The 55,307-nt window shown below is 55.4% G+C and carries 60 protein-coding genes and 2 pseudogenes (2 of these 62 only partly in view); 34 read left to right on the forward strand and 28 right to left on the reverse strand.

Going from position 1 to position 55,307, the window contains the following annotated elements; translation table 11 throughout:
- Both TEU_RS09300 and TEU_RS09305 read left to right on the forward strand, forming a co-directional pair.
- Window positions 1-550 carry the 3' portion of a formate--phosphoribosylaminoimidazolecarboxamide ligase gene (locus tag TEU_RS09300; protein ID WP_050003516.1) on the forward strand. The gene continues 383 nt to the left of window position 1, outside the view, so the window shows 550 of its 933 coding nt (coding positions 384-933); its start codon lies beyond the left edge, outside the window; the stop codon is at window positions 548-550.
- On the forward strand, window positions 547-1,140 hold the full coding sequence (locus tag TEU_RS09305) for an IMP cyclohydrolase (protein ID WP_050003517.1): 594 nt from the start codon (window positions 547-549) through the stop codon (window positions 1,138-1,140). The genes TEU_RS09300 and TEU_RS09305 overlap by 4 nt, the downstream gene beginning before the upstream one ends.
- A 58-nt stretch (window positions 1,141-1,198) precedes the next feature.
- On the opposite strand, the pseudogene TEU_RS09310 reads toward TEU_RS09305, so the two are convergent.
- The 6 genes and pseudogenes from TEU_RS09310 to ribD all read right to left on the reverse strand — a co-directional run bounded on the left by TEU_RS09310 (window position 1,199) and on the right by ribD (window position 6,696).
- Window positions 1,199-2,010 (reverse strand): annotated as a pseudogene (locus TEU_RS09310) (mechanosensitive ion channel family protein).
- A 108-nt stretch (window positions 2,011-2,118) separates the two neighbouring features.
- The gene (ribH, locus tag TEU_RS09315) at window positions 2,119-2,583 is read right to left on the reverse strand and encodes a 6,7-dimethyl-8-ribityllumazine synthase (RefSeq protein WP_050003518.1); all 465 of its coding nucleotides are present in this window, start codon (window positions 2,581-2,583) and stop codon (window positions 2,119-2,121) included.
- A gap of 17 nt (window positions 2,584-2,600) precedes the next feature.
- Window positions 2,601-3,761 carry a bifunctional 3,4-dihydroxy-2-butanone-4-phosphate synthase/GTP cyclohydrolase II gene (locus TEU_RS09320; protein ID WP_050003519.1) on the reverse strand — a complete coding sequence of 387 codons (1,161 nt, stop codon included), beginning with the start codon at window positions 3,759-3,761 and terminating at the stop codon, window positions 2,601-2,603.
- Between the two features lie 60 nt (window positions 3,762-3,821).
- Complete coding sequence (locus TEU_RS09325; RefSeq protein WP_144244853.1) at window positions 3,822-4,892, reverse strand: hypothetical protein; 1,071 nt, start codon at window positions 4,890-4,892, stop codon at window positions 3,822-3,824.
- 186 nt (window positions 4,893-5,078) lie between these two features.
- On the reverse strand, window positions 5,079-5,633 hold the full coding sequence (locus TEU_RS09330) for a riboflavin synthase (protein ID WP_050003521.1): 555 nt from the start codon (window positions 5,631-5,633) through the stop codon (window positions 5,079-5,081).
- The gene (gene ribD, locus TEU_RS09335; protein WP_050003522.1) at window positions 5,614-6,696 is read right to left on the reverse strand and encodes a bifunctional diaminohydroxyphosphoribosylaminopyrimidine deaminase/5-amino-6-(5-phosphoribosylamino)uracil reductase RibD; all 1,083 of its coding nucleotides are present in this window, start codon (window positions 6,694-6,696) and stop codon (window positions 5,614-5,616) included. Before ribD ends, TEU_RS09330 begins: the two co-directional genes overlap by 20 nt.
- A gap of 94 nt (window positions 6,697-6,790) precedes the next feature.
- Here ribD and TEU_RS09340 point away from each other — a divergent pair, with 94 nt between their 5' ends.
- From TEU_RS09340 to TEU_RS09350, 3 genes are all read left to right on the forward strand, one after another.
- On the forward strand, window positions 6,791-8,641 hold the full coding sequence (locus TEU_RS09340; protein WP_050003523.1) for a prolyl oligopeptidase family serine peptidase: 1,851 nt from the start codon (window positions 6,791-6,793) through the stop codon (window positions 8,639-8,641).
- A gap of 126 nt (window positions 8,642-8,767) precedes the next feature.
- The gene (locus tag TEU_RS09345; RefSeq protein ID WP_050003524.1) at window positions 8,768-9,466 is read left to right on the forward strand and encodes an RAD55 family ATPase; all 699 of its coding nucleotides are present in this window, start codon (window positions 8,768-8,770) and stop codon (window positions 9,464-9,466) included.
- A 9-nt stretch (window positions 9,467-9,475) separates the two neighbouring features.
- On the forward strand, window positions 9,476-10,303 hold the full coding sequence (locus TEU_RS09350) for a translation initiation factor eIF-2B alpha/beta/delta subunit family protein (RefSeq protein WP_050003525.1): 828 nt from the start codon (window positions 9,476-9,478) through the stop codon (window positions 10,301-10,303).
- A 44-nt stretch (window positions 10,304-10,347) separates the two neighbouring features.
- Here TEU_RS09350 and TEU_RS09355 read toward each other — a convergent pair whose 3' ends face one another.
- Window positions 10,348-12,648: a Gldg family protein gene (locus TEU_RS09355; RefSeq protein ID WP_050003526.1), complete on the reverse strand. Its 2,301-nt coding sequence runs from the start codon at window positions 12,646-12,648 to the stop codon at window positions 10,348-10,350.
- Window positions 12,649-12,803: 155 nt separating this feature from the next.
- Here TEU_RS09355 and TEU_RS09360 point away from each other — a divergent pair, with 155 nt between their 5' ends.
- Window positions 12,804-13,319, forward strand: coding sequence for a cob(I)yrinic acid a,c-diamide adenosyltransferase (locus tag TEU_RS09360; RefSeq protein WP_050003527.1), 516 nt, complete (start codon window positions 12,804-12,806; stop codon window positions 13,317-13,319).
- Here TEU_RS09360 and TEU_RS09365 read toward each other — a convergent pair.
- The 6 genes from TEU_RS09365 to TEU_RS09385 all read right to left on the reverse strand — a co-directional run bounded on the left by TEU_RS09365 (window position 13,312) and on the right by TEU_RS09385 (window position 17,779).
- The gene (locus TEU_RS09365; protein WP_050003528.1) at window positions 13,312-14,571 is read right to left on the reverse strand and encodes an MFS transporter; all 1,260 of its coding nucleotides are present in this window, start codon (window positions 14,569-14,571) and stop codon (window positions 13,312-13,314) included. The genes TEU_RS09360 and TEU_RS09365 overlap by 8 nt on opposite strands.
- A gap of 64 nt (window positions 14,572-14,635) precedes the next feature.
- Window positions 14,636-15,289, reverse strand: coding sequence for a DUF4097 family beta strand repeat-containing protein (locus TEU_RS09370; protein ID WP_050003529.1), 654 nt, complete (start codon window positions 15,287-15,289; stop codon window positions 14,636-14,638).
- A complete protein-coding gene (locus tag TEU_RS11735) occupies window positions 15,286-15,423 on the reverse strand; it encodes a hypothetical protein (protein ID WP_156961740.1) in 138 nt (45 codons plus the stop codon). The genes TEU_RS09370 and TEU_RS11735 overlap by 4 nt, the downstream gene beginning before the upstream one ends.
- Before the next feature lie 5 nt (window positions 15,424-15,428).
- Window positions 15,429-16,721 (reverse strand): hypothetical protein, encoded by a 1,293-nt coding sequence (locus TEU_RS09375; protein WP_050003530.1) that lies wholly within the window; start codon window positions 16,719-16,721, stop codon window positions 15,429-15,431.
- Window positions 16,718-17,131 (reverse strand): ArsR/SmtB family transcription factor, encoded by a 414-nt coding sequence (locus tag TEU_RS09380; protein ID WP_050003531.1) that lies wholly within the window; start codon window positions 17,129-17,131, stop codon window positions 16,718-16,720. The genes TEU_RS09375 and TEU_RS09380 overlap by 4 nt, the downstream gene beginning before the upstream one ends.
- 168 nt (window positions 17,132-17,299) lie before the next feature.
- Complete coding sequence (locus tag TEU_RS09385; protein WP_050003532.1) at window positions 17,300-17,779, reverse strand: PadR family transcriptional regulator; 480 nt, start codon at window positions 17,777-17,779, stop codon at window positions 17,300-17,302.
- A 110-nt stretch (window positions 17,780-17,889) separates the two neighbouring features.
- Here TEU_RS09385 and TEU_RS09390 point away from each other — a divergent pair, with 110 nt between their 5' ends.
- From TEU_RS09390 to TEU_RS09420, 7 genes are all read left to right on the forward strand, one after another.
- Window positions 17,890-21,960, forward strand: coding sequence for an MMPL family transporter (locus TEU_RS09390; protein ID WP_227738706.1), 4,071 nt, complete (start codon window positions 17,890-17,892; stop codon window positions 21,958-21,960).
- A 67-nt stretch (window positions 21,961-22,027) separates the two neighbouring features.
- Window positions 22,028-22,906: an AEC family transporter gene (locus TEU_RS09395; RefSeq protein ID WP_050003534.1), complete on the forward strand. Its 879-nt coding sequence runs from the start codon at window positions 22,028-22,030 to the stop codon at window positions 22,904-22,906.
- Between the two features lie 132 nt (window positions 22,907-23,038).
- Complete coding sequence (locus tag TEU_RS09400) at window positions 23,039-23,494, forward strand: 30S ribosomal protein S15 (RefSeq protein WP_050003535.1); 456 nt, start codon at window positions 23,039-23,041, stop codon at window positions 23,492-23,494.
- A gap of 31 nt (window positions 23,495-23,525) precedes the next feature.
- Window positions 23,526-24,944 carry a DHHA1 domain-containing protein gene (locus TEU_RS09405; RefSeq protein WP_050003536.1) on the forward strand — a complete coding sequence of 473 codons (1,419 nt, stop codon included), beginning with the start codon at window positions 23,526-23,528 and terminating at the stop codon, window positions 24,942-24,944.
- On the forward strand, window positions 24,934-25,194 hold the full coding sequence (locus TEU_RS09410; RefSeq protein WP_050003537.1) for a KEOPS complex subunit Pcc1: 261 nt from the start codon (window positions 24,934-24,936) through the stop codon (window positions 25,192-25,194). Before TEU_RS09405 ends, TEU_RS09410 begins: the two co-directional genes overlap by 11 nt.
- A gap of 15 nt (window positions 25,195-25,209) precedes the next feature.
- Window positions 25,210-25,812, forward strand: a complete 603-nt coding sequence (locus tag TEU_RS09415; protein WP_050003538.1) for a 30S ribosomal protein S3ae — start codon at window positions 25,210-25,212, stop codon at window positions 25,810-25,812.
- 98 nt (window positions 25,813-25,910) lie between these two features.
- Entirely contained in the window at window positions 25,911-26,975 is a 1,065-nt protein-coding gene (locus tag TEU_RS09420; RefSeq protein WP_050003539.1) for an SPOUT family RNA methylase, read from the forward strand.
- 108 nt (window positions 26,976-27,083) lie between these two features.
- Here the strand turns inward: TEU_RS09420 and TEU_RS09425 are convergent, their stop codons facing one another.
- From TEU_RS09425 to TEU_RS09455, 7 genes and pseudogenes are all read right to left on the reverse strand, one after another.
- A complete protein-coding gene (locus TEU_RS09425; protein ID WP_050003540.1) occupies window positions 27,084-27,800 on the reverse strand; it encodes a DUF92 domain-containing protein in 717 nt (238 codons plus the stop codon).
- Between the two features lie 71 nt (window positions 27,801-27,871).
- On the reverse strand, window positions 27,872-28,321 hold the full coding sequence (locus TEU_RS09430; RefSeq protein WP_050003541.1) for an Lrp/AsnC family transcriptional regulator: 450 nt from the start codon (window positions 28,319-28,321) through the stop codon (window positions 27,872-27,874).
- A gap of 184 nt (window positions 28,322-28,505) precedes the next feature.
- On the reverse strand, window positions 28,506-28,796 hold the full coding sequence (locus TEU_RS09435; protein WP_227738707.1) for a nucleotide pyrophosphohydrolase: 291 nt from the start codon (window positions 28,794-28,796) through the stop codon (window positions 28,506-28,508).
- Complete coding sequence (locus TEU_RS09440) at window positions 28,789-29,172, reverse strand: ArsR/SmtB family transcription factor (protein ID WP_050003543.1); 384 nt, start codon at window positions 29,170-29,172, stop codon at window positions 28,789-28,791. Before TEU_RS09440 ends, TEU_RS09435 begins: the two co-directional genes overlap by 8 nt.
- A gap of 56 nt (window positions 29,173-29,228) precedes the next feature.
- Window positions 29,229-29,596 (reverse strand): annotated as a pseudogene (locus TEU_RS09445) (Mov34/MPN/PAD-1 family protein).
- 23 nt (window positions 29,597-29,619) lie between these two features.
- A complete protein-coding gene (locus TEU_RS09450; RefSeq protein ID WP_050003544.1) occupies window positions 29,620-30,006 on the reverse strand; it encodes a RidA family protein in 387 nt (128 codons plus the stop codon).
- 63 nt (window positions 30,007-30,069) lie between these two features.
- Window positions 30,070-30,861, reverse strand: a complete 792-nt coding sequence (locus tag TEU_RS09455; RefSeq protein WP_050003545.1) for a DUF2666 domain-containing protein — start codon at window positions 30,859-30,861, stop codon at window positions 30,070-30,072.
- Window positions 30,862-30,973: 112 nt separating this feature from the next.
- On the opposite strand from TEU_RS09455, the gene lonB reads away from it, so the two are divergent.
- The 3 genes from lonB (at window position 30,974) to TEU_RS09470 (ending at window position 35,062) form a co-directional block, all read left to right on the forward strand.
- Entirely contained in the window at window positions 30,974-32,878 is a 1,905-nt protein-coding gene (gene lonB, locus TEU_RS09460) for an ATP-dependent protease LonB (RefSeq protein ID WP_050003974.1), read from the forward strand.
- A gap of 106 nt (window positions 32,879-32,984) precedes the next feature.
- Window positions 32,985-33,725, forward strand: coding sequence for a Fe-S cluster assembly ATPase SufC (gene sufC / locus TEU_RS09465; RefSeq protein ID WP_050003546.1), 741 nt, complete (start codon window positions 32,985-32,987; stop codon window positions 33,723-33,725).
- Window positions 33,722-35,062 carry an SUF-like minimal system protein SmsB gene (locus TEU_RS09470; protein WP_050003547.1) on the forward strand — a complete coding sequence of 447 codons (1,341 nt, stop codon included), beginning with the start codon at window positions 33,722-33,724 and terminating at the stop codon, window positions 35,060-35,062. Before sufC ends, TEU_RS09470 begins: the two co-directional genes overlap by 4 nt.
- Before the next feature lie 103 nt (window positions 35,063-35,165).
- On the opposite strand, the gene TEU_RS09475 is transcribed toward TEU_RS09470, so the two are convergent.
- Window positions 35,166-35,354, reverse strand: coding sequence for a hypothetical protein (locus TEU_RS09475; protein WP_050003548.1), 189 nt, complete (start codon window positions 35,352-35,354; stop codon window positions 35,166-35,168).
- 78 nt (window positions 35,355-35,432) lie between these two features.
- Window positions 35,433-35,876 carry a hydrogenase maturation protease gene (locus tag TEU_RS09480; protein ID WP_050003549.1) on the reverse strand — a complete coding sequence of 148 codons (444 nt, stop codon included), beginning with the start codon at window positions 35,874-35,876 and terminating at the stop codon, window positions 35,433-35,435.
- A gap of 109 nt (window positions 35,877-35,985) precedes the next feature.
- On the opposite strand from TEU_RS09480, the gene TEU_RS09485 reads away from it, so the two are divergent.
- Complete coding sequence (locus TEU_RS09485; RefSeq protein WP_050003550.1) at window positions 35,986-36,714, forward strand: DUF4230 domain-containing protein; 729 nt, start codon at window positions 35,986-35,988, stop codon at window positions 36,712-36,714.
- 1 nt (window position 36,715) lies between these two features.
- On the opposite strand, the gene TEU_RS09490 is transcribed toward TEU_RS09485, so the two are convergent.
- Genes TEU_RS09490 through hydB form a run of 6 tightly spaced genes read right to left on the reverse strand, consistent with a single transcriptional unit; the run spans window position 36,716 to window position 41,456 of the window.
- Window positions 36,716-37,111, reverse strand: a complete 396-nt coding sequence (locus TEU_RS09490; RefSeq protein WP_227738708.1) for a type II toxin-antitoxin system VapC family toxin — start codon at window positions 37,109-37,111, stop codon at window positions 36,716-36,718.
- A gap of 12 nt (window positions 37,112-37,123) precedes the next feature.
- Window positions 37,124-37,333, reverse strand: coding sequence for a hypothetical protein (locus TEU_RS09495; RefSeq protein ID WP_050003551.1), 210 nt, complete (start codon window positions 37,331-37,333; stop codon window positions 37,124-37,126).
- A gap of 50 nt (window positions 37,334-37,383) precedes the next feature.
- A complete protein-coding gene (hydA, locus tag TEU_RS09500) occupies window positions 37,384-38,667 on the reverse strand; it encodes an NADPH-dependent hydrogenase/sulfhydrogenase 1 subunit alpha (protein WP_050003552.1) in 1,284 nt (427 codons plus the stop codon).
- Window positions 38,664-39,455, reverse strand: a complete 792-nt coding sequence (hydD, locus tag TEU_RS09505) for an NADPH-dependent hydrogenase/sulfhydrogenase 1 subunit delta (protein ID WP_050003553.1) — start codon at window positions 39,453-39,455, stop codon at window positions 38,664-38,666. The genes hydA and hydD overlap by 4 nt, the downstream gene beginning before the upstream one ends.
- A gap of 10 nt (window positions 39,456-39,465) precedes the next feature.
- Window positions 39,466-40,356, reverse strand: coding sequence for an NADPH-dependent hydrogenase/sulfhydrogenase 1 subunit gamma (hydG, locus tag TEU_RS09510; RefSeq protein ID WP_050003554.1), 891 nt, complete (start codon window positions 40,354-40,356; stop codon window positions 39,466-39,468).
- Window positions 40,353-41,456 (reverse strand): NADPH-dependent hydrogenase/sulfhydrogenase 1 subunit beta, encoded by a 1,104-nt coding sequence (gene hydB / locus TEU_RS09515; protein ID WP_050003555.1) that lies wholly within the window; start codon window positions 41,454-41,456, stop codon window positions 40,353-40,355. Before hydB ends, hydG begins: the two co-directional genes overlap by 4 nt.
- A 247-nt stretch (window positions 41,457-41,703) precedes the next feature.
- On the opposite strand from hydB, the gene TEU_RS09520 reads away from it, so the two are divergent.
- The 17 genes in view from TEU_RS09520 to TEU_RS09600 are tightly spaced (at most 5 nt apart) and all read left to right on the forward strand, a layout consistent with a single transcriptional unit that may run on beyond the window.
- Window positions 41,704-43,617 carry a molybdopterin oxidoreductase family protein gene (locus tag TEU_RS09520; RefSeq protein WP_050003556.1) on the forward strand — a complete coding sequence of 638 codons (1,914 nt, stop codon included), beginning with the start codon at window positions 41,704-41,706 and terminating at the stop codon, window positions 43,615-43,617.
- A 1-nt stretch (window position 43,618) separates the two neighbouring features.
- Entirely contained in the window at window positions 43,619-44,116 is a 498-nt protein-coding gene (locus TEU_RS09525) for a 4Fe-4S dicluster domain-containing protein (protein WP_050003557.1), read from the forward strand.
- A complete protein-coding gene (locus TEU_RS09530) occupies window positions 44,113-45,537 on the forward strand; it encodes a hydrogenase 4 subunit D (protein ID WP_144244854.1) in 1,425 nt (474 codons plus the stop codon). The genes TEU_RS09525 and TEU_RS09530 overlap by 4 nt, the downstream gene beginning before the upstream one ends.
- Window positions 45,538-47,349, forward strand: coding sequence for a proton-conducting transporter transmembrane domain-containing protein (locus TEU_RS09535; protein ID WP_050003558.1), 1,812 nt, complete (start codon window positions 45,538-45,540; stop codon window positions 47,347-47,349).
- Between the two features lies 1 nt (window position 47,350).
- A complete protein-coding gene (locus TEU_RS09540) occupies window positions 47,351-48,223 on the forward strand; it encodes a respiratory chain complex I subunit 1 family protein (protein ID WP_050003559.1) in 873 nt (290 codons plus the stop codon).
- A 4-nt stretch (window positions 48,224-48,227) separates the two neighbouring features.
- Window positions 48,228-49,868, forward strand: a complete 1,641-nt coding sequence (locus TEU_RS09545; protein WP_050003560.1) for a hydrogenase large subunit — start codon at window positions 48,228-48,230, stop codon at window positions 49,866-49,868.
- Window positions 49,859-50,356 carry a 4Fe-4S dicluster domain-containing protein gene (locus tag TEU_RS09550; protein ID WP_050003561.1) on the forward strand — a complete coding sequence of 166 codons (498 nt, stop codon included), beginning with the start codon at window positions 49,859-49,861 and terminating at the stop codon, window positions 50,354-50,356. Before TEU_RS09545 ends, TEU_RS09550 begins: the two co-directional genes overlap by 10 nt.
- Window positions 50,353-51,123, forward strand: coding sequence for an NADH-quinone oxidoreductase subunit B family protein (locus TEU_RS09555; RefSeq protein ID WP_050003562.1), 771 nt, complete (start codon window positions 50,353-50,355; stop codon window positions 51,121-51,123). The genes TEU_RS09550 and TEU_RS09555 overlap by 4 nt, the downstream gene beginning before the upstream one ends.
- A complete protein-coding gene (locus tag TEU_RS09560) occupies window positions 51,074-51,325 on the forward strand; it encodes a hypothetical protein (protein ID WP_050003563.1) in 252 nt (83 codons plus the stop codon). Before TEU_RS09555 ends, TEU_RS09560 begins: the two co-directional genes overlap by 50 nt.
- Entirely contained in the window at window positions 51,322-51,591 is a 270-nt protein-coding gene (locus tag TEU_RS09565; protein ID WP_050003564.1) for a monovalent cation/H+ antiporter complex subunit F, read from the forward strand. Before TEU_RS09560 ends, TEU_RS09565 begins: the two co-directional genes overlap by 4 nt.
- Window positions 51,588-51,920, forward strand: a complete 333-nt coding sequence (gene mnhG, locus TEU_RS09570; protein ID WP_050003565.1) for a monovalent cation/H(+) antiporter subunit G — start codon at window positions 51,588-51,590, stop codon at window positions 51,918-51,920. The genes TEU_RS09565 and mnhG overlap by 4 nt, the downstream gene beginning before the upstream one ends.
- The gene (locus TEU_RS09575; RefSeq protein WP_050003566.1) at window positions 51,913-52,155 is read left to right on the forward strand and encodes a Na(+)/H(+) antiporter subunit B; all 243 of its coding nucleotides are present in this window, start codon (window positions 51,913-51,915) and stop codon (window positions 52,153-52,155) included. Before mnhG ends, TEU_RS09575 begins: the two co-directional genes overlap by 8 nt.
- Window position 52,156: 1 nt before the next feature.
- A complete protein-coding gene (locus tag TEU_RS09580; protein ID WP_050003567.1) occupies window positions 52,157-52,879 on the forward strand; it encodes an MnhB domain-containing protein in 723 nt (240 codons plus the stop codon).
- Window positions 52,876-53,253, forward strand: coding sequence for a sodium:proton antiporter (locus tag TEU_RS09585; protein WP_050003568.1), 378 nt, complete (start codon window positions 52,876-52,878; stop codon window positions 53,251-53,253). Before TEU_RS09580 ends, TEU_RS09585 begins: the two co-directional genes overlap by 4 nt.
- Window positions 53,250-53,735: a Na+/H+ antiporter subunit E gene (locus TEU_RS09590; protein WP_050003569.1), complete on the forward strand. Its 486-nt coding sequence runs from the start codon at window positions 53,250-53,252 to the stop codon at window positions 53,733-53,735. The genes TEU_RS09585 and TEU_RS09590 overlap by 4 nt, the downstream gene beginning before the upstream one ends.
- Before the next feature lie 5 nt (window positions 53,736-53,740).
- Window positions 53,741-55,282, forward strand: coding sequence for a proton-conducting transporter transmembrane domain-containing protein (locus tag TEU_RS09595; RefSeq protein WP_050003570.1), 1,542 nt, complete (start codon window positions 53,741-53,743; stop codon window positions 55,280-55,282).
- Between the two features lies 1 nt (window position 55,283).
- On the forward strand, window positions 55,284-55,307 hold the 5' portion of the coding sequence (locus TEU_RS09600) for a hypothetical protein (protein ID WP_050003571.1). The gene runs 330 nt beyond the window's last position; only the first 24 of its 354 coding nucleotides appear in the window; it begins with the start codon at window positions 55,284-55,286; its stop codon lies off the right edge, out of view.

A 55,307-nucleotide genomic window follows, 5' to 3' on the forward strand; every position in this document is an offset into this window, starting at 1 on the left:
CAGGACAGAAGGGCCAAAGGGGGGAAGCGGGCACTTCATAGCGCGCGGGGAAGAGCTCGAGGAAAAGTTAGAGGGACTTAAGGAACCCCATAGAATCGAGGAGTTCATACCGGGGGTCTACCTGTACGTCCACTTCTTCTACTCGCCAATTCTTGAGCGCCTTGAACTGCTCGGGGTGGACGAGCGCGTGGTCATAGCGGACGGAAACGCCCGCTGGCCGGTTAAGCCCCTGCCGTACACGATAACCGGAAACGTCGGAGTCGCCCTCAGGGAGTCGCTCCTGCCGAGGCTCTACGACTACGGGCTGGCCTTCGTCGAGGCGATGAGAAAGCTCGAACCTCCGGGGATTATCGGGCCGTTCGCGCTCCACTTCGCCTACGACGGGGCCTTCAGGGCGATAGGCTTCGCATCGAGGATTGACGGCGGTTCCAACGCGCTCCACTGGTACGGAAGGCTCTACTGGAGAGAGCCTATGAGCATGGGCAGGAGGATAGCGCGCGAGATAAACCTCGCCCTCAAAGAGGAGAGGCTTGAGGAGGTGGTATCTTGACCTACACGGGCAGAACGCTTGGAATCGGTCTGATGAAGGGCAAGCCCTTCGCCTTCTACCTTCTCTGCTCCCGCTCTTTCCCAAGGAGGAGGGCAATCGTGAGGGAAAACGCCGTCTACATCGAGAACCTAACCCAGACGGACAACCCCTACGTCAGCTACCCGGTCGTCAGGCTCCTTGAAGACTACGCGGTCGTCACCAACGGACTCCAAACTGACTTCATCGCCCAGACCCTCGAGTGGGAGAGCCCGAAAAAGGCCCTAATCCACGTTTTAGACGCGCTCGACTACGAGAGGGACGACTACAACACCCCAAGGATAGCCGGGATAATAGGAAAAGACGGAAGGGGCTGGCTCGGCTTCGCTGGAAAGGACGAGTTTTGGGTAAGGGAGCTGGAGCTGAAAGAAGGCAAGGCCTTCGTCACGGCCACGTACAACCTCGGCTTCACAGAGATAGAGTTTCCGCAGTTCAACACTGCCCAGGAACTGGCTGAGAAGACCATGGAGCTCCCGTTTGAGAACAAGGTGCTCGCTATCGGAATTCTACGCGGGAAAAACTGGGAGCTCGGCTGGAAAAGAGCTTCAGAATAGCTTTAAAAGCTTTTATTCTCCCCTTTTAACTTCTTTGGTAGTCAAAAGGAAAAGGAGCTCAGCGCGGCATTTCCTTTATGTGAACCCCCATCTGCGGGAACGGTATCTCAATTCCCTCCCTCATATAAGCCTCGTAGATGGCCTTTGTGAGGTCGCCCTTAACGGTTCCGTAGTCCTCAATCTTGGCCCATGCCCTGAGCTGCAGGTTTATCGCGGAGTCCCCAAGTCCAGTTATGACGACGGCCGGCTCGGGATCCTTCAGCACCTTCGGGTGGCTCTTCATGATGTCCATCGCAACCTTTATCGCCTTATCGAGGTCTGTGCCGTAGGCGACGCCGACGTCAATGCTGACCCTGCGCGTCGGCATCTTAGTGTAGTTAGTTATCACGCTTCCCCAGACGAGCTTGTTCGGTATTGTTATGAGGACGTTGTCAGGTGTCAGGAGCTCCGTGCTCATAACTCCAACAGCTTCGACCTTTCCCGTCTGGCCGGCGACGGTCACAAAGTCTCCCTTGTCAAAGGGCCTCAAGGCGGCGAGCCACACTCCTGCCGCGAGGTTTGTGAGGGTGTCCTGCATTCCAAAGCCGAGTATCAGGCCTATCACAGCCGAGAGGCCGAGGACGACCGAGCCAACGCCGATTCCCAGCGCGCTGACCGCGAGAAGGATCACCGCGACGTACAGGAGCGCGCTCAGAAACCTGCCGAGGAACTCCACAACTAGTTCTGGAAGCTTGGTCTTCTTCAATCCCCTCTTGAAGGTACCGACGAGTATCTTTGTTACCACCCACCCTATCACAAGAATCGCTACCGCAGTAGCTATCTGGAGGGGGTCACCCCCACGTAGGGTAGAGGTTTATCAAAAGCCACCATGGTATCGCCTCACAGTATATTGGGAGCGTTCCATTTAACACTTTTCCAGAGGACCCTCAAAGGGTAGAAAAAAGGCAGTCTTGTCAAGCGAAGTAATGAGAAATTCAATCAACTCTCTAGCTTTTTCATCAGGTTCGCCATCTCCAGGGCCGCCATGGCGTACTCGAATCCCTTGTTGCTCTTCACTCCTGCCCTGTTGAAGCCCTGCAGTTCGTCCTCGACCGTTATAACGCCGAAGATAACAGGAACTCCAGTGTCCAGGGATACCTTGGCGACTCCTTTGGCGACTTCGTTGGCGACGAGGTCGAAATGCTTTGTCTCGCCCCTCACAACGGCCCCAAGGGCCAGAACCGCGTCGTATTTGCCGCTTTCGGCCATCTTCTTGGCAACCAGCGGAATCTCAAAGGAGCCGGGAACCCTGACAACCTCAACTTCCTCGACCCCGTGCCTCTCAAAGCAGTCGAGCGCACCCTTCAGGAGCTCCTCAGTGAGCAAATCGTTGAAGCGGGCGACCACCACGCCCATCTTCAAGCCGGTTCCGATAAAGCCACCTTCAATCGTTCTTACCTTCATAGGCACACCTCCAAACACTAAACCTCAAACGGGAGCCTGTGGCCGAGCTTCTCGACCTTAACCTTCAGGTACGGCCTGTTGTGCTCCGTGATTTCTGGAGGGGCCGGGATGATCTCAACGACCTCAATCCCGAACTCCTCCAGGGCCCTGGCCTTCGCCGGGTTGTTCGTTATGAGCCTTATCCTTGAAACGCCCAGCGCGCGAAGCATCTGGAAGGCCGCTTCATAGGTTCTTTCATCAGCCTTGTACCCAAGCGCCTCGTTAGCCTCAACGGTATCGAGCCCCTTGTCCTGAAGTTCGTAGGCCTTGATCTTCTCCTTCAGACCTATTCCCCTGCCCTCCTGGTCCATGTAGAGCAGTATCCCGCCTTCCCGGGCTATCATTCTAAGTGAATTTGCCAATTGACTTCCGCAGTCGCACTTGAGGGAGGCGAGCGTGTCTCCGGTGAGGCACTTCGAGTGAATCCTGACGAGCGGAACGTCGCCGTAGGGCTCCTTGACTATCGCGGCGTGCTCCTTGAAGTCCAGCTCGTTCTCGAAGGCTATAATTCTGAACTCCCCGTATCTCGTGGGAAGCCTCGCGTTCGCGTAGACCCTTATCAGCTGCTTCCTCTTCACGAACTCCTTCCAGACGTCGTCGGTGGTGATGACAGGCAGGTCGTGTTCCTCTGCGAACTTAAGGGCGTACTCGCGGTTGTGGGAGTCGCCCCTCTCGTCGAGAATCTCGATTATTAGAGCATAGCGCTTGAAGCCGAGGAACTCCATGAGCTCGAGCGAGCTCTCGGTGTGGCCGCGACGCCTGTTGAGCCCTATCCCTCCGAGGAGGTGAAGGTGCCCGGGGTAGCGGAAGGCCTCAACGCCCAGCCCCCCGGCGAGTTTTCTAGCGGTAAGGGCCCTCTCTTCCGCGGTTACGCCGGTAAAGGTCTCCTTGTAATCGACTGGAATCAGAAAGTTGGTCTCGCCTTCTTTGCTTGGCAGGCGGAAGAAGCCCCGCTTTAGGGCCTCGTCCATATCCATCGTGAGGCACAGCAGGCCCTTTGCGGAGAGCATGAAGTTGACTACCTCGGCTGAGGCTATCTCGGCTGGATAAATCAAATCGGCCTCGAACTCCCTTCTGTCGTCGATGAGAACCACAGGCTTTCCATCGAGAACGGCCTTTCTAAGTTCTCCCAGGTTCATAGGCATCAGGTTCTATAAGAGGAACATTATTTTTAAAAATTTGTTCCAAAAATGGAAAAATCACCCGGGCTGGACGACGAGGTCCAGGACGAGGAAGCCCTCAAAGTCTGGCATTAGCGGACCATCGCCATCGTCGTTGTGGACCGAGATGTTTCCGAAAACGCCGAAGAGGGACCTAACGTGTTTTCCCTCCCAGACGTCCTCTGCAGCAACGCCCCGGGAGAACATGTTCAGCCTCCCTGTAAAGGCCACCCACACAGCAGGTTTGCAGCCCGTGGAGTTGAAGCTTACAGAAATCACCCTCCCCCCTTTGCCAGAGTAGTCAAAGCCGTAGTAGCCGCCGTCGCTGTAGAGGCACGAGTTCCCGATGAGCCGGGCGGAGTAGACCTCGCTCCCGTTCGCCCCCAGCTCGGCACAGTAGTCCTCCGGGGGCCGGGGCTCCTCGGGGACGTCCATCTGGGCGAGCTCTTCCGCAGTGGTTACCCTCTTTCCCACGAGGGAGATAAGGTTCTCGCGGTATTCCGTGCACCTGCGCAGAAACTCCTCGCTCCTCCCGAGCCTCTTGGGAACCATTATGGGGGCGTTCCAGGCATTAAAACCGTCGGGGACGGTCAGTGTGAGAAGCCATTCTTCATTTCCCGAAAGTGACGCTGAGGGAAGCTCCAGAACCTTTCCGTTCCTCAGATAGACCTTTTTCGGCATTTCTCTGAAGACTCCCTTGAATGAGAGGACGGTGCACTGGCCCGCCTTCAGTTTGGCCGAGTACGTGAACTTCCCCTTCGAGTGGCCAACCTTATCGAGTGCCGGCTTAACGAACTCCACCTTCCCTACGGAGAGACCTAGGTCGCGGCTCACATTGAGAACCCGCTCCCTTATGCCGTCCCACCGGAGTCCCAGGTAGTCCGCGCCGGGATAGAGGATGTAGAAGGCCACATTGGAGTCAATCCACCTAGGCACTTCAGCGCTGAAGATAACCCTCTGGTCTTTCAGCGAGCAGGCGAGCACTTCGACCGAGTATCCGGTGCTGTCGAGCCTCTCCGCCGAGAAGACGAGAAGGTCGCCGTTGGCCGTTGCGGAAATAGCCTCATCCGGTCTTTCCGGCTTTTTGCCGTTGGTATCAGAAAAGGCCACTGCACCTGCTACGATAAGAAGTAAGAGCAAAAAAATAAGGGTTGGTCTCCCTTTCTTTGCCATACTCACAACCTCCAGTCTTCGTACACTACTACCATCAATAATAGACAAACTCTTAATATTTAAACTTTCTGTTAAGAAATTTTGTTAAACTCCTCTGGGACATATAATCCATTGCGGTCCCTTTTACCTCCACATTAGGGCTCTCCTAACGTACCTCGCTAAAACGTCAATCTCGTAGTTCACCCTGTCCCCGGGCCTCAGGTGGCCAAGGTTCGTCATCTCGAGCGTGTAGGGGATTACCTGAACCCAGAAGCGGTTCGCCTCGACCCTCGCGACGGTTAGAGAAACGCCGTTAAGCGCTATCGAGCCCTTCTCAGCTATTCCCCACCTCTCACGGGGCATCTCAAATGCCATCCAGGTCGTGTTCCCGCTCCTCCGCGCGGTGATAAAGCGAACCGTCCCGTCCACGTGGCCCGTAACTATGTGGCCGTCAAGTCTATCGCCGAGCTTCAGGGCCCTCTCGAGGTTCACCAGCTTTGCCTCCCTCAGGTTAGTCCTCTTCAGGGTCTCCTCGCCCACATCGAAGACGGCCGTTTTTCCGTCGAACTCGACAACGGTCAGACAGGCCCCGTTCACCGCGACACTGTCTCCTGGCTTTACCTCGAACGGGAGCTCTACGTAAAGCTTTCCCGCCGAGTAGCGGGCTTTGCCTGTTCCCTCAACGATTCCGCTGAACATCTCCACCACCGGGGTAGGCCGTTACGAGGAAGCTCTCCCCAAGCCTCTCTATTGACTCAATTCTCACCACCGGAGCCTCGCTGGCCTTTTGGACTTTTAGACACTCAAAGGGCTTTATTCCGTTCCCGAAGAGCTTGGGCCCGTAAAAGAGGTAGAACTTGTCCGCAAAGGGCAGGAACCCGCAGGCTATCCTCCCACCCTCAATTAGAACGCTATCGATTCCGAGCTCGCCGAGTTTCCTCAGGATTTCTCCCGGCTCGGTTATCGGATATGCCTCGGCGATACCCTCGAAGAGCTCCGGCCTCTCCGTGAAGAAGATTACCCGGCCATCTTCAAAGAGCCTGAACTTCTTGCCCTCCCTGATGGCATTGGCAACCCTGCCGGAGCGGTCGAGGATTACCTTCACCTTCTCAGGGCAGTTCTTCAGCCTGCAGTTGAGCCTCGGGTTGTCCGCCAGAACCGTCCCCGCGCCGACCATTATAGCCATGTGCCCCCTCCTGAGCTCCTGAACTCTCTGTCTCGCTTTCTCACCCGTTATCCACTGCGAGGAGCTGGTCTCCGTCGCGATGAAGCCGTCGAGGGTCATGGCGAGCTTGATCGAAACAAAGGGCATCTTGCTCGTCACGTACTTGATGAAAATCTCGTTGAGCCTTCTGGCTTCCTCTTCGAGCAGGCCGACCTCAACCTCTATTCCAGCTTTCCACATCTTTTCGATTCCCTTTCCAGCTACGAGCGGGTTCGGGTCAACCATCGCAACGACGACGCGCTTGAACCCTTCCTTGATTATCCTGTCCGCGCAGGGGGGCTGTTTGCCCCAGTGCGAGCAGGGCTCAAGGGTGACGTACATAGTAGCTCCCCTGACGTCGTACCCCTTTCTCTTGGCGTCCTCTATGGCGTTGACCTCCGCGTGCTTCTCGCCGAAGCGCCGGTGCCAGCCGACGCCGATTATCTTCCCGTCCTTAACGATGACCGCGCCGACCATGGGGTTCGGGTTTACCCAGCCCTCACCGCGCTTCGCCAGGTCAAGCGCCAGCCGCATGAACTTTTCATCTTCACTGTTCATGACTGGACATTCGTTCCAAAATTTTTAAAATTTTGTTCTACAGTTAGAACAAACCCTTTTTACCTTCTGCTTCAACGTTTAGATGGTGGTTTTCATGGAAGACCCGTACATATGGATGGAGAACCTGAACGATGAGCGAGTTCTAAAGCTTGTCGAAGAGGAGAACAGGCGCTTTAGGGAGTTCGTTGGGGAGCTAAGCGAAGAGCTGTTCCCGGAGGTCTGGGAGTACTACTCGATGCCAACGCTCCACTCCGTGAGGCTCACTGAGAAGGGCGTAATCGCGATGTACAAAGAGAAAGATAGACAGGTCATCAGGTGGCTCGGCGGAGACGTTATCGTAGACTCGAAGGCCCTCGAAAAGGAGCTCAACGACGAGGTTCTCCTCCAGGGGTTCACGGCGGACAAGAGAGGAAAGCTCCTCGCCTACAGCTTCTCGATAGGTGGGGCAGACGAGGGCATAACCCGGATCGTAGATCTCGAAACCGGCGAAATCCTTGAGGAGTTCAGGCCTTCGGTGTGGAACATCACATTCCTCGAAGATGGCTATTACTTCTCCCGCTTCTACAGGCACGGCGAAACGCCCGACGGCGTCAAAGCTCCAGCTGTGAGGCTCTTCTGGAAAGACAGGGACGGAGAGAAGGTGGTCTTCGGCGAGGGCCTCGGTTCCGGCTACTTCCTCGGGCTTGGAAAGAGCACCGATGGAAAGTGGGCAATCCTCACCGTTACCTTCGGCTGGAACAGCGCGGAAATTTACGCCGGCCCGATAGACGAGCCTGAGAAGTGGGAAAAGGTTTACTCTGCAGACGTCCCGGTTGAGCCCATCGATGTCATTGACGGCACACTCTACCTCCTCACGAGAGAGGGAAGGGGGCTCGGAAAGCTCATCGCAGTGAAAGACGGAAAAGTCGAGGAGATAATCCCAGAGGGCGACTTCCCTCTTGAGTGGGCCGGAATCGTGAACGGAAAAATCCTCGCCGGCAGGCTCGTCCACGCGAGCCACCGCCTTGAGGTCTACTCCCTTGACGGGGAGAAGCTGGACGAAGTGAGGTTTGACCTTCCGGGCAGCGTCTACCCGCTCGACGCCGACGGGAAGAAGGCCCTCCTGAGGTACGAGAGCTTCACCGTTCCCTACAGGCTCTACGAGTTCGAGGGTGAGCTCAAGCTCGTGGAGGGACAGGAGGTTGAGGGGAACTTTAAGGTCGAGGAGGACTTCGCGGTCTCCAAGGACGGCACGAGGGTGCACTACTTCCTCGTGAAGGGCGAGAGGGACGAGAAAAGGGCCTGGGTCTTCGGCTACGGCGGCTTCAACATCTCCCTGACTCCAAGGTTCTTCCCGCAGGCGATTCCATTCATAAAGCGCGGCGGAACCTTCGCCATGGCAAACCTGCGCGGCGGCTCGGAGTATGGTGAGGAGTGGCACCGCGCCGGAATGCGCGAGAACAAGCAGAACGTCTTCGACGACTTCATAGCCGTTCTCGGCAAGCTCAAGGCCGAAGGGTATAAGGTGGCGGCATGGGGCAGGAGCAACGGCGGGCTTCTGGTCTCAGCCACGCTCACCCAGCGGCCGGACGTCATGGACGCGGCACTGATAGGCTACCCTGTCATAGACATGATGCGCTTCCACAAGCTCTACATAGGCAGCGTCTGGATTCCAGAGTACGGAAACCCCGACGACCCGAAGGACAGGGAGTTCCTTCTGAAGTACAGCCCCTACCACAACGTTGACCCCAGGAAGAAGTATCCTCCGACGCTCATTTACACCGGCCTCCACGACGACCGCGTTCACCCGGCACACGCTCTCAAGTTCTTCATGAAGCTGAGGGAGATAGGTGCGCCCGTCTACCTCCGCGTCGAGACCAAGAGTGGGCACATGGGCGCATCGCCGGAGACGAGGGCGAGGGAACTTACAGACTTGCTCGCATTCGTGCTTAAGACCCTCTCTTGATTCCTTCTAGGCTTTTAATGTTACTTTTTCATAACTTTTGGACGTTTTTTTTAAAGTGTCTGATACCCGCAATTAAGAGATAAGCTTATAATTGTGAACGCCGCTAAATTATATGGCTGAGTGACTATGGCTGCGGGAAGAATTTCAACAGGCGTTCCTGGACTTGACATCATGCTCAATGGGGGATTAATCCCAGGTAGGGTGTACCTGGTTAAGGGATCACCTGGAAGTGGAAAAACGACTCTGGCAATGCACTTTGCCATGGCAGGGGTTGCAAACGGCGAGAACGTGATGTTCATAACCCTTGAGGAGCCTGCTGAGAATATAAGAGAGGACTTCGGAAAGATGGGCTTTGATGTGTATCACGAGAACTTCATGCTCATAGACGCGACGCCCACGACCGAGCACTACGTCCTGGTTGAAGACTTCTCTGAATCCTTCGCCAAAAACCTCAACAAGCTCACCGAATCCATAAAGGAGCAGTTCCGAACCCGATATTACTCGCGGGTTGTTGTAGACCCAATAACAATGCTGAAGCTTGCCTCAAAGGAAGAGCTTGAGTACCGCAAGGCGTTTCTCGGCTTTGTCAAGACCATGATGCGCCTCAGGACAACGGTTATCATAACCTCAGAGCTTGAACGGACGGACATAGAGGAGTACCTCGTGAGCGGCATCATCGAGATGAAGCTCTTTGAGCACAACGGGGAGCTCAAGAGGGCAATTAAAATCACCAAACTCCGTGGAAGCGGCTTTGATAACGTCATAAGGCCATACGATATAACAGAGAGAGGCATGGTAGTTCACCCCGACAAAACGGCACCATGAGGGTCTAACATGCTTCCCCCAGAAGTCCGGGAGGTTCTTGAAGAACTCCGTGCCGAGAGGATACGCGGCGCGAGCTGGATGGCCAGGCGGGGGGCTGAGGCGTTTAGAATTCTCGCAGAACTCCTTGAGGGGGAGGAGCTGAAGAAGGCGCTGGCAGAGCTCAGGAGGGAACTCCCGCAGGTAAATCCCACAATGGCATCGCTCTACAACCTCTCGCGCTTCATTCCCGTGACGGGTGACCCCCTCCTTGTAAAGTCCAGGGTAGACGAGTTCCTTAGACTGGTTGACGAGGCAAAAAATGCAATCGGGAACATAGGGAGCGAGCTAATAGACGATGGAGACACTGTTATAACTCACTCGTTCTCTTCAGCAGTCTTTGAAGTCATCAGAACGGCAAAGGCCCGGGGAAAGACCTTCAGGGTAATCCTCACTGAGAGCGCCCCTGATTATGAGGGGATAGCCTTGGCAAACGCCCTGGAGAAGGAGGGAATCCCTTTTGAAGTCATAACCGACGCTCAGCTCGGGCTTTTCGCTGAGAGGGCCACCCTTGCCCTCGTCGGCGCGGACAACGTGACGCGCGACGGCGCTGTGATAAACAAGGCGGGTACGTACCTTTTAGCACTTGCCTGCCACGAGAAGGGCGTCCCCTTCTACGTCGCTGCAGAGAGCTTCAAGCTCCACCCGGAACTAAACAGCAAAGACGTGGAAATCCTTGAGAGGCCCTACGCGAGGCAGGGGCACAGGGTCAGGAACTTTCTCTTCGACGTTACTCCCTGGAAGTACGTGAGGGGCATAATAACGGAGCTTGGAATCCTGGTGCCTCCAAGGGACATCTAAAGCCCACAGAAAATGAATAGAAAACAGAAAGGAAAAGTGAAGGCTCACTCCTGGTGGGCCAGCCAGAGCAGGGCTCCCTTGATGAAGGGCCAGTTGCTCTTGATGTACTTCTGGCGGTAATCGTCACTGAGGGCCTTGCTTGAACCGTAGGCGATTATTCTGCCCTTTCCAGCCTCCACAGCGGCCGCTAGTATCGGGTTTGTGCCCTTGGCCATGACAACGTTTCCATCGGCATCAACGGAGTAGCTGGTATCGTAGCCCTTGATGAGCCAGACCGCGTTGCCGCTTATCGTAAGGGTGCCACCGTTGTAGTAGATTGTCCAGTCATCGGGCACGAACTTCATGGCCGGGTGAGCCTTGTTGTATATTCCAACGAACGGATAGTATGGCTTGCCGCTGTTCTTCTCGTCGTCCATGAGCTCGTCGGCGTTGAAGGTAATACCGTACTTACTAACTACTGCGTTGAGGCTCTCAAGCCTTGAGTACCTGTACCAGTCTCCGGCTATAAAGAGTCCACCGCCGTTTTCGATGTACTTCTGGAGTGCGCTTACCTCCTCCGAGGAGAGGTCCCTAACGGGGTTGAGTATAATCACAACGTCGTATCCCTCAAGCAGGTCTGGAGTAAGCGGGTCCCTGTTTATTGTAACCTCCCAGCCGAGCTCGCTTTTGATTTTCTTGGAGAGGCCCTCAACGCCAACGTCCTCGACGTAGTGCTGTCCGTGAGATGCATCAATAAGAACCCTAGCCATGGTGAGCGTTATGTTGGTCTGGGTGCCGGTCTGGTTTGAAGAGGACTTCACTTTCTCGAGAGCTCCCTTGAGGTACGGCAGGAGGAACTCGATTTCCTCCTTAACGTCCTCACCGAGGAACAGTGCCCTGCGTATGTGTATCATCGCCGGGAGGTAAAGGCCGTTCTTCTGAGCACTGGCCGCGAACTCCTTGTAAAGCTCATATTCCTCGTTCACTGCCGCCATACTGCTCTTAACCCAGTTGATCTTGGCCTCAAGCTTCTCGTCAAAGGTAACGCCGTAGCTGGTAAGCTCGGAGACTACTGAAGCAAATTCCTCGTAGAGCTCATCGAGATCTGAGAGCTTGCTCTCATACTGGCGGCCGTAGTAGATTGTCAGACCAAACGCAAGGGCGTTTGGATTTGGAGCGGCTTTAGGGACTTTCGTGTAGTTGGTGGGGTAAACCTCTATGATGTTATATTTATAGCCAATGCCCTCAACGTACTCAAGGGTGTCGCCAACTTCAACGTCCATTATTTCATAGTAGTCATAGAGAACCAGCGCTCCAGTGCTGTCCTCAACGGTTATCGCTTTTCCATCAACCTTGGTGACCTTGACGTTCTTCAGCCTGACGAGCATGCTCTGGTAGGCATCACTCATCTCACCAGCGGTAATGAGAACTGGCTCCGGAAGCTCGGAGGTGCCAACCACCTCGTAGGTCGGGTCTGTTATCTGGTAGAGCCCCTTGTATACGCCAGTCGTTCCGATGACCTGGACGACGTCCCCCAGCTTAACCCCTGGCGAGCCGCCAACGTACACGTAAATTCCACTGTTGGGCTCGGTGCCGTTCTGAATGAAGAACCCGGTGCTGCGGGTGCCTATAACCACACCACTTGTGAGAACGAGCTTGCCGTCCTCCCAGTTCTCCCTTATCTCCTTGATAGTCTGGTACTGGGGAGTCGCTGGGGGCAGGCCTATGTCCTCTGCACTCCTCGGCTCAATCTTAAAGTTGCCATAGGAATAGTATACCACTCCTATAACATAGCTGAGTTCCTGGTCTGCCTCTGGTGTGTAACGATACATCAGGTCGTCGACCCTGGCTGATCCACTACCATCGTCGATTTCCCACTCGCCGTGTCCCAGGTCGGGGTTGGTAACAACAACGTTCTCTACCTTAACGAGCACGCTTTCCCACTGCTCCTGAGAAACATCACCAGTCTGGAGAACAACGGGTTCTGGAATGTCAGCGGTTCCAGTGACATCAACGTCTTCCGGAGCAGCCTTAATCTGCGTTAGCCCATAGTGCTCCTCAACAGTACCAGTCACCAGTATCAAATCACCCTGGTTGACACTGGGAGACGTGCCGAGATAGACGTATATCCCACTCCATGGACCAGTACCGTTCTGAATGAAAAAGCCCTTCGAGGTCACTGCAGTAACTACACCGCTTGTCATCACTAGTTGGCCGTTGTATGGCGAGTCTCCGCTGGGGTCTTCGGTATACTGTATGTCATGGATTGAAACATACTGAACAGCCGCCGATGCAAGTGGAAGCATCGCCGTAGGCAAGGTGCCCAACACCAACAGTACAATTAAAGCTAGTCCCCATCGTCTCATGGCAATCACCCCAGAGAAGAACGGCGCCTATGTATAAATAAGTTTTTCCACTATGCATAATCAAGCTGAAGTATATTCCCCAGTTTTTGATTGTCTGATTTTTCACAAAGGCTAAAAAGAGAGATTATGGAAACAACAAGCGTGGGGGTGTTGGTATGCCAATAACAACGAAGACAGGTGATAAAGGTTTAACAGGTCTCTTCACAGGCGACCGCGTGGCGAAGTATTCACCAGTAATGGAAGCCAACGGCACCATAGACGAGCTCGACAGCTTTCTGGGGGAGGCTAAGCACTACGTCCCGGAAGAGATGACGGAAATCCTTGAGAAAATCCAGGTTCAGCTCTACGACCTGATGGCCGAGCTCGCGAGCAGGGGGAAGTACGCCAAGGTCGGAGACGAGGAAGTCCGCTGGCTTGAAGAGCTAATCCACAGGTATGAGGAGGAAGTCCAACTCCGCGCCTTCGTCCTGCCCGGCTCAACGATAGCGAGTGCGAAGCTCGACGTCTGCAGAGCTATAACAAGGAGGGCCGAGAGGAGAGTGGCTAAACTCGTCCTCGACTACGGTTTCGGCCAGAACGCCCTAATATACCTCAACAGGCTCAGCGACCTGCTCTTCATAATGGCGAGGGCGATAGAGAAGAGGGAAGGAAAGCTGAAGGAGGTCAAGTGAGCGTCTCCTTTCCTTCTTTCAGTCTTTCTTTAGCCCGAACGTCCATCAGCAGAATTTCGCGGTATCTCAGCCAGTAATAGAGGGCGACGGCCCCCATTCCAATCCAGAGGCCGAGGGTAACGAGCCACGCGGGGTAAACGTTCAGGAGCGGGCCGACGAGGACGAGGCCGAGGGGCGTCGCTATGTTCGTCAGTATTCCCAAGGCCGAGAAGACCCTGCCGCGAACCTCGCTCGGAACGGCCCGCTGGATTTTGGAGTCAATTGGAATGCTTATGAAAGCCTCGCTTACTCCCCAAACTACAGAGGTGGCCGTAAGTACAATGAAAGCTCCCTCCCGTTCAAGCTTTGAAAGAGGGGATATCAACCATATGAACAGAACCATCACGAGGCCGTTGAGGAGCATCGCCTCGAACAGGAACTTTCCTGCCCCCTTCCCGAACTTCACCGCTATGAGAATGTTCCCAATCAGTGCCCCGCCCATGAAGAAGCTCTCCATGAGGCCGAACTGGAAGCTCGTGAACTTGAGGACTTCCCTCATTGCGTATGGGAGCAGAACCGCTCCAAAGGGGGCCCCAAAGATGCCCATGAATATCGCGAAGGTCATCAGCGTCCTCAGGTAATGGTGCCCGAAGATGAAACGGACGCCTTCCTTTATGTCGCTGAAGACCTGACCGATTCCCTCAATTGGCTTTGCCTTCCACTCGTAGCGGATTAGCATCTCAAAGAGGCCTGAACCGAAGAAGCTGACCGCGTTTATCAGGATTGCAAGCTTTATCCCGCCGATTCCGTAGATTAAACCGCCGAGGGCCGGTCCAACGAGGCGGGCCAGTATCGTGAAAGAAGACACCGTTGAGTTTGCCTTCTCAAGCTCGTCGGGCTCCACCAAGTCGGGAAACATCGCCCCGGTTCCGGCAGAGAAGAACGAACCCAAGACCGCCATAACCACCTGAACTGCCAAAAGCTGGTAGATGCCGAGGAAGTTGAAGGCTATGACACCGAAGAGGAGAATCCCCCGGATTAGGTCAAATCCAACCATGAGCCACTTTCTATTATACCTGTCGCCGACGACACCTGCGAAGGGCATGACTATGAGGGAGGGAATTATCTCGGCGAGGATAAAGAGCGTCATCATCGAACCGCTGTGGGTCTTGTCGAGGACATAGAGCGGTAGGGCAACGTCCTGCACCGCCCAGCCGAGCTGGGAAACGAACCTTCCAACGGCAAAGAGCCAGAAGTTCCTGTTGAGGCTCACGGCACCACCTCCTCTGTCCCCATTTTTGCATAATTGTTGAATTAAGTGATTAGGAATTAAAGAATCAAATCAGCTCGACCCTCACGTCGCCGTTCACAGTGCTGGCCCGGACCTCGAACTCACCCGTCCCTATAACGGGGTCGTCCGGGTCTATGCCGACCAGTTTGACGTCTCCATTGACCCTTTTGCTGACTATCCTGGCATCGCAGAACTCGGTCAGGCGAAGCACGATGTCACCGTTGACGCAGCTTACCTCAACGTCCCCCTCGAGCTCCTCGATGGTAAGTTCGATTTCACCGTTCACGGTGGAGGCCTTCAGGGGGCCAGCAACCGTTAGGTGAGCCCTTATCTCGCCGTTCACCGTGCTGAGCTTTTCGGCCTCGCAGTCCTTCAGGCCTATCTCGCCGTTAACCGTCGTGACTTCCTCAAAGCGCACGCCCCTGGCCTTAAGCTCGCCGTTCACGTTCTTCGCGCTCACCGGGACGCTCCGCGGAACCTTCACCTCTATCTCAGCCCAACCGTTCTCCCTGAGCAGGTCCAGGAACTTTTTCTTCGGCTCCTCCCCGATGACGAGCCTGCTTCCCTTCTGCTCGACTTCAACGTTTACCTCGCCGTGGACGGTGTAATCCACCTCGACGTAGTCATTTTCCCAGCCTTCAATCTCGATCCGGCCGTTGGTGGCCTTTATGTCGACTTCCTGGACGTTTTCAAATATCATATCAAACCCTCCAGCGGATGAAATTCAAAATCGAAAAGGGGCCTCTCGTGCCCCGTCTTCTTTTCGCAACACTCCTCCCGTCCATCGGCGATTGTGATGGTATCGGGAGCCTTTGAAATTGCCGCGGTCTCCATCCCACTCACCCCAGGTATGATGTCAGCTCGTCGAGGAGCTCCTTCACGCGCCTGTTGAGCAGGGTCCTGTCTATGCCAAGTCCCTCTATCAGCCCGGCGCTCTGCTCCTCCACTATCTCCTTCGCCTTCCTGACCACCAGCCTATAGGCGTCGCCGTTCTCTATGGTGTACGCTTTGCCCCCCGTCCTTATGCGCACCGTGCCGTCTCTGGCGGAGATTACGACGTCCTCGATGCGTATCTTGGCCCTTCCCCTGCCGACGCTGACCGAGACGTCGCCCGAGCGCAGGGAAACGGTTTCGCCCAAGCTGAGGCTCTCGTTTCCGCTCCGGTAGATCACCCTCTCACCGTCGACCTCGATGGAGTACTCGTCGGTCTGAACCTTCAGCCTCTCGCCTACCTTGGTGAGCTGGAAGCCGTTGCGGAGCTCCCTGATGGTCAGCATATCCTTGAACCCCCCAACGATTCCGTCATGGATGTGTATCGGGCCTATCCTGACCCTCTCCCCGTGCGGTGTATCTACGACCTCAATGAAAGGCAGCTTCACGTACTCGAAGTCCTCGCCCTCGTAGACCTTGATTATGCCCAAATCCACTACGCTCTCGCCCTTCGTCTTTCTGTAGAGCCTGTCCGGGTTAATCAAGCGATTTGCAGTTTCAACGAAGCCCTCGTCAGCATTTGTTTTCTTCCCAACCTTCAGCTCTCCCCACACCGCGACTGGACTTGAGAGGGCTTTCCTTATCTTTCCGAGCGGAGTCTCCACCTCAACTTCAACGCTTCCATCTATCACCCAGCCAACCCGCTTCCCGCCGAACTTTACGGGGTACGCTCTTCCCTCTCCCCTTAGCCCCACGTCGCCGAAGTCGGCCCCATTGAACTCGTAGGCCTTCTTCTCGACCTTCCACTGAAAGTGCCTTTCTTCGCCCTTGCCGATGAGCAGTCCCGCTATGGCGAGGACAACGGAGTATGCGAAGGCCCTTCCAGCTAGGTCGTGGAGGTCTTCGGGCATGCCGAGCCAGCCGCCGAAGTACAGGAACAGGGCAGTCCAAAACGCACCCTTTGCCAGTGCGAAGATTATTCCGGTCAGCGTTACGCCGAACCACTTCCCCACGCTCAGCAGTTCAAAGGCAAAGATTAGAGCTATTATCGCGTAGACAATGTAGTGGTTGTACTCTTCAAGGCCGAGGTGGCCTTTAAAGAGCCAGACGATCAGGAGCACTGCGGTGAGCTTTTTGAGGTACTCAGCTATCTTAAACCTCGGGCTTTCGTAGCCCGTAATGCTGTAGTTCCAAACACTCATTCTTCCACCTCCTCAAGGGCGGTAATTATCTCCAGCAGGCGCAAAAACAAACGGCCGTTGGGCGAGATTTCATACCTCTCGCCTTTCCTGATCATCCCCGTTTTCAGGAGGAGCTTCAGGTGGTGCGAAACGGTCGGGCTCTCCACGCCCAGCGCTTCCTTTATCTCTTTGAAGCTCATCGGCCCCTCGGAGAGCATCTTGAGCACCCTAATCCTGTCGGGGTTGGCGAGGGCCTTGAGGGTTTTCGCAGCTCTCTCCTCGTCTATCTCGGGCAGGCTTCCGCCTTCGAGCTTTCTCCTGAGCCGGGCCTTTATCGAGAGCATGACCTCATCAACGGGGTCAATGTTTTCCTCCAGCACCTCCAGCCTCTTCTTCAGCTCTTCGAGCTGAACCTTCAGGTCGTTCTCCATGGTACCACCAGGTACAGATTTTTGTAGTACAATTTTCTGTACTTAACTAGTGCGCCAAGTATATAAAAGTTTATCGGTGTGAGAAGGGTCAAAGATGAAGAGCCATAATCAATAGTTAACAAGAGCCAAATACGAAACAGCAGGACAAAAGAAGAATGACAACAAGACTCACTCAAGCCGAGATTCTATAGTCTTAATCTCCTCATCAAGCAGGTTCTTGATGTGCTTGAGGAGCTCAAGGTACTCCCTCAGCGTTTCCTTGTCAATCTTCCGCGCCCGGCCAGTCTCTTCAATCTTCTTCTTAAGCCTCTCGTGGTAGCTTATTGCAGTGTAGAAGGTCCGGAGAGCCAGGTCGTTTGACGTCCTCAGGTACTCCCAGCCCTTGTCGGTCAGCCGGTACTTAACGCGCCTTACCTTTCCGCGGTACTCCTCATGGGGCTCCAGAAGGCCTTCTTCGACCATCTTGTTGAGTATTGTGTACAGGTTGCTGTGGCTCGGCTTCCAGAGACCGATTGCAAGCTTTTCAAGCTCTTTTAGGATTTCATAGCCGTGGGTTTCCCCTTTGAGGCCGACGATGACCAGTATGATGTTCTTCAGGGGAACCGTAAAGAGCCCCTTGATTATCTTCCGCTCCATGTCTTCTCCCATTGCGACCACCGTAATTGAAGGTTAAACCACAATCCTTATAAGCAATTCTCTCAACGACATGTCGAAATTTGACATGTTTGAATTTATCATGTTGATAAACGACAATGGTGATGGACATGGCGTGGAACGAATGGATAGTAAAGCACGCAAAGGCCATCGTGGCCCTCTGGGCCATCGTCGTCATGCTCTCAATGCCCCTTGCGGCAAAGCTGAGCGACCTCACGAACTACAGCACGGACCAGTTCCTGCCCAAGGACGTGGAGTCAGTTAAGGTGCAGGAGACCCTAACGAAGGAGTTCCCGGAGTTCGCGACCAGCAACAACCAGACGTACATGATAGTCAGCGGGGTGGACGTGAACGACCCTGCAACGAGGAACGCCTACGAGCGCTTCAAGGCCGAGGCAGCGCCCTACGGCTCGAACTTTACCTCTTACTACGACGCCGTTGATATGCTCCAAAACGAGTCCTACGAGATGGCGTTAAACCTCACAAAGACCACCGCAAACCTCACGGGGATCTTCTATACATCAGCCATCAATGCCAGCGACACCTATGGGGCGCTCCTTTCACAGATCCAGAACCTCAGCGACCAGGTAAAGGAGCTCAACGAAACCCTTCCCCAGCTCGCCGGTGCTTACCTCGCGCTCGATGCCAACCTGAGCGTTCTCTACAACCAGAGCCTAGCCTTAAGGGAAGCGCTCAACCAGACGGACTTGGCCTATGTTCAATTACACCAGAACCTAACCACCGCAAGCGAACAGCTGAAAACGCTGAACTCAACGATAGCGGGCCTCAACTTCGGCCTCTACAACCTGAGCGACGGCTACGCGAGGACTTACCTCGGCGTTCTCGGAACCTACGGAGCGCTCGTTAAGGCAGGGGCTTACCAGAGCGGGCTCAGCGAAATGACGGCCAAGGCAATAGCAACCCGGCTCGGAGTCCCCGTCGAGTTTGTCTACGCGGTCTACAACGCTACTTACAAAGTCTATTCGGCCTACGGGCCATCGGCAGTAACCGATGCGCTCCTTGTCAACGTCACGAGGGGTATAGTCCTAAACCAGATAGACGACCCGATGCAGAGGAGCCTAGCGGAGGCCTACTCTGCCGCCTTCTACGGCGGTGTTGTGGCGTTCGACGGGCAGGCTGGTAGCAACTACGCGCTCATACAGCTCGGCGAGAACGCGGTTGAGCCCGTCGAGGAGATAGCGGGCAACGCACTCTCCAACCTCCCGCTCCTCATCGAAAAGGCAGGCGGAAGCTACACCGTTCCGGGCTTCGGCAGTGTTCCCGCCAAGACCCTCTCGTACATCGTAAACGTCTCGATAGGCCTCGGAAGGAACCCAAGCCCCCAGGCAGTTGAGGGCGCGACCATCAAAGTCGCGAAGGCGCTCATGACTGGCAGTCCGCTCCTTGGGATGCCCAATGCCGATGTAATATTAAGGACGCTCCTCGCTTACGGCCCGACCAGGGAGCTCGAAATTAACCTCCTCACCGGGGCGCTGGTCGAGAAGCTCCCAGCCGAGCAGAAGTCCCTGGCCAAGCCGATAGCGAAGACCGTCGTTGCCTTCGACGCCAAAGCAACAGGCGTTCTGGCGAAGAACCCCGAGACCTTGAAGAAGGCAACCGTTTCACTGCTCGCCGAGCTCGTGAAGGAGAAAGGCGTTGAGCTTCCGGAGAGCGTCATAGGTGAGGTCTATGACTCAAATGGAAACATCAGACCGATAGTGAGGGAACTGCTCGTCCAGAACACGGCGGAGAGGCTCGGGGACGAGAAGGTCGCGGAGACGATAGTGAACGTCGTCGTCAAGAACCCGGAGGAGCTCGCCAAGGGAATTGGCGTGAAGGAGGCCGTTAAGAAGATTATCACGAGCCTCGCAGGGGACGCACCGATAGACCTTGGAAAGGTTGTTGACGAGGTTTACGCAGGAAAGGACCCCTATACGATAGCGTATGAACTCTTCGAGGAAGGTGTGAACAAGGAGCTCGCCAACGTAAACGCCCCAGAAGACGTTAAAGAGACGCTGAAGGAGATTATGCTCACTGTTGCCGAAAAATACCCGATGGGCGAGGCTGAAATCGAGGCCCTCGTTAAGGAGAAGACCGCGAAGCTCGTTGAGAAGTTCATCGGGGACATAAACCTTGGAGTTGAGCTCCACATCAACACTTCCCAGCTCGTCGAGATAGCCTTCAGGTTCAGGGACGACCCGAGCGTGATAACCAGAGAAGACGTTAGGCCGATAGAGGAGGAGATTTACCCGTCAATCTACGGCCTCGCCAAGGACTACATGGGAATGCTCAAGAGCCCCGACAACAGGACGATGCTGGTTCTCTTCGTTCCAAAGGGCCTGGAGGGCGTAAGCGACCTGGAAAAGCAGAGTAAAGCCCAGTATGAGAGCTCGCTGAAGGCAAAGGAAGTGGCCCTGAAGGAGTTCGAGAAGGTCTCACAGAAGGTAGAGGTGTACGTAACCGGAACGCCCGTTCAAACCTACGAGGCAATCAAGTACGGCAAGGAGGACAACGACAAGACCACGAAGTTCAGCGTGGTCGGTGCTCTAATCGTGCTGTTCATCCTCATGGGCGCGGCTCTGCTTGCAACGCTCCTGCCATTCACAGGAGTCGCGACTGCGACCCTCACAGCACTTGGAATCCTCTACCTGCTCGCTAAGGGAGACTACCTCGACGTCGGGAGCTGGGCCCAGATGCTGACCGTCACGACGGCACTTGGTCTCGGTATAGACTACTCGACCTACTACCTCCACCGCTTCAAGGAGTACCTCGCTGAAGGCTACGACCACAACAGGGCGGCGAGCGAGGCCCTTAAGAGGGCCAAAGACGCCGTTCTGGCCAGCGCATCAACCGACGTTGTGGCCTTCGCGAGCTTCGTCCTCGCCTGGGAGTTCCCGATATTCAAGACCATCGGCATGATAGCGCCCTTAGCCGTTATAGTCGTCCTCCTGGCCAGCTTAACCTTCATTCCGGCGATAACCGTCCTCATAGGCGACAAGCCGATATTCTGGTGGCCGAGGCACATAAAGCACCACATCGAGAGGGTGGACCTCCACGAGAGGAGCAGAATCGCGGAGTGGGCCGTCAAGCACGCCAAGGTGGTTGTGCTCATAGCGCTCCTCATAGCCGTTCCGGCGGCGTACAACTTCGTGAACTTCAACGGAACCCATGATATAAAGCTCTTCATCCCCAAGGACAGCGAGACCTACAACTTCCTCAAGCTCAGCGAGAGCACGGTCGGTGCAGGAGTTACCTCCCCGACCTACATCCTAATCGACCTCGGGCACCCTGTGAGCGACAGCGACCTCAAGACCATCAGCGAACTCGCGGAGAGGGTTTCGAAGGTTCCGGGCGTTAAGTACGTCTACACCCTTACCCAGCCCTACGGAAAGCCCGTGAACGCGAGTGTGGACGAGCTGAAGACCATTGGGGGCAACCGCTACCTGTCCGAGGACAGTACCAAAGTGCTTATCCAGGTCACCGGAGAGTACGGGGCCACCGACGACCGCTCCAAGGACATGGTGAGGACGATAAGGGAGGTAGTGAAGGACGAGGAGGAGTCGGGAGCGATAAAGTCGGGAATGGTCGGCGGAAGCACCGCACTGGCGCTCGACCTCAGCGACCTCATCAACGACGTCTTCTGGCACAGACTCTTCCCGGTGGCGCTCGTGCTCATGTTCCTCTCCCTCATACCGACGCTCAAGGGACTGCCTGCCGTAATAACCACTATAGGTACCATAGGCACCGGCGTGCTCCTCAGCATAACCGTCTCCAGCTGGCTCTTTGAGCAGGTCTTTGGCCAGCAGGTCATGTGGTTCCTGCCGATGCTCGTCTTCATAGTGCTCCTGGGAGTCGGCATTGACTACAACAGCTTCTACCTCGTCAAGGCCAGGGACGAGTTCGAGCGCAGGAGCGCGAAGGATGCACTGGTGGTCGCCGCGGGAACGATGGACACACTGGTCGTCGGGCTTGCAGCGGTGCTCGCCGCCACATACGGTTCACTGATGACGGGTGCAACGTGGGGAATAAGGGAGATAGGCTTTGCACTGGCAGTCGGAGTGCTTCTCACCGCTACGGCGGCGGTCTATCTGATAGGTCCGGCCACGATGGCCCTCTTCGGCGAGAAGGCCTGGTGGCCACTGCACAAGGGCGGAAAGAAGGACGAGAGGAAGTGAAGCCCCAACCCCCTTCTTTTTTCTTTCCATTCGGCAGACTTTTAAACGCTAAGCCGGAGCTTTCACCATGAACATCGCCGAGATGCTCGCCCTCATAGCGGTCGGCTACGTCCTCAAGCTAATCCTCAAAGACGAGAGGCCCTTCAATTACCTCAGAATCATCGTGAACGATGTCCTTCTGGCCCTCTTCATCTTCGGAAACGTTGCGAGTAAGGATTTGAACTATCTGCTGGGCATCAAAACAGTCTTTCTCTACGTTTTTATTATCGTGGGACTAAGTCTCTCGACCTCCTACCTTTACGGGCGCTTTAAGCTCAAAAACAACCCCTGGGCCGGCGCGCTGATGGTTCTCTCGGTCTACCCCAACACGGCAGCGCTTGGCTTTCCCATAGCGAGCCTCTTCCTCGACGACATAACGCCCGCGATACTTTACTCCACGACCAACTCAATGATAGTCATCCCAATCGTCACCTTCATAGCGGCCCACTACTCCAGCGGGGGCGCGAGCGTTAAGGAAAGCTTCATCAAGGCCCTTAAGTTCCCGCCGACGGTGGCGAACCTCTTCGCCCTTGCACTCGTCATAGGCGGCGTTCATCTTCCTGCCCAAATCCTTGAGCCGGTAAAAACCGTCGGCTGGCTCAGCATTCCATTGCTCGTCATCTACTTCGGCTCGCGGATAACGCTGAGGAGTTTCGACTGGCGCAAGCTCGCTGAAGTTGGGGCCTTCAGGATAGCGATTCCATTCACCTTTGTTTTCCTCACCCTCCGGTGGGAAAGGCCGGAGGTCTTTTACTCGGTTCTCGTCGAGGCGAGCATGCCTCCAGCAATAGCGGCCAACGCAATCCTGGCTCAGTACAGGCTCAAGGCAGAAGAAGCCATAAGCGTAACCTTCGTCCTCACACTCTTCGTCATCGGACTGTTTTTGGCGTTGAAGTTGGTACTATAGCACGCCGCTTCTCCCTTATTCTCTTCAAGGCTACGGGTTATGCCAGCCTGGGCAAACCTTTTTAAATACCTCCTCAATTCCCAACGCGAAGGGGCGGCTGGCGGGAGCTGGCCGTCACCGGGAGGTGGTTGTATGGCAAGGATACACGCGAGAAAGAGGGGTAAGTCTGGTTCAAAGAGGCCTCCAAGGACCGCTCCGCCGACCTGGGTGGAGTACACCGCTGAAGAGGTCGAGGCGCTCGTTGTTAAGCTCAGGAAGGAGGGCTACAGCACCGCGATGATAGGAACCATCCTCCGTGACCAGTACGGCATACCCAGCGTCAAGCTCGTCACCGGCAAGAAGATAACCAAGATTCTTGAGGAGAACGGCCTTGCCCCGGAGATTCCGGAAGACCTCATGTTCCTCATCAGGCGCGCCGTGAACCTCAGGAAGCACCTCGAGCAGCACCCCAAGGACAAGCACTCAAGGAGGGGCCTCCAGCTCATTGAGAGCAAGATTAGGCGCCTTGTCAAGTACTACAGGAGAACCGGAAAGCTTCCGGCCAAGTGGCGCTACGACCCAGAGCAGGCGAAGCTCCTTGTTCGCTGACCCTCTCCTTCTTCTTCCTTGGTGATGCCCCGTGGACAGGGAAGCCTTTCTGGAGAGGGTTCGCGAGGGAGCCGAGCTTATCAAGATGCACATCGAGTTAGGGCACACTATAAGGCTCATCTCCCACCGCGACGCCGACGGAATAACTGCTGGCGCTGTTCTTGCCAAGGCAATAGCCAGAGAGGGCGGGAGCTTTCAGCTCAGCATCGTCAAGCAGGTCAGCGAAGAGCTCATAGAAGAGCTCGCACGTGAGAAGAGGGAAATCTACGTCTTCAGCGACCTCGGAAGCGGTTCAATCGAGCTGATTCAGAAAAAGCTCGACTTTGCGACCGTCGTTGTGGCCGACCACCACCCACCGGAGGGCGACTTTTCGAGCGAGTCCAAGGTCCTCATAAACCCGGTTCCCTTCGGGGCAAACAGCGTCCGCGACTTGAGCGGTTCGGGCGTCGCCTACTTCGTTGCCAGGGAGATGAACGATAAGAACAGGGACCTGGCTTACATAGCCACTGTCGGTGCGGTTGGAGACATGCAGGAGATAGACGGCACCTTCCACGGCCTCAACCTTGAAATCCTTGAGGACGGCAAGAAGCTCGGAATCCTTGAGGTCAGGAAGGAGTTAAGGCTCTTCGGCAGGGAGAGCAGGCCCCTCTACCAGATGCTGGCCTACGCGACCAATCCAGAGATACCCGAGATAACCGGCGATGAGCGAAAGGCAATAGAGTGGCTCCGCGCGAGGGGCTTCGACCCGGAACTCCACTACTGGCAGCTCCGCGAGGAGGAGAAGAGGAAGCTCCACGAGGCCTTGCTCGTCCACATGATAAAGCACTCCGCACCGAAAGAAGCCATAGACAGGCTCATAGGGGACGTTGTCGTGAGCCCGCTGTATCCCGAGGGCGACGTCAGGCACGAGGCCAGGGAGTTCGCAACGCTCCTCAACGCGACGGGAAGGTTGAACGCGGGAACTCTCGGCGTGGCGATATGCCTCGGCGATGAGGATGCATACAAGAAGGCCAGAAAGATGCTCGAAGACTACAAGAAGGAGCAGATAGAGGCTAGGAAGTTCCTTATCCAGAACTGGAGCATGGTTGATGAAGGAGAGCATGCCTACGTCTTCTACGCTGGCAGGAACATCCGCGACACGCTCGTGGGGATAGTTGCCAACATGGCCATCAATGCGGGCCTGGCCAACCCGGAGAAGCCCGTCGTCGTGATAGCGGACAGCGAGGAGGACGAGAACCTCGTTAAGGCCTCCGCCAGAACGACCGAGAAGGCCCTGGAAAAGGGCTACCACCTCGGAGAGGCGCTGAAAGAGGTCGCTGAGAAGCTCGGAGGAGAGGGCGGCGGCCACGCGATAGCGGCCGGAATACGCTTCCCCAAGGGCAAGATAGACGAGTTCATTAAACTCTTCAACGAAGTACTCGGAAAGCAGGTGAAGGGCAATGAAGATTAAGGCGGACGTTGAGATACGGTGGCACTACGGCGACGAGCTCAAGGCTAGAGCGATAGCCGGCGCTATAGAGGTTGACAACGATGCAATGCCCGAGGAGCTAAAGAAAAGTTTAAATGTGCGAACCCGATGGGTTGATGGGGACGTTATAACAAAGGTTAAATACTCGGGTGAGATTGAGACACTCATCAAAGCACTCGATGATTTGGTGTTTTCGGTCAAAGTCGCCGAGGAAATGACCGAAAAGGTATGAACTGGAGGTGTTAAGATGGCAAAGGGTAACCCAAGGCGTAAGGCAGCCGCTGCCAAGGATAAGTGGAAGATGAAAGAGTGGTTCGTGGTTTACGCTCCGGAGTTCTTCGGAAGCAAGGAGATAGGCCTCACCCCCGCTGACGACCCCGAGAAGGTCATCGGTAGGGTCGTCGAGACCACCCTCAGGGACATTACCGGTGACTTCACCAAGAGCCATGTCAAGCTCTACTTCCAGGTCTACGACGTCAAGGGCCAGAACGCCTACACCAAGTTCAAGGGCCACACCCTCGCCAGGAGCTACATAAGGAGCCTCGTCAGGAGAAGGACCACCCGCGTTGACGGAATCTTCAACATCACCACCAAGGACGGCTACAAGCTCCGTGTCATGGGCATGGTCATCGCCTACAGGAGGATTCAGACCAGCCAGGAGAGGGCCATAAGGAAGATCATGCAGGACATCATCTACAAGAAGGCTGAGGAGCTCAACTTCGCCGACTTTGTCCTCCAGTCCGTCAACGGCCAGATCGCCCAAGAGATTGCCAAGGAGGCCAAGAAGATATACCCGATCAAGCGCGCTGAGGTCAGGAAGATAAAGGTTCTCGCCGAGCCGGGGGCCTGACGGCCCTCTGAAAAATCTCTTTTGACCCCTCTGTGCTTTTCTATTCAACTCAACGACCAACTTTTTAAGAGTCCATCCAACTTCAATGGGGTGAGAACATGAAGTTCCTTGTAAAGACCCAGCGAGACATGGAAGCCGTTGCCGGCAACTACATTACGGAAGCGGTTCCCGACGCGGAAGTCTGGATTGCGCCGATGGGCTACACCGGGCTCGTTCTCGTGGAGGCAGACGAGAATGCCTATGAGAAGCTCCTTGAGATACCCGAGGTGGAGCGCGTTATCCCGGTTCTCGTCGAGACCGAGGCCGACCTTGAGAAGATAGCGGAGAGCGCCGAGAAGATTGCCCACCTCATCGGGGAGAACGAGACCTACGCCGTCAAAACGAAGAGGCGCGGAAAGCACGACTTTTCGAGCATAGACGTGAACAGGGTTCTTGGGGCGAGGATAAAGGAACTGAGCGGGGCAGACGTCAACCTGAGCTGGCCCGATAAGGTCGTCCAGGTTGAGATAATCGGCGATAGGGCATACATCTCGGTTCTTCCGGGGGAGGAGTACAGGAAGTACACTCCCAACAAGATCGACGCAAGGAAGCTCTTCAGAAAACTCACGGTCGTCCAGATGCCCTACTGGGGAGACTACAAGGCCTGCAGGAAGTTCGGCGAAAAGATAGGCAGGGCGGCACAGGCGTTTGAAGTCAAGGAGCTTATAATAGCCCCCAAGGAGAAGATGGACGCCTTTGAGCTGATGGAGTTCATCAAGGGAGTCAAAATCGGACAGGAAAGCCGCTACAAGATACAGCGCGAGGCCTATCCCTGGAAGGTCGAGAAGGTTCCGGTCTCAGTGTGGGACCTCTACCAGGTTGTCAGGGACAAGAGGCGCAACAAGAGGCTTCTCATAATAACCGACCCGAAGGGCCCGACGCTGGCGGAGGTCAAGGAGGAACTCGCGAGGGACATGCACCACGCGAGGGAAGTGGTGGTCTTCATAGGCTCCCGTGAGGGAATCCCGCGCGGCGTCTTCCGCTTTGCCGACTACGTCGTGGACCTGGCCCCGTACATGACCTTTGCCACCGAGCATGGAATCCCTGCAACGCTGGTCTCCCTCTGGGAAGTTTACGAGGAGTTTTTGAGGGAGAACGGGAAAGAGGAGAAAGAAGGGGAATGACTTCATTTCCTTTTTTCGGCGTCAGCCCCTAAGGTCGTCCTCACCGCTCAGGAATCCGCCGTAGTCATCATCCGCCCCTCGGCTTTAAGAGAAGAGGTTTCTTAAACTTCACTGAAGGAGGAGATAGAACAGACCAGCCCCTGCAAGGCCACCGAGCAGGCTCGCGAGGAAGTTCGTCGAGTTGTTGTCGGTAACGCCCCAGTTCTCAAGGGTCGCCCCGATAAGGCTGTCAAGGTTTACGCCGATAAACCCACCGGTTACAACTGCAAGGAGCATCTGGCCCTTGTATTCCGTCAGGGGAAGCGCGAAGAGTGCTATAACCAGAGAGCCGATAAGAGCAAACAGCTCACCGGCAAGCGAGACTCCCCCATTCACACCTGGCTTTACAGGACGGAGGTTGGTTATCAGCCTGGGCCTCTTCCCGAAGACTTTGCCGAGCTCGCTCGCAAGGGTGTCCCCGTTAACGGTAGCTATCGCCGAGAACGTGCCCGCCCAAAAGGTGTCCATCATGGTGAGCTTTTCAATCACGAGGAAGAGAACCACCGCGAGGCCGTTGCCCAGGACGTTGCCCCAGCTCCTCACTCCGCCATTGGACTGGGCAACTCCCCTCCTTTTCTTCTCCTCGTAGCGGTACTTGGTGGCAAGAACACCGAGGACAACGAACGTCAGAAGCGCGAGGAACGGATAAACTCCACCGAGCTCAAGGACTGCTAAGCCAAGAAGTGCCGCTGAGACTGTGCCCCTCCAGTCAAGGGCTTTCGTTTTATACGCACCAACGCCAAGCACTGCAACGATTGCAACGTCTGTGACAATCCTTCCGAGCATCCTCTGACACCTGAGGGAAGTTATAAGTTGAGTTTATTACGTTTTTCCCTGGACGAAATAGGGAAGAAAAATCAGAGGGTCTCGAACTTCACCGTCTCGGTGATGAATGTTATGTCAAGGCTCTCTATCCCGGGTATCTTCTTGGTAACCTCAGAAATTATCCTCTCAAGCTCCTTCATGTCCTTGGGGCCAATTACGTGGAGAACCAAGTTGTGGGAGCCGATTGCGCGCTGGATTACCTTGACGTTCTCGTCGTTCTTGAGGACGTTTATGACCTCCCCAATGTCAACATCGGGCTTGATGGTGACTCCTAAGACGACATGGATATAGCCCATGGCATCATAATCGGGTATGATGGTATATTTGAGTATGACCCCACTCTGCTCAAGCCTGTTCATTCTCCTCGAAATCCTCTGCCTCGTTGTACCGAGGAGTTCGGCAAGCTCCTTGTAGGTAAGGCGAGCATTCTTGGCGAGCAGCTTAAGGATCCTCAGGTCGATGGCAGTTATTTTATCCCTCATTTTTGCCCACCTCCTTTCTGGTTAGTTGGAAAAAACGACCAGTGCATATAAAAATATTTCGTCTCACTCCGATTCTCCTACCACAAGGTTACTCCCCACCCCCTAATTAGGGGAGACTAAAGAAAAGACATAAAACAAAGTGTCGTGTGGAAATATCATTACCCCAACAATAATTACCCGGTTTTCAAACTTTTTGGTTTGAGTCTCTTAGCCGGTACTTGTCCACGCTCCTCTTCAGGGCGTCTTGGACGTCTATGCCGTAGTAGTTTGCTATGCAGACGAGGGCAAAGAGGACATCCCCCAGTTCCTCGAGGAGTTTGTCTTTATCGGCGTGCCCCTTGATGCCCTCGTATGCCAGCATCGCGTCCGCCAGCTCGCCCAGTTCTTCGGTCACTGCGGCAAACATCTCAAAGGGCTTCCAGTAGCCCCCAAGCTCCTGGATTAGCTCATCAACGAGTTTCTGCAGTTCATTCACCGAGGAGCTCCCCCTTGACCATCTGGAAGTACCTCTCAATCGCATCTTTCTTCGCCCTGTAGAAGTGCATTCTTCCCTCTTTTCTGTTCTCGACCAGTCCCAGGGACTTAAGAGTCCTTAGGTGGTGGCTTATGAGGGTCTGGTCTTCTCCAAGGGCCTGCGATATGAGGCAGACGCAAAGCCACTGGTCGCGGAGGAGTTTCAGAATTGCAAACCTGAGCGGGTTGGATATCGCCTTGAGGAACCGTATGCTATCCTGGTCCACAGTGGGGTCTACCTCCACGTCGAGCTCGGGAATTCCACACCTGTCCACGCACTTCAGAACGGTCTTCTTCTGCTTCTCATCGAGCTTTTCCAAGAGCTCCACTACTTTCATGCGTACCACCTAGAACTAAAGTATCACCCTGGATTAATAAAAGTTTTCATATGAAATTAATCGACAATCTGCATTGGGATTTCACTGCCGTCGCTGGAATACGCCCTTACGGTGTCCTCCGTGAACGGCCACGCTATTATGATATGAACTCCCCCAAACTTCGAGAAAACTCGAGGTCACCTGCGGAAGGCCAGGGATTGGGACTTGGGTGGGAGTGGACTGTCCCCTTTATCGTCTCGTCGTAGGGGAGCATCCAGGTGTCAAAGAATACGCTCCTCCGCCCCGCATATTGGTTTGGAGCTATCAGCACCTCCTCAAAGATGCCATCCTTTTCCCGGAGAAAGCCCGCAAACTCGTTGGGGTAAGCGCTCCTCGCGAGCTGCAAGAGGTACTCGAAGAGCTCCCGTCTAATCCGTACCTTCATACTTTCACCTCAAAGAAAAAGAGTTAGAGAACAGCTATGCACTCAATCTCAATCCTAACGCTCTTTGGTAGGTTCGAAACTTCAACAACGGCTCTGGCAGGTTTGGAATCTGAAAAGAACTTCTCGTAAACCTCGTTGAACTTGGGATAGTCGTTGATGTCGCGGAGGAAGGCCGTAACCTTGACAACGTTCTCGGCGCTCCCCCCAGCAGCTTCAACTATCGCCAGCATGTTCCGTATTGCCCTCTCGGCCTGCTCTTCTATTGTGTCTCCGACGACCTCACCGGTCGAGGGATCAACTGGTATCTGGCCAGATACGAACAGCAGTTTTCCGCCCTCAACGAGCACAGCCTGACTGTAGGGCCCTATCGGCTTGGGGGCCTTTTCCGTGTAGACGGCTTTCTTTTCCATATTCATTACCCCCGTCAGCGAAGCGAAGATTCCTCATCGTTTCCTCAGGTGTCCTCGGCCTCATCATCCTTTCTTTTCGAGGTACTTTTCAAGGGACTTGGCTGGGACATCGAGGGCAAGGCCGACCTTTTCAAGGGCCGCCCTGAGGGCGTAAACCCTCGCGTGCTCCTCGAAGGGCTCGTCCACATAAAGAGAAGGCTCAAAGGCCTCGTAAACCTCAATGACCTTGGGGATGTCGGACTTTTTGACCTTTTTGAAGGCCGAGAATTCGCTCTCAATACCCTCCAGGTCAATGTCCGCGTAAACGGGGAGCTTGAGGACGGTGGTCTCGTTTATGCTCGCCAGGAGCCTCGCAACGTCCAGCATGAGGGTTTTGTCGTCTATTATGAGCCTCTTAACAACTATCCAGCGCCCGTGCTTGGCGGTAAAGTTCACGTGGTCGTCTTCGAACGGGAACTCAACGTCAGCTCCCTCAAGGGCCCCTTCTGGATAATCAACACTCGTGAGGGGCCTCAGCGTTTCTCTGACGAGATAGGCCCTTGCAACCTCAACGAGAAGCTTCTTGAGCTTCTTGTCCGTCTCGTTCACAAGGCTACCGAGCTTTCTGGCCGTCCCCGGAGACTTGAGCGCCACAACGGTCTCGGAGAGTGCGTCTTTTCTCAGCTCTTCCGCGAGCTGCTTCACGCCATTGACATCTATGGCATCGCCGAGGTAGTCACCAATCCTCGCGTTGACCGTGTTAGATACCCCCGCCAGGAAGTGGGCTATCTTCTCGTTTTCCATGTCGGTCAGCTTCTTCGCGACGCTCCAGTCCTTGTGTTTAGCGGTGAACAAGATGTGCTCTTCGACCTTCATACTCTCACCTGACCAGAGTTCTTGGTATTGCTTTTAGCTTTTTCCACAGCAATCGAAAAAGGTTATAAATCACTTTCCTGATTGGCCTTTAGAGATGAGAGAGGGAAAGGAGATGAGCGAGGAGGAGATGGTTAAGGAAAAACCACTCCCAGGCGAGTACGGGGAGAGACTCGACTTAGGTATTGACTTTGAGACGACAGCGGAAATCAAAGTCCCTGAAAAGCTCATAGACCAGGTCATCGGTCAGGACCACGCGGTAGAGGTCATAAAAACCGCCGCGACCCAGAAGAGGCACGTCCTCCTAATCGGTGAGCCGGGCACAGGTAAGTCCATGCTCGGCCAGGCGATGGCAGAGCTCCTCCCCACGGAGAACCTTGAGGACGTACTGGTCTTTCCGAACCCCGAAGACGAGAACATGCCCAAGATTAAGACGGTGCCCGCCTGCCAGGGAAGGAGAATAGTCGAGAAGTACCGCGAGAAGGCAAAGAACCAGGAGAACATAAAGTCGTACATCCTGCTCTTCGTCATGCTCACCGTGATGTTCGCCATATTCATGGACTTCAGCGCGACTACGCTCCTCATGGGCATCTTCGTTGTGATACTCACCATGATGGCGCTCTCCAACATGCGCTTCAGGAACAGTGTCCTAGTCCCCAAGCTCCTCGTTGACAACTGCGGAAGGACCAAGGCTCCGTTCATTGACGCGACCGGCGCACACGCGGGAGCGCTCCTCGGCGACGTCAGGCACGACCCGTTCCAGAGCGGTGGCCTCGGAACCCCCGCCCACGAGCGTGTTGAGCCCGGAATGATACACCGCGCCCACAAGGGCGTCCTGTTCATAGACGAGATAGCGACCCTCAGCCTCAAGATGCAGCAGAGCCTCCTCACAGCGATGCAGGAAAAGAAGTTCCCGATTACCGGCCAGAGCGAGCTCTCAAGCGGTGCTATGGTGAGAACGGAGCCAGTTCCATGCGACTTTATTCTTGTGGCCGCAGGAAACCTCGACACGATAGACAAGATGCACCCCGCGCTCCGTTCGAGAATCAGGGGATACGGTTACGAGGTCTACATGCGCACCACGATGCCGGACACCATTGAGAACAGGCGCAAGCTCGTCCAGTTCGTCGCCCAGGAGGTCAAGCGCGACGGCAAGATTCCGCACTTCACGAGGGACGCGGTTGAGGAAATCGTCCGTGAGGCCCAGAAGAGGGCCGGCAGAAAGGGACACCTCACCCTCCGCCTCCGCGACCTCGGCGGTATCGTAAGGGCCGCCGGCGACATCGCGATCAAGAAGGGCAAGAGCATCGTTGAGAGGGAAGACGTGCTTGAGGCCATGAAAATGGCAAAGCCCCTAGAAAAACAGCTCGCGGACTGGTACATAGAGAACAAGAAAGAATATCAGGTCATAAAGACGGAGGGCGGCGAGATAGGCAGGGTCAACGGCCTGGCCGTCATAGGCGAGCAAAGCGGTATAGTCCTCCCGATTGAGGCCGTTGTGGCCCCCGCGGCGAGCAAGGAGGAGGGCAAGATAATCGTCACAGGAAAGCTCGGTGAGATAGCAAAGGAGGCCGTGCAGAACGTCTCGGCAATCATCAAGCGCTACAAGGGAGAAGACATCAGCAGGTACGACATCCACGTCCAGTTCCTCCAGACCTACGAGGGCGTCGAGGGCGACTCCGCCAGCATAAGCGTTGCAACGGCCGTAATCTCCGCCCTTGAGAACATTCCGATAAGGCAGGACGTTGCAATGACCGGCTCTCTGAGTGTTCGCGGTGAAGTCCTGCCGATAGGTGGCGCAACGCCGAAGATTGAAGCGGCCATCGAGGCAGGCATAAAGAAGGTCATAATCCCGAAGGCCAACGAGAAGGACGTCTTCCTCAGCCCGGACAAGGCGGAGAAGATAGAGATTTACCCTGTCGAAAGGATTGACGAGGTGCTCGAAATAGCCCTCGAAGACTCACCGGCCAAAGACGAACTCCTCAGGAAAATCCGCGAGGCCCTTCCAATCGGAAACTAAACCAGTTTCTTTTTATCTCCCTTCTCTGCCATTGTTTCAAAGTTCACATCTGTGTCCAGTAATGCTTAAAAAACGTCCCACTTACGTTACCCATGGAGGTGAGCTAATGCTCAAAGTTGAGAACCTTCACGTGAATGTCGAAAACAAAGAGATTCTCAAGGGCGTTGACCTGGAGGTTAACCCCGGTGAATTCCACGTTGTTATGGGCCCAAACGGCTCAGGAAAGTCAACACTCGCGCTCACAATAGCCGGCCACCCGAAGTACGAGGTCAAGGACGGAAGGATTCTCTTCGACGGTGAGGAAGTAACCGACCTCAGCCCCGACGAGAGGGTTAAGAGGGGTATAATGCTCGCCTTCCAGCACCCTCCGGAGGTCGAGGGCGTTAAGATAATCGAGTTCCTCCAGCAGGTTCTCGTCGAGCTCAAGGGGCTTGACCCGGTTGAGGCCTACGACCTGATAGTAGAGAAGGCCAGGGAGTTCTGGTTTAAGGAAGAAGACCTGCACCGCTACGTCAACGTCGGCTTCTCCGGCGGTGAGAGGAAGAGGCTTGAGCTCCTGCAGGCGGTTCTCATCGAGCCGAAGCTTCTCATACTCGACGAGCCGGACAGCGGTGTTGATGTTGACTCGCTGAGCGTCATCAGCAGGAAAATCGAAGAGCTCCACAAGAAGGGAACGGCGATACTTTTGATAACTCACTACGGCAGGATCCTCCAGCACATAGACAGGGAGAGCATCACCGTCCACGTGATGAAGGACGGCAGGATTGTGAGAACCGGCGGAGGAGAGCTCGTGGACAGGATAGACAGAGAGGGCTTCGCCGGAATATTCGAGGAGGTGGGAGCATGACTGAAACGATAACCATTAGCGACGCCAAGGCGATAATCGAGAACCAGATTGAGGAGCTGGCAAAGAGGAACAGGGAACCTGAATGGATGACGAGGATAAGGTACAAGGCGCTCGAAGCCTTTGAGAAGGCCCCGCTAAACGACCCGGTCATAAGCGAGGAGGAGCTCCTCCAGTTCATAGCGAAGCCCGAGGTGGAAGGCATCCCTGAGAACATTGAAAGCCTCGACGACCTCCCGCCGGAAATGAAGGCCCTCCTCGACAGGCTCGGCATTTCAGAGGTCGAGCAGAAGTACATAGCAGGATTGGCAGTTCAGACCGACACGGGTGTCATCTACAACCAGTTCCTCCAGGAGTGGGCAAAGAAGGGGCTAATCGTCCTCCCGACGGAAGAGGCCGTCAGAAAGTACCCAGATATTGTCAAGGAGCACTTCCTCAAGCTCTTCAGCGTTGATGAGAGCAAGCTGACGGCCTACCACACTGCGGTCTGGAACGGTGGAATCTTCCTGTACGTCAAAGAGGGACTCAAGGTTCCGTTCCCGCTCCACCTGTTCTTCCTGATACAGGAGAGTGCATTGGCTCAGGCACCTCACATAATCATAATCGCCGAGCCCAACACCGAGTTCCACCTCATAGAGGGCTGTACGGCTCCAATACTCGTCAAGCACTCCCTACACCTCGACATGACCGAGGCATACCTCCACGAGGGGGCTAAAGCCCAGCTGACAGTTCTGCAGAATTGGCCTGAGTACGTCCACACGAGGCCGATGACCAGGGCGAAGATTGGGAAGGGGGCGCGCTTCATCAACACGACCGTCGGCCTCGGAACGGGCAAGAGCAATGTCGCGAATCCGAAGTACTGGGTCGAGGAGAACGGCTACGTAGAGCTGAACGGCATTCTGCTCGGCCAGAAGGACTGGTTCATTGACCTCGGAGGAGAGATGTACCTCCGTGGCAAAGGGGCGGCGGGAATAAACGCCAGTAAGTCCGTCATAATGGACGAGAGCACCGTTATAACGCGCGGAGTGATAAGGGCTGAAGCGCCGAAGACCAGGGGCCACATAAGCTGTGACGCGCTCCTCATGAGCGACAAGGCCACCATGGAGACATATCCTGGTCTCGTCAGTAGGGTTGATGATGCGGAGCTGAGCCACGAGGCTGCTATCGGCAAGATACGCGAGGAGGAGCTCTTCTACCTGATGTCTAGGGGCCTGGACGAGGAGAAGGCGACCCAGCTCATAGTCAAGGGCTTCCTCGAACCGATGCTCAAGGACATACCGATGGAGTTCCTGGTCGAGATTAGGAAGATTATCGAGCTCGCCGTGAGCGGGGGCATGTGAACTCGCCAGGTATCTTTGTCTTTTTCTTCCCTCTAGAGCTTGGCAGTTTTAGATTCTCGCGAATAAAAAGAATGCATTGCCCATATTGCCTGCAAGCCTGTTATCAGACGTAATGCATCAGCACATACACCACAAATCCAAGGGCTATGAGACCAAGAATCGCCACAATAACTGTTTCAAGTGTTGAATACTGCTTCACTTCCCTGCTTTCGCGGATATACCGCTCGTTTTTCTCACTGGCCAGCATCTCAGACCGCTTAACAGTTATCTGGTCGGGAATCGGCCCGCGCACAGTACCACCCAGCTCTTATCTACGCATTGGGAGTATTTAATGCTTCCTCAGGAAGGGTATATCGTAACATCACGGGTATCAATAAAGCTCCTCGACAAGCCTTATTACTTCCGGCAGGGCCCTCTCAACTTCCTCGCTGAGCTCCATTCCGAGGTCTATTTCTTTGGCGACGACGCCGATGAGATGTATTTCCGCCTTTGCCAGCCTTTCGTCGAGCTTCATGAGGAGTTTGAGCCCGTCTATCGCACCCATGAAGTGGGCACTCCTTATCTCCGCCTTCAGCTTCTCGAAGACCTCTTCGCCGGCAAGGTGTAGGACGCTCCCCGGCTCAAGCTCGTCGCTCAGAATAGCGTCTATGATTATCAGCCTATCCTCCCCGCTGTAGTGGTTTGAGAGCCTGAAGATGTCAGTCCCGACCTCAAGGACGTTGTAACCTTTCTCGGCCAGAATTCTGCCGGCCTTCAGCCCGATTCCATCGTCCTTCATCAGCTCGTTGCCGAGTGCAAGGATTAGGGTGCTCATTTTGCCTCCCTCACAAGGTTGTCCCGGGGGTTTATGAGCCTTATCGAAACCCTTATATACTTTTCGCAGTAGTCATGACCATCTCAAAGTTTAAAAGGGGGATGTTCCAATGACGTGGAAGATTGCGCCGTTGCTTCTGGTGCTCGTCGTTTTCTCGGCAGGTTGTCTAGTCCAGACGGGAGGCGAGACAACGTCCCCTGGCTTTGTCCTCAACGTGACTTACGTCCCCTTCAAAGTACCCCTCAATGTGACTGTTATTGAGATTAACGTGAGTACTAACTTTGTCGGCTACAAGAGTCTTGTCATAAACGATGTATATCCTGCCATACTAGTAAAAGCGGGTTCGGATGTGAGCAACGTTTCGGCCTTTAGGCTCTCAAAGGACGTTTATCTTGTCGTTCCCGCCCTCGACGAAGACTCCTCAGAGAAGTTCTACTCCCTAACGGTATGGCTTAAAAACGGCTCCGTTGCGATAGCGAACATAAAGTTCTCTGGAACTCCAACAAGGGTTATTGACATGGTCGTCAACTACGATGTCGAGAAGAATGGGACACACTACGTCGTCAGGCCCATCGGATGGTCCCTGAAAAGGATAACTCTCTGGAATGAGACCTTCAACGTAACTGTTGAACTGCCGGAGCCAATTCAAGTCGCCAACGCTCCATCTGTTAAATTCAAGAACGACACCTACGTCCTGCCCGAGGTCTGCAAAACAACGAGCGGTGGAGTTACAGTAATCTACAGATACTCAATCGGCGAAATTCACGTCGTCGGGCCGATGGGAGATGCTTTCGTCGGAAAGGTGTACTTCCCCTGCGAGGAGATAGCTGGAAAGTGATTCAGGAAATCAGCTCCACCCTTTCCTTCTTTGCGGGTTCAAAGAAGTCCTCATCGAGCGTAGCCAAGGCAAAGCCGTGCTCGATGCAGGTTGCGAGAATCAGTGCATCGTTGGAGAGCATGGCGTACTTCTCGATGAGCTCCATTGCCTTAAAGACCGTTCTTTGTGTGGACTCAATGAACCCAAAGCCTCTCGGAGCTTTAAAAACAACCTGAATCTCAGGTGGCAGTTTATCCTTCTTTCCTTTGAGGGTCCTGGGTGCGAGGTTTGAGAAATAGCCGAGGAGCAGATACGTAACCTCACTGAACACTGTTTCGGTGATGTAAAGGGCTACGTCTTCGTTCTCAAAGGACTCAAAGAGTTTAACCGCCCGTTCGCTACCTTTGAAGTACTCCACGATGAGGAGCTGTCAATCAGCAATTCCCTCATAGAATTCCCTCTTGAGTTCCTTCCAGGATTTATCGGTCTTCATGATGCCCTTAAGCTTCTTCATGTTTTCGAAGAGCTCGTCCTTGTGAGAGAGATACCATGCCATAGCCTCAACGTCCTTCCTGAAGGTCTCAGCGTACTTCTTGGGCACTTTCACGTGTATGACAAGGTCAACGATTTCTTCGGCCATAGTGCTCCCCAGTATTTTTCTGTCACCAGGCCCTTAAAAAAGTTGAGAAATCAGAGCCTCGCCACATGCACTGAACAGGAGATGCACGGGTCGTAGGCCCTTACAACCATCTCTGCGAGGTACTTGAGCCTCTCCGGGTCGTCGTTGTAGTGCTTCTCCGCCATCATTCTCACGTGCTGCTCCATCATGGCGAGGTTGAAGGCGGTCGGGGTTATGATGTCCGCGTAGGCTACCTTTCCGTCCTTGACTTCGAGCGCGTAAACGAGGATTCCGCGCGGTGCCTCGGTGGTCGAGACGCCGAAGCCGTCCTTTATCTCAACTTCGTCCCTCGGCCTTATCGGCCACTTCGCCAGGGCCTCGTCTATGAGGTCAATCGCCCTCTCCGTGAAGTAGACGAGCTCAAGGGCCTGGGCGAGGTTGTTGGCGAAGGGGTTGGTCGGCCTGAGCAGGTCCTTGTGGGCCTCGTAGAGTTCCTTTGCCATTCCGTAGAGCTTGTCTGAGTGGTTGACGACGCGAGAGATTGCCCCCACCATGAAGGGCTTCCCGTGGTAGTGGGAGTGCTTGGCGAAGCTGTGCTCGACTACGAACTCCTTTATGTGCTCCCTGTATGCCTCGCTCGGGAACTCGTTTCCGTCGCTGGCGCTTATGTAGTCGCCGTAGATTCCATAGGGCCCTCTCGGCTTCACGGCGAGGTGCGTTATCGGCCCCTCGACGTCCCCATACTGCTCCAGCTCTGAGAACAGCTCGAAGGTGTACTCCGCCTTGGGGAGCGCTTCCTGTAGGCGCTTCTTCATGAGCTCAAGGGTGGCCTTGCCCGGCAGCTTCCCGAAGCCTCCCAGAACAACGTTCTCCTGGTGTATTGCCCTCGCTCCGAGTTCGTCCATCATCCAGCTCCCGAGGTTCTTGAGGTCGAGGGCTATGCCTATCTCCTTCTTGTATTCCTCAACCATGTGGAGTGGCCCAGAGTAGCCGAGGTAATCCGGTAAGACGAGGAGGTACAGGTGGAGCACGTGGCTCTCTATCATGTCGCCGATGTAGAGAACCTCCCTGAGCGCCCGGATTTCCTCACGCGGGGTGAAGCCAATCGCCTTCTCAGCGGCTTCAACCGCGGTGAGCTTGTGGGCGGCCGAACAGAAGGAGCATATCCTCGGGTAAACTGCCAAGGCTTCTTCGAGCTTCTTGCCCAGGGTTATGGCCTCGAAGAACCTCGGGCCCTCTATGATGTTGAGCCGAACCTCCTTAACCCCGTCGTCGCTGACGAGTATTTCGACACCGCCCTTGCCCTCAACGCGCGCTATGTGGTCAACGGTTATGGGGAGGTAGACGTTGTTCATTCTTTCACCTCCCTGAATATTTTCTCAACCATCTCCTCGAGCTTCGGGTTGTGGGCGTTGAAAATCTTCATGCGCTGGAGTATCTCCTCTTTAGTGAGTCCCTTCTCCTTGAACGTCCTGGCGAGTGAGTCGAACCACGCCACATCGTAGCCTATCGCTCCCCTGCAGCCAATGCACGCCACTCCGAAGCCCGGACAGCGGGCGTCACAGCCGGCTCTCGTTATGGGGCCAAGGCACGGCTCGCCTTTCTCTATTAGTATGCACGGGTGCCCATTCAGCCTGCACTCAACGCAGACGGGGTAGTCTATGTCCTCAGGCCAGGAGCCTACGAGGAACGTGCCCAGAGCGTAGAGGAAGTCCTTTTTCTCCGGCGGGCAACCGTAGATGCGGTAGTCCACCTTGATGTAGTCCTCAACTGGCTTGGCGGGCTTGGGCCTGAACTTGACCGTTGCGTTTCCGTAAACCGCCTTCCAGAGCTCTTCGACTGGCTTGTCCTTCTCCCAGCTCTGCACACCGCCGTGAACTGCGCAGGAACCAACGGCAACCACTATCTTAGCGTTCTCGCGTATCTTCCTAACGAGCCTGACCTCTTCCTCCGTGGACACGCTCCCCTCAATGAACGCTATGTCCACAGGTTTTTCCTCGTAGGAGTCCCTCTCCAGCATGTACCAGCACACTATCTCGGCGTTGGGGATAAGCTGGACTATCTCGTCCATCATGGCAAACTGGAGCTGACAGCCGTAGCAGGAGGTGAGGGCGTAGAACCCAATGCGAAGTTTTCCTTTCATTCCCACCACCTCAGTCAAGCATTCCCGGTGTTGATACTATGTCGAAGTACGTGAAGACTGGGCCGTCTTTACAGACGTACTTCCAGGAGGTGCTCGTTCCCACGTTGCAGTGGCCGCACTTCCCGATTCCGCACTTCATCATTCTCTCCAGCGTGACGTAGATGTTCTCGGGCTTGTAACCGTGCTCGATGAGGGACTCGAAAACGTCCTTGTACATTCTCGGCGGGCCGCAGATTGCCACGGCCGTGTTTTTGGGGTCTGTGTTCGCCTCGCCGATGAACTTCTGCGGCCTTCCCTTCGGGCCCGGCCAGTCGGGGTCTCTGGTGACGCTCTGGATTATCTTGACGTTCTCGGCCTCTGCGATGTCCTTCATTGCCTCAAGCTCCTTGTAGAAGAGCAAATCTTTCCCATAGCGGGCGGTGTTAATGAAGGTTATGTTGCCGTACTTCCAGCGGTTGTCCATTGCGTAGAGGAAGACGCTTCTCAGGGGTGCGGTTCCAAGACCTGCCGCTATTAGGAGCAGGTCCATTCCCTCCCACTGGTCAACGGGAAAGCCGTTCCCGTAGGGGCCCCGCACGAGGACGGTGTCACCAGGCTTAAGTTTGTGGACGACTGTGGTCACCCTTCCAGCTTTTCGTATGCAGAGCTCAAAGAAACCCTGCCTCATGGGGGAGGAACACACGCTGATAGGCACTTCACCCACGCCGGGTATTGTGAGCTGGACGAACTGGCCCGGCCTGAACGTCCAGTTCTCGGCTATGGTCGGGTCTTCAAACCTGAACAGAAACAGCTTTTCCAGCTCGGTCAGCTGGTACACCCTGAGAACCCTGACCTTTCCCAGGGCGTAGGGGTTCTCCTCCGCAAAGGTGTTGCCCGGAGAAATGAACCTCGGAATGGTCATAGTTCATCACCCCTAACGGAAGGTGTGTACGCAAACCCTTTCTTTGGAATCTCTTCGGAGACTCTTGGCGGGCACGTTGCCTCTTCAAGGCCCAGAATTACCCGGAGGTTCCGCACAAAGTTTATCCCGGCGGGACAGAAGTAGGAGCACCTGCCGCAGCCAACACAGTAGCTGAGACCGAGCTGTTCAATGTATGCGTTTTTGCACATATACCTGTTCATGAACCTGGACTTCTTTGTCGGCCTGAAGTTGTGTCCGCCCGCCACCATTCCATGCCTGACCAGCTGGCAGGAGTCCCACCTCCTCACCCTTACCCCGGTGTTCCCATCTATGTTTGGGACGTCCTGGACGTCAAAGCACCTGCACGTCGGGCAGGTCGTGTTGCAGTTACCGCAGGCGAGACAGATGTCGGACTGCTCGTCCCACATCGGGTGCTCTGTCTCGAGCTCAAGCAGGTACCTCAGGTCAGCCCAGTCCTCGTGGTACCTGAACATCTGGTGCCTCTTGTTTTCGAATTCCCTAAAGCTGCACACGTCCTGGGGCGTTACTTCCTCAAACAGCTCAAGGTTCTTGTCAACTATCCTGTGGCCGGTGGGAGTCCCAACGCGGACGAGCCAGCCGTCGGGAAGCTCGTGCAGGAAGAGGTCGAAGCCATCATCTGCAAAGTCGGTCTCCCTCAAATTGCAGAAGCAGTACTCGTCCGGCACACAGCTGATGCCTACGATGATTCCCTTCTCACGCCGAACCTTGTAGTATTTGTCCGGGAGCTCGTCAAGGTAAATTGTGTCGAGTATCTTAAGGCCGAATATGTCGCAGGCATGGACGCCGAAGACCACGAAGGGTTCAACGTTCTCAATTGTCTCGCGGTACTCAGCCTCTGAAATGTTGAACTCGAAGAGCTTCTCCCTCGGCAGGAAGAAGAACTTCTTCGGGGGCATTATGGTTCTGTTGTAGTTGAACTCGACTTTCCTGACGTCATCCACTTCCCTGAAGTCGTAGAACTTCTCCGATACCTTAACGGGGGCATATAGCTTGCCCCATTCTTTCAACCGCTCCAAGAACTCGTAGGTGTTCTCCTTCGGCAGCTTAACATACCTCAACTCCACCACCCCTTTTTGTCAAAAAATGTCTGTACGTCACTGATTTGATATATGCTCTAAGCCTCAATTATAGTCATTCAATTCTGTAAAAAAGCATTTCTGAACCCTTAGTTTCAAAACCAAAGGTTGAGAAAACCTTTAGTTGTTCAATCAAGGTTTAAAAAATCCTTAAAAGTTTCTCACTGGACTGACAATTGAACACTTATGGTCACATGAACATAATTGTACACATGCTGGAGGGAAAAGTATGCAGCTCATCACCTGCCCTTATTGTGGAACCGGGTGCAGGGCGTATGTTAAGAAAGAACTATCCCGCCCGTTCATGATAGAGTATGTCACCGATATAAACGTCCCCAATGACCGCGGAAAGCTCTGTCCGAAAGGGAACGCCATGTTTGAACACCTGCTCAGCAAAGAGAGACTGAAAGTCCCGCTGAAAGCCGTTGAAGAAGGAAAATTCGTAAAGATAAGCTGGAAGGAGGCAATAAATGAAATCGCATCTTTTATCCGGGACTACATAAAGGACGACCCTAACAAGCTCATGTTCATTGCGGGGGGAAAGGTCAGCAACGAGTCTGCGTACCTCTTTCAGAAACTCGCGAGGAGCATCGGGACAAACAACGTTGACAACACCAGCCACCTCTGCCACGGTGTATCCGTGAAGGCCATACTGGACGCAAGCTTCGAAAGGAACTGGGCGACGTACGATGATGTTGAGAAAAGCAATGTGATAATCGTATGGGGAACCAACCTGGCTGAGACCGCCCCGCTTATTTTCCGCAGGGTTCTAAAGGCCAAGAACAGGGGGGCCAAGGTCATAGTCATAGACCCTAGGAAGACCAAGACCACAAAGTTTGCCAGCACTCACGTCCGCCCGTTTCCGGGCACGGACATTGCGCTGATAAACGCACTCACAAACCTCCTGATAAAAATGAGAAACGCGAGGAGCGCCCACTTTACTGCCTCCGACCTCAAAATAATCGGCAAGTACACTCCGGAGCACGCCGAAAAAATAACCGGGGTGCCTGCGAGGGACATCGAGAAGATAGCCAGAGACATCTCCCTTGGGGGAGAGGGTGTCATCCTGTGGGGCTCAGGCATCGCACTCCACTCCAACGGCTACGACGTTATCAGGAGCATTATAACACTCGCCTCAATGGTTGACTTCAAAGTCCTGCCGATTGCTGGACAGAACAACTCCCAGGGAGTCATGGATATGGGCGTGGTGCCCGACTTACTGCCCGGGTACAGGAGGTACGACGAGGTAGACTTCTTCAGGGAGGCCTGGAAGAACGAGGGACTCCCGGCCGAAGCAGGGCTCGACATTCCGAAATCAATCAAAGAGGCGCAAAAGTGCAACATTTCAGCGTTTTACATTATGGGAGCAAACATCGCGGTGAGCTTTCCGGAGGCCGAAAAGGCCCTAAAACGCGCAGAGTTCGTTGTTGCCCAGGACATATTCCCGACGCAGACAACGGAACTTGCCGATATCGTTCTCCCCGCGGCCGCGTTCCTTGAGAGCGACGGTTCTACAACGAACGCCGAGAGGAGAATCCAGTGGAGCTCCAGGGTGAAGTGGCCCCCGAAGGACGCCAAGCCAGACTGGGCCATTTTAAGGGAGCTGGGAAATGCGCTTGAACTTGAGGGGTTTGACTTCTACTTCGCCGAGGAGATTCTCCGCGAGATAAGCACCCTCGTTCCCCAGTATGCAAACGCCGGCCCGCGCACCCTGATAAGAAGGCCAGAGGGAGTTATATGGAGCACGGAACCACGCTCCGGGCCCGTCAAGGCATACACTTCCGAGAGAATGCCCACCCTTGAGCCCCCGGTCATGATCACCGTCAGGTACGTGGGCCAGTTCCAGACTGGAACTATGACCAAGAGAAGCCCCTCACTGCACGTCAGGTGGCAAGACCTGCCCGTCCTGGTAAGCGAGGAAGACGCCCGGAAGTGGGGGGTAAAGGACGGCGACAGGATAAAACTCGTCTCTGAGAACGGGGAGTACATTGGAACCGTGAAGGTGTCCGGGACAGTCATTCCCGGCACGATTAAGGCCCCCTGGCACGAGGGCGCCAACTGCATAATGAGCCTGAAGATTGATGAGGAAACCGGTCTACCCCAGATGAAAGCATGTTCATGCAAACTTGAGAGGGTGGAGTGATATGGGGAAGAGGGTCTTTATCGACTTTAGGAACTGCATAGGGTGCAGGGCCTGTGAGATTGCCTGCGCCAGGGAGCACCACGGGAAGGCCAACATCACGCTCATCGAGACGTCGGAACTGCTCATGATGTCCTTTAACTGCAGGCACTGTGAAAACGCCCCCTGTATGCTGGTCTGTCCCGCCAGGGCGCTCTACAGGGACGAAGACGGGGCCGTACGCGTTAAGGCCCAGGACTGCATAGGCTGTATGTTCTGCTCCGTTGCGTGCCCATTCGGCACGCCTGAGTTCGTCCCCGAGCTGAAGATTATGGCCAAGTGCGACCTCTGCAGTCACCGCAGGGAGGAGGGCAAGCTTCCGGCGTGTGTCACGACCTGCCCGACGGACGCGCTGATTTTCGCCAGCGAGGAGGAGATACTCCAGATAAAGGTCAAACAGAACCTTGCCAAGGTTGAGGAGCTCGCCAAGAAGGTTGAAAAGATAATGGGGGGAACCGTATGATATTCGAGCTCATAGCGCTTTCAATAATCCTCGCGTATGTCGGTGCCGTCTGCTTCGCCCTCGATGACAGAAAGGCAGACGCCGTAATGCTCCCCCTCCTCTGGGCCTCGACGATACTTCAGGTTGCCGCCGGCGTCCTGTTTTACTCGTCCCCCTCAACGATTCATGTTAAACTGCTGGCCTCAGAGCGCTTCGGTGAGGTATACGGCTTCATAATTGACCCGACGAGCGTGTTCACGGCCCTGGTGGTTTCATCTGCGGGTGCAATATTCCTGACCTACGCGGTCAGGTATATGGACGATAGAAACATCGGGCACCCCCACAGGGGCCAGAAGGGAAGGTTCTACGGGTGGATGATGATATTCCTCGGCTCAACGCTCACGTTCATATACTCATCAACGATACTGCAGATGCTGATATTCTTCGAGCTGATGAGCCTGGCGTGCTGGGGTGTCGTGGGCTTCTATGGAAGCAGAAAATCTGAGAGGTCCGCCCTCAAGGCCCTCCTGATACCGAACTTCGGTGCAGTGGTCGGCTTCTACACCGCTGTGGCCTTCGGGTTCAAGTACGGCGACCTCAGCCTGAAGTTCCTCGGCAGCCTCCCCGGGAACGAGAAACTGATTCTGTTCGTCTGCCTCATGATTGCGGCCTTTACAAAGAGCGCCCAGTTCCCGTTCTACTCGTGGATTCCTGACGCTATGGTGGCCCCAACTCCTGCGAGTGCCTTCCTTCACGGAGCGGCGATGGTCGAGATGGGTGTCTACCTTCTGGTAAGGGTCGTCCAGTTCATGAATCCGCCCAGAGAGACGTTCTATCCGATGGCGGCAATCCTGTCCCTGACGCTGGTGATAGCAATCCTCGCGTATCCCAAGCAGACCGACGCCAAGAGGCTGCTCGCCTACTCAACGATAGCCGAGTGTGCCATAATGTATACAGGAGTTGCGGCCGCAGTCCTCGGTCACCCCGTCGGGATTAAAATCGCGCTGTTCCAGCTCATGAACCACGCCTACCTCAAGGGCCTCGCGTTCCTCACCGCAGGAGCCTTCACATACTACTACGGCACCCTGGACATGACGAAGATAAGGGGCCTCAAGGAGACCCCGATACTTGCATACGGCTGGGCCATAGGGCTCCTCGGGCTCGCGGGACTGCCGCCGTTCGGCATTTTCTTCAGCAAGCTCTACCTCTTCCTCAACGCCGGCCCCCTGTACAGCTCCCCGCTCGGGGCACTGCTGCTGGCCCTGATCCTTGTGGACTCCGTCGTACTGCTGGCGGTCGGGCTGAAGAGCATCAACATGATGGTGTTCAGCGATGGAGAAGGAAAGAAAGTTGACGGCATCGTAAAGGGCGCACTGGCCGGGCTGATACTCCTCTCCCTGGTCTCGGCGTACATCGGGTACTTCGCCCTGGGGGTGATGTGAATGCTGTTCGCGGTCCTCTTCACCATTGCAATCATAATAGGACTCGCCAGGCGAGAACAGGTAAAGGTCGTTGGGTTACTGTCCGCTCTGGCCTCATTGGCCCTGATAGTCGAGGCCTTCAACGGCATCAATGTTACTTACTCCATCTTCGGGCTTGAGTTCACCTTCATGACCGACACCCTGTCGAGGTTCTTCTGCATACTCGTGGGAATCTCGGGCCTCGCGGTCTCGATATACACCGCTGAGTACATGGAGCCGAGGCACCTGAACCTCGCCGCGTACCCTGCTTTCATACTCTCAATGGCGCTCATAGTGCTCAGCAGGGACTTCCTCGGGTTCATAATATTCTGGGAGCTCATGACAATAGCCTCCTACGTGCTGATAGTCACGTACTACGACAGCCCAGAGACCAAGAGGGCGAGCCTCATCTACCTCGTTGCAATGCACGCCTTCAACACGGCACCGCTCCTCCTCGCGATAGGTGCCATCTACAGCAATTTCGGAACCCTCAGCTTCTCCGCCCTGCAGGGGGCCTACGTGCCGACCTGGGTACTCTGGGCGTTCCTGATTGGCTTCATGTCAAAGGCGGGCATATTCCCCATACACTTCTGGCTCCCGGAGGCACACCCCGTCGCTCCAAGCAACGTGTCCGCACTCCTGAGCGGTACGATGCTGAAGATGGCCATCTACGGCATGATAAGGGTCGTCGAGCTGTTCCCGGGAAGCGAGGCAATCGCCAAGACGATGGTCGTGCTTGCAGTCCTCACAATAGCGGTTGGGGCGATAATGGCCCTTGTCCAGAAGGACATAAAGAGGCTCATGGCCTATTCGAGTGTGGACAACATGGGCTACCTGTTCCTGGCGCTCGGGGCCTACATAATGCTGGACGGAACCCTCAAGAAAATCGCTTTCCTTGCCCTACTGCTCCACGCCTTCAACCACCTCGTCTTCAAGAACCTGCTCTTCATGCTTTCGGGCAACGTGCTCCACGCAACGGGCAGGAAAGACCTCGAACTGAGGGGTCTCGGAAAGAAAATGCCCTTCACCGCGGCGATGATGGTCGTGGGAATCCTCTCTGTGTCCGCGGTTCCGCCGTTAAACGGCTTCATAAGCAAGTGGCTGATATACCAGGCGACGTTCCTCTCAAAGGACCCCCTGCTGGTCGGGGGAGGAGTGGTAAGCCTGTTCGCGAGCGCATTAACTCTGGCCGCCTACATCAAGATATACCGCATCTTCAGGGGAGAGCCCAACGTTGAGGCCCACGAAGCGGCCCCGCTCATGCTCGCGGGAGAGGCCCTCCTTGCAGTCCTGTGTGTGGCCGCTGGAATATTCCCCGGCGTGATAGCGGGACTGGCAGATGTTGACGTCGGAAACCCGTGGCTGATTTCGCTCGGCGGGGCAACTTTCAACGCACTGCTCTTTACAGGGGTGCTGTTCTCAATCATAGTCGCGGTGGCAATAGCCCTGCCCACAAAGAAGAACCTGGACGCCCCCTGGACCACGGGCGAGCCCGCTGAGAAGTTCGAGCAGAAGCCCGAGCACATGTTCACCCCGGTCTCAAGGTGGGGTGAGAAGCTCAGCATCATCGGCGGGAAGATTGAGGATAAGCTCTCGGCCTTCGAGAGGTGGTACTCCTCCAGGGACATGGGCTACCTCGATGAGATGGTGTTCATGCCTGTAATCCGGCTGATGGCAGGGACTTCCTACGTGATGAGGGAGCTGTCCAAGAACCTGAACGCTCTGCTCGCGGTGACGTTTCTGGCGCTGTTCACCATAATCCTGACTATGGCCGTACTGGTGGGGGTGATCTGATATGGAGCTCATCGGGGCAATCATTGCTCCATTTTTACCACCATTGCTAGATGGCGTCGCGAGGAAAGTGAAGGCGATGATACAGAACAGGGTAGGGCCCTCAATCCTCCAGACGTGGTACGACATAATCACGCTCCTCTCCATGGAATCAATACTCCCAACGTCATCGCTCGCTTTCAGGATGGCCCCCTACGTCGCGCTCGCGAGTGCCCTCTGCATGGCCCTCATGCTGCCCTACGGGTCAGGCGCGATAATAAACTTCGGGGGAGACCTGATAGCATTCATATACGTCTTCACACTGTTTTCCGCGGCCCTGGTGTTTGGAGCCCTGAGCGTAGACAACTCGTACTCCCACGCTGGTGCCAACAGAGAGCTAACGCTCTCGCTGATCTTCAAGCCGCTCTTCGCGGTTACGATAGGCATATTCGCCCTCAAGACAGGCTCGCTGAGCATAACCAAGATCGCCCGCTCAATCTCCCCGAGCCCCTCAATCATCGGAGCCTACCTGCTGCTCCTCTACGTCACCTACGTGGAGTCCGGGTTCATACCCTACGACATCGCCGAGGCGGAGACGGAAATCCTGGAAGGTCCCCTCACAGAGTACAGCGGAAGGCTTCTCGGTCTGTTCAAGTGGGCACTCCAGATAAAGAGGTTCGCAATGATATGGCTGTTCGCGTCCTTCGTGGCCCTCCCTGTGGCTGAAGGCGTCGTCGCATTCGCCCTCCAGCTGCTGGTGTTCCTGCTCACATACCTCTTGATGGTGACCTACGAGTCCCTGAACGCCCGCCACAGGCTCGACCAGGCAACGAAGCAGGGGGTCAAGGCCATCGTTATCGGTGTGATAATCATGATAATCGCATGGCTGGGATGGTGAGACTATGATAAGGGAGTTTGAAGAAAAATTTGGCTCGACGCTTGGGAAAAAGGTCATCGCAAAGAACAAAGTGCTTTACACGCTGATGGTAAGGAGAGAGGACTTTCCCAACATAATCAACTACATTCTCAGCAGACCGAACACAAGGCTCTTCACAATGGTAGGAATGGACGAGAGGAACACCGAAGAGGCATTCAGCGTGACCTACTGGTTCCTTGACTGGAAGGACAACGAAGTCGTCGGGATAAGGCTCTACGTCCCTGAAGACGAACCCACCTTTCCCAGCGTCGGCGCTTTCCACAAGGGGGCAATATGGTTCGAGAGGGAAGTCCAGGACCTACTGGGCCTGAAAGCGGAGGGACTTCCGGACCCGAGAAGGCTTGTACTCCCCGACGACTGGCCAGAGGGAGTTTACCCGCTGAGGGAGGACTTCCAGTACTACCACTCCCCAGCCGGAACGAGGAGCTACCCCTACAAGGAGCCGCCCGAAGACTCTACGGTGCACCCGATGGGGCCATACCACGTCGCGCTGGACGAGCCGGCGCACTTCAGGCTCTTCGTCAAGGGTGAGGAAATCGTTGACGTGGACTACCGCGGCTTCTACTCCCACAGGGGCATAGAAAAGCTCGCAAGGGGAAGGCTGAACTACAACCAGATAATATTCATCGCGGAGAGGATATGCGGCATATGCGGATTCTCCCACTCCGTAGCGTACGCCCAGGCCGTCGAGGAGGCGGCTGGAATTGAAGTGCCGGACAGGGCGAGATACATCAGGACGATACTCCTTGAGATTGAGAGACTGCACTCCCACCTCCTCTGGCTGGGCGTCGCGGCCCACCTGACCGGCTTTGACACGGCCTTTATGCGCTCGTGGGAGATTAGGGAGCAGGTCATGGAGCTCGCCGAGAGGCTCACTGGCAACAGGAAAACGTACGGCCTTGTTCTCGTTGGCGGAGTCAGGAGAGACCTCCTGGACTACAGAAAGTCCCTGGTTCTTGAGACTCTCAAGAACCTGAGGAGAGAGTTCGACGAGCTCGTTGACATGCTCGTATCAACGAAGAGCTTCGTAAAGAGGTGCGAGGGCGTCGGTGTGCTCCCGAAGGAGAAAGCTATGGAGTGGGACACCGCCGGCCCCCTGGCGAGGGCTTCTGGAATTGACTACGACACAAGAAAGAGCCTCCCCTACGCGGCATACGATGAGCTGAGCTTTGACGTCCCCGTCTACAAGGAGGGAGACGTCCTGGCAAGGGCCCTCGTGAGGATTGACGAAGTGAGGGAGAGCATCTCCCTGCTGGAGCAGGCGGTTGACGCTATTCCCGGCGGCCCCGTGATAGCGGAGTTCAACGAAGTCCCAAGCTGGAGGGAGGGTATATCGGCCGTTGAAGCCCCGAGGGGCGAGAACACCCACTACGTGATGACAGGGGAGGTGAACAGAATCTACAGGTGGCGGGTGAAGGCGCCGACGTACAACAACCTCCAGGCAGTTCCGGACATGCTGAGGGGCTACACAATAGCCGATGCTCCGCTGATAGTGGCCTCGATAGACCCCTGCTACTCGTGTACCGAGAGGGTTCAGGTCGTTGACGTGGAGTCAGGAAAGGCGAAGGTAATCTCACTGGGCGGAGGGATAGGGGCATGCCCGTGACAAAGTACTATCCCTTCGAGCCGGAGCAGGCGCCACCAGAGTACAGGGGAATCCCGGTGATAGACCCGCGCCTGTGCGTTGGATGTGCCGCATGTGTGAACGCCTGTCCACCTGACGCGCTGGTCAAGATAGACGACTACGAGAAGGGGACGAGAAGGATAGTCCTCGACATCGGCAGGTGCATAAGGTGCGCGAGGTGCGAGGAGGTCTGTCCGACCGGAGCGATAAGGCTAACGCAGGAGTTCGAAGCGGCGAGCGACGACAGAAGCTCTCACGTGGAGGTAGTGGAGCTGAGGCTCGCAAGGTGCAGGGGCTGTGGAAAGTACACTGACTACACCGAGAGACAGCTCCAGAAAGTCCTCTCAATGATACCTCCCGGCATCGTTGAGTTCGACAGGGTGAGAGAGAAGCTCCCGCTCTGCAGGAAATGTAAGAGGCTCCTGACGGTTGTTAACGCCACAAAGTTCGAGGAGGAGATGAGAGAATGAAGCTCAGGTCCGTTTGGGTCTTTCACCTCAACACCGGGGCGTGCAACGGCTGTGACATAGAGATACTCGACGTCCTCACCCCCTACTACGACGTTGAAAGGCTGGGTGTCAAGCTCGTCTCAACTCCCAGGCACGCTCACGCCTTACTGGTCACCGGGCCCCTAACGAGGCAGTCCTACTACGCCGCCAAAAGGGCCTACGAGGCAATGCCCCCGAAGCCGAGGATAGTCATCGCCATAGGCACCTGCGCCTGCAGTGGCGGAATCTTCTACAACAGCTACGCCGTGAGGCGGGAGTCAGAAAGGCTCGGACTGGAGTACCCGAGGGCCGGAGGAACCTCTGAGTTCCTGCCGGTGGACGTGTATATTCCGGGGTGCCCGCCAAGGCCGGAGGAGATACTCTACGGGCTCGCGCTCCTGCTCGGGATTGCCGAGAAGAAGCTGTCCCCTCGCCACTACAGGGACGAAGAGTTCGTCCTCCCGCGCACCCAGTTCAAGGCATGGGTTGAGGTAATCCTCAAGGCGAGAATCAGGAAGGAGCTCGGCTACTTCGACGGCTACAGGCTCCTTGAGAGGTTTATGAAGCTCGTGGACGTTGCAGAGACGCCGGAAGCCCTCAAGAAGCTTGTCGAAGAAGAGAAACTCAAAGAAAAGGACAGCCGGCTCAGGTATGGACTGAATAAGCTCTATGAGCACTACTTAGAGGTGGTGAGGACGTATGAAGACATACTTGGTCAGAAAAGGAGAGTACTTGGAGTTCAAAAATGACGTCGCACGGGTGCTCGATCACTTCGAGTCCAACTTTTCAACCGAGGAAATCGTCGGAGAAGTCAGCGAGAGGAGTGCGGAGCTGGTCGAGAAGGGTGTGACGGATATAGACGCCTACCCGGAGGAGGATAGGGAGACGATAGCCAGACTGCTCCCCGAGATAGAGAAGGGCCTCATAGCCGTGAGGAGGGTCTTTAGATGATTGAGACGGCAATTTACGTGCTGTTTGCGGTTTACGGGCTCTCAGGCCTGCTCTACTTCATCAGGCTACTCAGGGGGCCAACCGTGGTGGACTCAATCCTCGCCGCGGACTGTGTGTCCCTCGATGTCGCGCTGATAGCGCTGCTCCTGTCAATCTACTATAGGAACTCGTTCCTGGCAGTCGGGGCGCTGTTCCTGGTGCTCTGGGCGTTTATCCTGGACGTGTTCGCGGCCAAATACCTCACGAGAGGGGAGGTGGGAACTTGATACTCACGGTCATCGGGCTTATACTCCTCGCCATAGGCGCAGTCTGCGACCTCCTCGGTGCGATAGGAATGCACCGGTTTAACACGTTCTACCTCAGACTGCACGCCGCGACCGTCGGCACCGTTGGAGGAAAGTTCTACCCGCTCCTCGGAGTGGCGTTTATAGCGGCAGAGCAGGGCCTGTGGCCAGTGGTCGGAATCTCGGTACTTGCGGCGCTCCTCGTCCTGGTCACGACCCCAGTGGGAAGCCACGCACTCGCCTACGCCGCGAGCAAAGCCAGGATAGTGGAGATGGAGCTTGACGAGTTCAGGGGGGAGGAAGATGTTTGAGCTGGCGGCGGTTTTCCTCCTGTGCGCAGTGGCCCTCAGCTACCTCATAGTCACCGAGACAGACCTGCTGAAGGCAGTCGCATATTCTGGCGTCTTCGGGGGACTCATACTGCTGACGCTGTACGTTCTGATGGCCCCCGACGTAATCCTCGCGTACGTTGCAATATCCGTGGGACTCTCCACCGGCCTTATGGTGTTCGTGGTAAGCAAAACGACGAGACACGAGGTGGTCTGAAGTGAGGAAGGTCATCACGCTCTCCATCATCATGCTGGCGGTCATAGCGGGGGCGTACTACCTCTCCCCACACCTGCCCCCCAAGACGGAGCTGAACGCGCTTGGCGAGTTCTACATTAGAAACAGCTACTTCGGGGAGCACTCCGCCGGTTCGCCGGAAGTCGTGACTGCAATCCTCTGGGACTACAGGGGTCTTGATACGTACTTTGAGACCGCCGTCCTGTTCATGGCAATAATCGGCGCGGTCTCAATCTTCAGGAACATGCCCAGCGTGAGCTTCCACCCGCGCGGCTTCACCGACATCACCAGAACCGGAGTGAAGATAGTCGGACTCATTACCTTCGTAGCGGCCGCCACGACCGCGTTCCACGGCCACATAACGCCCGGAGGTGGCTTCCAGGGCGGTTCAATGCTCGCCGTGGTGCCCCTGCTGGTAATAGTTGCGTTCTCCAAGAAGGCCCTTGAGAAGGCTGGGCTCACCAAGGAGAGGGCCCTCGTCATTAGGACGATAGGCCTCCTCACAATAGCCATCGTCGCGTTCTACCCCCTCCTCGCGGGAGGCTACTTCATGCAGAACCTGCCGGTGTACCCGAAGGAGCTCCACGGAATGCTCGTCAGCGGAAGCCTGTCCCTCTTCAACATGGCGGAGTTCCTTGCGGTTGGAGCAGGGTTCACGATAATATTCCTGCTCCTTTCAAACCCTGAGGGGGGGAGCGAAGCATGACGTTTGCCCTCGCGCTGATAGTGAGCAGCATAGCCGCGATCATCGTAATTTCACTCTACGGCGTAGCCGTGAGGCCAAACCTCGTGAAGAAGATAATCTGCCTCAGCATATTCTCCGACATCATCAACGTGGCCGTCATACTGCTCGGCTACCGCGCCGTCGAGAGGCCCCTCCCTCCGGTGCTCACAGACTACTCGCAGAAGGGCGTTGAGGAGCTCGTTAGGGGGGCCGTTGACCCGCTTCCGCAGGCCCTCACCATCACCGCGATAGTCATTGGCCTGGCAATAACCGTGCTCATGGCCTACGGTGCTATCCATATCCAGAGGAAGTACGGCACCGTGGACGTTAGAAAGCTCGCGAGGTGGGAGGAATGAGGTTCCTGCCGGTGACCCTGCTCGCGTTCATACTGTACATCATAATAACCGGCTCGGCCACTCCGTACGACATCGCAACGGGGGCAGTAACAGCGGTCATTGCGGGCCTGCTCTTCGGCAGGTATCTGGTGAAGAACCCCAAGAAGGCCCTCAACCCTGCAAGATGGGTTGCCATGGTGGCCTACTTCATCAAGTACATCACGGTAATCGAGCTCAAGGCCCACCTGGACGTCATAAAGCGCATAATCTCCGGCGAGACGAACCCGGGCATCATTAAGGTCCCCATCACCGTGAAGGACGAGTACGCCCGGTTCCTGGTCGCGAACTCGATAACGAACACCCCGGGCACCGTAACGGTGTACATGGACGAGGAATACGCCTACGTCAACTGGATAGACGTGAAGACGAGAGACCCTGACGAGGCCAGGAAGGAGATCCTTGAGGAGTTCGAAAAACACGCGAAGAGGATTTTTGAGGGGTGATACAGATGAACGCACTGATACTCCCCACGATTCCAATGGCGTTTGCGTTCGCGCTCCCCGTCTTATCCCAGATACTTAAGGGCAACAGGAAGTTCGTCAACGCCTACGCCATGGTAGTCACGGGCCTGACGTTCGTGCTGAGCCTTGACGTCTTCAGGGCGGCGTACTCCTCAGAAAAGCCGCTGATTTACACCTTCGGCGGGTGGAAGGCCCCGATAGGCATAATATACGAGGTGGACAGGTTCGGGGCGCTGCTCGCTCTCACGACGTCGTTCCTCATGTTCATAATAACGTTCTACTCGGTCAGGTACCTTGAGCGCGAGACCGGCGTCGAGTGGTACTACACACTCTACCTCGGGCTTGAGGCCGGACTCCTGGGGATATTCCTCACCGGAGACGCGTTCAACCTCTTCGTAATGCTCGAGGTCACGGCAGCCGCCGCCTACGGGCTTGTGATGTTCTACACCGAGGAAGGCTATCCAGCCTACTCCGGTGTCAGGTACGCCATCATAAGCTCCATTGGAACGACCTTCTACTTCCTGGCGCTCGGCGTGCTCTACTACGGCTTCGACACTGTGAACTTCGCAGACCTCGCGGCGAAAGCCAGAGGCTACCCGTTCCCGGTGTCAGAAGCTTCCGGCAACCTCCTGATGGCATTCGCCCTCGCGATGGCACTCATAACGTGGGCGTTCACCATAAAGTCTGCAATCATGCCAAACCACTTCTGGCTTCCGGGGGCACACTCCTCAGCGCCGTCCCCGATATCGGCAGTCCTGAGTGGCCTTGTGGTCAACGCGGGCATTTACGGTCTGGCAAGGTTCATCTGGCTGTTCACAGGGGTTCCAGAGTTTGAAAACGCTGTGAGGGCAGTCTCAACGGTGCTGATAGGGCTTGGTGCGGTATCGGCACTGCTGGCATCTCTGGCAATGACCGCACACGACGACGTCAAGAGGATTGTCGCCTACTCAACGATCCTCCACATGGGATACCTCGCAATGGCGGTAGGTCTGCGGACTGAACTCGGAACCAAGGCAATGGTCTTCCACATGCTCAACCACTCACTGGGTAAGGCGCTCCTCTTCCTTGCGGTCGGTGTCTTTATCCACGAGGCCGGAAGCAGAAAACTCCAGGACCTCGCTGGACTCGGCAAGAAGATGCCCCTCACAACGGTAAGCCTCGCCATAGCGACGATATCCCTCGTCGGCCTTCCGCCGACCAACGTGTTCTTCAGCAAGCTCGTGCTCTACTACGCCTACATGGAGAAGAGCGTGGCCCTTGTAGTCGTCCTCGTGCTCTCAAGCGTCTTTGCACTGGTAAGCTACATGAAGATGCTCTACTGGCTCTGGATTAAGAAGGCCGAGAACAGCACCGATGCGAAAGAGCCCAAGAGCATGGTTGCGGTGCTGCTGTTGCTGGCCGTGCTGTGCCTTGCGATTGGAATCCTCTCGCCACTGATACTCGAAGACGTGATTGACCCCACCGCAGTGCAGGCCCTCGACGTCGAGGGATACATACAGGCGGCCATAAACGTCCTTGGAGGGAAGTGAAATGCCCCTTGAACTCCTGAAAAGG

This window comes from Thermococcus eurythermalis, assembly GCF_000769655.1.
Lineage (GTDB): Archaea > Methanobacteriota_B > Thermococci > Thermococcales > Thermococcaceae > Thermococcus > Thermococcus eurythermalis.

Coding starts and splice junctions, on each gene's coding strand:
- TEU_RS09400 (WP_050003535.1), top strand. CDS start 23,039: ATGGCAAGGATACACGCGAGAAAGAGGGGTAAGTCTGGTTCAAAGAGG.
- TEU_RS09590 (WP_050003569.1), top strand. CDS start 53,250: ATGAGGTTCCTGCCGGTGACCCTGCTCGCGTTCATACTGTACATCATA.
- TEU_RS09450 (WP_050003544.1), bottom strand. CDS start 30,006: ATGGAAAAGAAAGCCGTCTACACGGAAAAGGCCCCCAAGCCGATAGGG.
- TEU_RS09595 (WP_050003570.1), top strand. CDS start 53,741: ATGAACGCACTGATACTCCCCACGATTCCAATGGCGTTTGCGTTCGCG.
- TEU_RS09395 (WP_050003534.1), top strand. CDS start 22,028: ATGAACATCGCCGAGATGCTCGCCCTCATAGCGGTCGGCTACGTCCTC.
- TEU_RS11735 (WP_156961740.1), bottom strand. CDS start 15,423: ATGGAGACCGCGGCAATTTCAAAGGCTCCCGATACCATCACAATCGCC.
- TEU_RS09520 (WP_050003556.1), top strand. CDS start 41,704: ATGCAGCTCATCACCTGCCCTTATTGTGGAACCGGGTGCAGGGCGTAT.
- TEU_RS09385 (WP_050003532.1), bottom strand. CDS start 17,779: ATGGGAGAAGACATGGAGCGGAAGATAATCAAGGGGCTCTTTACGGTT.
- TEU_RS09390 (WP_227738706.1), top strand. CDS start 17,890: ATGGACATGGCGTGGAACGAATGGATAGTAAAGCACGCAAAGGCCATC.
- TEU_RS09540 (WP_050003559.1), top strand. CDS start 47,351: ATGGAGCTCATCGGGGCAATCATTGCTCCATTTTTACCACCATTGCTA.
- TEU_RS09455 (WP_050003545.1), bottom strand. CDS start 30,861: ATGAAGGTCGAAGAGCACATCTTGTTCACCGCTAAACACAAGGACTGG.
- TEU_RS09420 (WP_050003539.1), top strand. CDS start 25,911: ATGAAGTTCCTTGTAAAGACCCAGCGAGACATGGAAGCCGTTGCCGGC.
- TEU_RS09470 (WP_050003547.1), top strand. CDS start 33,722: ATGACTGAAACGATAACCATTAGCGACGCCAAGGCGATAATCGAGAAC.
- TEU_RS09555 (WP_050003562.1), top strand. CDS start 50,353: ATGAAGCTCAGGTCCGTTTGGGTCTTTCACCTCAACACCGGGGCGTGC.
- TEU_RS09330 (WP_050003521.1), bottom strand. CDS start 5,633: ATGTTCAGCGGAATCGTTGAGGGAACAGGCAAAGCCCGCTACTCGGCG.
- TEU_RS09380 (WP_050003531.1), bottom strand. CDS start 17,131: ATGGAGAACGACCTGAAGGTTCAGCTCGAAGAGCTGAAGAAGAGGCTG.
- TEU_RS09345 (WP_050003524.1), top strand. CDS start 8,768: ATGGCTGCGGGAAGAATTTCAACAGGCGTTCCTGGACTTGACATCATG.
- TEU_RS09320 (WP_050003519.1), bottom strand. CDS start 3,761: ATGAACCTGGGAGAACTTAGAAAGGCCGTTCTCGATGGAAAGCCTGTG.
- TEU_RS09440 (WP_050003543.1), bottom strand. CDS start 29,172: ATGAAAGTAGTGGAGCTCTTGGAAAAGCTCGATGAGAAGCAGAAGAAG.
- TEU_RS09485 (WP_050003550.1), top strand. CDS start 35,986: ATGACGTGGAAGATTGCGCCGTTGCTTCTGGTGCTCGTCGTTTTCTCG.
- TEU_RS09530 (WP_144244854.1), top strand. CDS start 44,113: ATGATATTCGAGCTCATAGCGCTTTCAATAATCCTCGCGTATGTCGGT.
- hydG (WP_050003554.1), bottom strand. CDS start 40,356: ATGACCATTCCGAGGTTCATTTCTCCGGGCAACACCTTTGCGGAGGAG.
- TEU_RS09360 (WP_050003527.1), top strand. CDS start 12,804: ATGCCAATAACAACGAAGACAGGTGATAAAGGTTTAACAGGTCTCTTC.
- TEU_RS09525 (WP_050003557.1), top strand. CDS start 43,619: ATGGGGAAGAGGGTCTTTATCGACTTTAGGAACTGCATAGGGTGCAGG.
- TEU_RS09560 (WP_050003563.1), top strand. CDS start 51,074: ATGAAGACATACTTGGTCAGAAAAGGAGAGTACTTGGAGTTCAAAAAT.
- TEU_RS09355 (WP_050003526.1), bottom strand. CDS start 12,648: ATGAGACGATGGGGACTAGCTTTAATTGTACTGTTGGTGTTGGGCACC.
- TEU_RS09565 (WP_050003564.1), top strand. CDS start 51,322: ATGATTGAGACGGCAATTTACGTGCTGTTTGCGGTTTACGGGCTCTCA.
- TEU_RS09340 (WP_050003523.1), top strand. CDS start 6,791: ATGGAAGACCCGTACATATGGATGGAGAACCTGAACGATGAGCGAGTT.
- hydD (WP_050003553.1), bottom strand. CDS start 39,455: ATGAAAGGAAAACTTCGCATTGGGTTCTACGCCCTCACCTCCTGCTAC.
- lonB (WP_050003974.1), top strand. CDS start 30,974: ATGAGCGAGGAGGAGATGGTTAAGGAAAAACCACTCCCAGGCGAGTAC.
- ribD (WP_050003522.1), bottom strand. CDS start 6,696: ATGAACAGTGAAGATGAAAAGTTCATGCGGCTGGCGCTTGACCTGGCG.
- TEU_RS09430 (WP_050003541.1), bottom strand. CDS start 28,321: ATGAGGGATAAAATAACTGCCATCGACCTGAGGATCCTTAAGCTGCTC.
- TEU_RS09550 (WP_050003561.1), top strand. CDS start 49,859: ATGCCCGTGACAAAGTACTATCCCTTCGAGCCGGAGCAGGCGCCACCA.
- TEU_RS09495 (WP_050003551.1), bottom strand. CDS start 37,333: ATGGCCGAAGAAATCGTTGACCTTGTCATACACGTGAAAGTGCCCAAG.
- TEU_RS09545 (WP_050003560.1), top strand. CDS start 48,228: ATGATAAGGGAGTTTGAAGAAAAATTTGGCTCGACGCTTGGGAAAAAG.
- TEU_RS09410 (WP_050003537.1), top strand. CDS start 24,934: ATGAAGATTAAGGCGGACGTTGAGATACGGTGGCACTACGGCGACGAG.
- TEU_RS09480 (WP_050003549.1), bottom strand. CDS start 35,876: ATGAGCACCCTAATCCTTGCACTCGGCAACGAGCTGATGAAGGACGAT.
- sufC (WP_050003546.1), top strand. CDS start 32,985: ATGCTCAAAGTTGAGAACCTTCACGTGAATGTCGAAAACAAAGAGATT.
- hydA (WP_050003552.1), bottom strand. CDS start 38,667: ATGAACAACGTCTACCTCCCCATAACCGTTGACCACATAGCGCGCGTT.
- ribH (WP_050003518.1), bottom strand. CDS start 2,583: ATGAAGGTAAGAACGATTGAAGGTGGCTTTATCGGAACCGGCTTGAAG.
- TEU_RS09425 (WP_050003540.1), bottom strand. CDS start 27,800: ATGCTCGGAAGGATTGTCACAGACGTTGCAATCGTTGCAGTGCTTGGC.
- TEU_RS09415 (WP_050003538.1), top strand. CDS start 25,210: ATGGCAAAGGGTAACCCAAGGCGTAAGGCAGCCGCTGCCAAGGATAAG.
- TEU_RS09585 (WP_050003568.1), top strand. CDS start 52,876: ATGACGTTTGCCCTCGCGCTGATAGTGAGCAGCATAGCCGCGATCATC.
- TEU_RS09575 (WP_050003566.1), top strand. CDS start 51,913: ATGTTTGAGCTGGCGGCGGTTTTCCTCCTGTGCGCAGTGGCCCTCAGC.
- TEU_RS09370 (WP_050003529.1), bottom strand. CDS start 15,289: ATGATATTTGAAAACGTCCAGGAAGTCGACATAAAGGCCACCAACGGC.
- TEU_RS09350 (WP_050003525.1), top strand. CDS start 9,476: ATGCTTCCCCCAGAAGTCCGGGAGGTTCTTGAAGAACTCCGTGCCGAG.
- TEU_RS09535 (WP_050003558.1), top strand. CDS start 45,538: ATGCTGTTCGCGGTCCTCTTCACCATTGCAATCATAATAGGACTCGCC.
- TEU_RS09375 (WP_050003530.1), bottom strand. CDS start 16,721: ATGAGTGTTTGGAACTACAGCATTACGGGCTACGAAAGCCCGAGGTTT.